The sequence below is a fragment of the Corynebacterium sp. LK14 genome (assembly GCF_008042215.1).
Taxonomy (GTDB): Bacteria; Actinomycetota; Actinomycetes; order Mycobacteriales; family Mycobacteriaceae; genus Corynebacterium; species Corynebacterium striatum.
The window spans coordinates 511,814-569,484 of the sequence record NZ_NOVQ01000009.1; the positions used below are offsets into that span (position 1 = coordinate 511,814).

The 57,671-nt window shown below is 58.4% G+C and carries 52 protein-coding genes and 1 pseudogene (2 of these 53 running past the window's edge); 30 read left to right on the forward strand and 23 right to left on the reverse strand.

The features are described from left to right. On the reverse strand, positions 1-98 hold the 5' portion of the coding sequence (locus CHU71_RS05730) for a DUF3099 domain-containing protein (protein WP_187272028.1). The gene continues 382 nt to the left of window position 1, outside the view; only the first 98 of its 480 coding nucleotides appear in the window; it begins with the start codon at positions 96-98; its stop codon lies beyond the left edge, outside the window. A 51-nt stretch (positions 99-149) separates the two neighbouring features. Here CHU71_RS05730 and CHU71_RS05735 point away from each other — a divergent pair, with 51 nt between their 5' ends. From CHU71_RS05735 to CHU71_RS05760, 6 genes are all read left to right on the forward strand, one after another. Further along, a complete protein-coding gene (locus CHU71_RS05735; RefSeq protein ID WP_005529078.1) occupies positions 150-401 on the forward strand; it encodes a DUF3039 domain-containing protein in 252 nt (83 codons plus the stop codon). Between the two features lie 8 nt (positions 402-409). After that, complete coding sequence (locus CHU71_RS05740) at positions 410-2,203, forward strand: DEAD/DEAH box helicase (protein ID WP_147760450.1); 1,794 nt, start codon at positions 410-412, stop codon at positions 2,201-2,203. Between the two features lie 138 nt (positions 2,204-2,341). Then, a complete protein-coding gene (locus tag CHU71_RS05745) occupies positions 2,342-2,806 on the forward strand; it encodes a DUF4190 domain-containing protein (RefSeq protein ID WP_147760451.1) in 465 nt (154 codons plus the stop codon). Between the two features lie 124 nt (positions 2,807-2,930). Beyond that, positions 2,931-3,512: a hypothetical protein gene (locus CHU71_RS05750; RefSeq protein ID WP_147760452.1), complete on the forward strand. Its 582-nt coding sequence runs from the start codon at positions 2,931-2,933 to the stop codon at positions 3,510-3,512. A 209-nt stretch (positions 3,513-3,721) separates the two neighbouring features. Further along, on the forward strand, positions 3,722-4,459 hold the full coding sequence (locus CHU71_RS05755; RefSeq protein WP_239298128.1) for a 6-carboxyhexanoate--CoA ligase: 738 nt from the start codon (positions 3,722-3,724) through the stop codon (positions 4,457-4,459). Next, entirely contained in the window at positions 4,456-5,661 is a 1,206-nt protein-coding gene (locus CHU71_RS05760; protein ID WP_147760454.1) for an 8-amino-7-oxononanoate synthase, read from the forward strand. The genes CHU71_RS05755 and CHU71_RS05760 overlap by 4 nt, the downstream gene beginning before the upstream one ends. On the opposite strand, the gene CHU71_RS12815 is transcribed toward CHU71_RS05760, so the two are convergent. After that, entirely contained in the window at positions 5,648-5,803 is a 156-nt protein-coding gene (locus tag CHU71_RS12815) for a hypothetical protein (protein ID WP_187272029.1), read from the reverse strand. The two genes, CHU71_RS05760 and CHU71_RS12815, sit on opposite strands and share 14 nt — an antisense overlap. Positions 5,804-6,114: 311 nt before the next feature. On the opposite strand from CHU71_RS12815, the gene CHU71_RS05765 reads away from it, so the two are divergent. The 4 genes from CHU71_RS05765 (at position 6,115) to CHU71_RS05780 (ending at position 12,331) form a co-directional block, all read left to right on the forward strand. Then, on the forward strand, positions 6,115-7,344 hold the full coding sequence (locus CHU71_RS05765) for an FAD-binding oxidoreductase (RefSeq protein ID WP_147760455.1): 1,230 nt from the start codon (positions 6,115-6,117) through the stop codon (positions 7,342-7,344). Between the two features lie 278 nt (positions 7,345-7,622). After that, entirely contained in the window at positions 7,623-9,437 is a 1,815-nt protein-coding gene (locus tag CHU71_RS05770; RefSeq protein ID WP_255456397.1) for a GAF domain-containing protein, read from the forward strand. Between the two features lie 113 nt (positions 9,438-9,550). Then, positions 9,551-10,669 (forward strand): alcohol dehydrogenase catalytic domain-containing protein, encoded by a 1,119-nt coding sequence (locus tag CHU71_RS05775; protein ID WP_147760456.1) that lies wholly within the window; start codon positions 9,551-9,553, stop codon positions 10,667-10,669. Between the two features lie 96 nt (positions 10,670-10,765). Next, positions 10,766-12,331 carry a hypothetical protein gene (locus tag CHU71_RS05780; protein ID WP_114976350.1) on the forward strand — a complete coding sequence of 522 codons (1,566 nt, stop codon included), beginning with the start codon at positions 10,766-10,768 and terminating at the stop codon, positions 12,329-12,331. A gap of 351 nt (positions 12,332-12,682) precedes the next feature. Here CHU71_RS05780 and CHU71_RS05785 read toward each other — a convergent pair whose 3' ends face one another. The 4 genes from CHU71_RS05785 to gabT all read right to left on the reverse strand — a co-directional run bounded on the left by CHU71_RS05785 (position 12,683) and on the right by gabT (position 17,958). After that, entirely contained in the window at positions 12,683-14,035 is a 1,353-nt protein-coding gene (locus CHU71_RS05785; protein ID WP_147760457.1) for a hypothetical protein, read from the reverse strand. A 116-nt stretch (positions 14,036-14,151) separates the two neighbouring features. Beyond that, positions 14,152-15,138: an alpha/beta hydrolase gene (locus CHU71_RS05790; protein WP_100087135.1), complete on the reverse strand. Its 987-nt coding sequence runs from the start codon at positions 15,136-15,138 to the stop codon at positions 14,152-14,154. After that, positions 15,138-16,598, reverse strand: a complete 1,461-nt coding sequence (locus tag CHU71_RS05795) for an NAD(P)/FAD-dependent oxidoreductase (RefSeq protein WP_101504891.1) — start codon at positions 16,596-16,598, stop codon at positions 15,138-15,140. The genes CHU71_RS05790 and CHU71_RS05795 overlap by 1 nt, the downstream gene beginning before the upstream one ends. 34 nt (positions 16,599-16,632) lie before the next feature. After that, complete coding sequence (gene gabT / locus CHU71_RS05800; RefSeq protein WP_101504892.1) at positions 16,633-17,958, reverse strand: 4-aminobutyrate--2-oxoglutarate transaminase; 1,326 nt, start codon at positions 17,956-17,958, stop codon at positions 16,633-16,635. A 130-nt stretch (positions 17,959-18,088) separates the two neighbouring features. Here gabT and CHU71_RS05805 point away from each other — a divergent pair, with 130 nt between their 5' ends. Further along, the gene (locus CHU71_RS05805) at positions 18,089-19,633 is read left to right on the forward strand and encodes a PucR family transcriptional regulator ligand-binding domain-containing protein (protein ID WP_223197501.1); all 1,545 of its coding nucleotides are present in this window, start codon (positions 18,089-18,091) and stop codon (positions 19,631-19,633) included. Here CHU71_RS05805 and CHU71_RS05810 read toward each other — a convergent pair. Continuing rightward, entirely contained in the window at positions 19,630-20,658 is a 1,029-nt protein-coding gene (locus tag CHU71_RS05810; protein ID WP_101504893.1) for a GIY-YIG nuclease family protein, read from the reverse strand. The two genes, CHU71_RS05805 and CHU71_RS05810, sit on opposite strands and share 4 nt — an antisense overlap. A gap of 193 nt (positions 20,659-20,851) precedes the next feature. Continuing rightward, a complete protein-coding gene (locus CHU71_RS05815; protein WP_101504894.1) occupies positions 20,852-22,000 on the reverse strand; it encodes an ATP-binding protein in 1,149 nt (382 codons plus the stop codon). Between the two features lie 377 nt (positions 22,001-22,377). Here CHU71_RS05815 and CHU71_RS13180 point away from each other — a divergent pair, with 377 nt between their 5' ends. Continuing rightward, positions 22,378-22,563 (forward strand): transposase, encoded by a 186-nt coding sequence (locus tag CHU71_RS13180; protein ID WP_362896820.1) that lies wholly within the window; start codon positions 22,378-22,380, stop codon positions 22,561-22,563. Positions 22,564-22,804: 241 nt separating this feature from the next. Continuing rightward, a complete protein-coding gene (locus CHU71_RS05830; protein ID WP_080972411.1) occupies positions 22,805-22,969 on the forward strand; it encodes an FCD domain-containing protein in 165 nt (54 codons plus the stop codon). Here CHU71_RS05830 and CHU71_RS05835 read toward each other — a convergent pair. Beyond that, positions 22,959-23,330 carry a hypothetical protein gene (locus CHU71_RS05835; protein WP_101504897.1) on the reverse strand — a complete coding sequence of 124 codons (372 nt, stop codon included), beginning with the start codon at positions 23,328-23,330 and terminating at the stop codon, positions 22,959-22,961. The genes CHU71_RS05830 and CHU71_RS05835 overlap by 11 nt on opposite strands. Positions 23,331-23,461: 131 nt before the next feature. Here CHU71_RS05835 and CHU71_RS05840 point away from each other — a divergent pair, with 131 nt between their 5' ends. Then, a complete protein-coding gene (locus tag CHU71_RS05840; protein WP_101504898.1) occupies positions 23,462-24,061 on the forward strand; it encodes an SDR family oxidoreductase in 600 nt (199 codons plus the stop codon). Between the two features lie 63 nt (positions 24,062-24,124). On the opposite strand, the pseudogene CHU71_RS05845 reads toward CHU71_RS05840, so the two are convergent. From CHU71_RS05845 to CHU71_RS05875, 7 genes and pseudogenes are all read right to left on the reverse strand, one after another. Next, positions 24,125-25,069, reverse strand: a pseudogene (locus CHU71_RS05845) (hypothetical protein); the annotation flags it as partial. A gap of 58 nt (positions 25,070-25,127) precedes the next feature. Continuing rightward, positions 25,128-26,320, reverse strand: a protein-coding gene (locus CHU71_RS05850; protein ID WP_370450494.1) for an IS3 family transposase whose coding sequence is annotated in 2 segments (ribosomal slippage) — positions 25,128-26,038 and positions 26,038-26,320 — 1,194 coding nt in all. Because the reading frame shifts where the segments join, the coding sequence is not laid out codon by codon here. 64 nt (positions 26,321-26,384) lie between these two features. Beyond that, on the reverse strand, positions 26,385-27,872 hold the full coding sequence (locus CHU71_RS05855; protein ID WP_147760460.1) for a DUF262 domain-containing protein: 1,488 nt from the start codon (positions 27,870-27,872) through the stop codon (positions 26,385-26,387). Positions 27,873-28,065: 193 nt separating this feature from the next. Further along, a complete protein-coding gene (locus tag CHU71_RS05860) occupies positions 28,066-29,055 on the reverse strand; it encodes a putative toxin-antitoxin system toxin component, PIN family (protein ID WP_101504901.1) in 990 nt (329 codons plus the stop codon). Then, positions 29,052-29,291 (reverse strand): hypothetical protein, encoded by a 240-nt coding sequence (locus CHU71_RS05865; protein WP_005529127.1) that lies wholly within the window; start codon positions 29,289-29,291, stop codon positions 29,052-29,054. The genes CHU71_RS05860 and CHU71_RS05865 overlap by 4 nt, the downstream gene beginning before the upstream one ends. Before the next feature lie 241 nt (positions 29,292-29,532). After that, positions 29,533-34,545, reverse strand: a complete 5,013-nt coding sequence (locus tag CHU71_RS05870; protein WP_147760461.1) for a DEAD/DEAH box helicase — start codon at positions 34,543-34,545, stop codon at positions 29,533-29,535. Between the two features lie 85 nt (positions 34,546-34,630). After that, a complete protein-coding gene (locus CHU71_RS05875) occupies positions 34,631-36,199 on the reverse strand; it encodes a hypothetical protein (protein WP_147760462.1) in 1,569 nt (522 codons plus the stop codon). 127 nt (positions 36,200-36,326) lie between these two features. On the opposite strand from CHU71_RS05875, the gene dhaK reads away from it, so the two are divergent. The 8 genes from dhaK (at position 36,327) to CHU71_RS05920 (ending at position 43,123) form a co-directional block, all read left to right on the forward strand. Continuing rightward, a complete protein-coding gene (gene dhaK, locus CHU71_RS05880) occupies positions 36,327-37,328 on the forward strand; it encodes a dihydroxyacetone kinase subunit DhaK (RefSeq protein ID WP_147760463.1) in 1,002 nt (333 codons plus the stop codon). A gap of 46 nt (positions 37,329-37,374) precedes the next feature. Continuing rightward, a complete protein-coding gene (gene dhaL / locus CHU71_RS05885) occupies positions 37,375-37,986 on the forward strand; it encodes a dihydroxyacetone kinase subunit DhaL (RefSeq protein WP_147760543.1) in 612 nt (203 codons plus the stop codon). 3 nt (positions 37,987-37,989) lie between these two features. Then, a complete protein-coding gene (gene dhaM, locus CHU71_RS05890) occupies positions 37,990-38,682 on the forward strand; it encodes a dihydroxyacetone kinase phosphoryl donor subunit DhaM (protein WP_147760464.1) in 693 nt (230 codons plus the stop codon). Positions 38,683-38,836: 154 nt separating this feature from the next. Further along, positions 38,837-39,970, forward strand: a complete 1,134-nt coding sequence (locus CHU71_RS05900; RefSeq protein ID WP_255456398.1) for a sensor histidine kinase — start codon at positions 38,837-38,839, stop codon at positions 39,968-39,970. Further along, entirely contained in the window at positions 39,967-40,644 is a 678-nt protein-coding gene (locus CHU71_RS05905) for a response regulator transcription factor (protein WP_147760465.1), read from the forward strand. Before CHU71_RS05900 ends, CHU71_RS05905 begins: the two co-directional genes overlap by 4 nt. A gap of 73 nt (positions 40,645-40,717) precedes the next feature. Next, entirely contained in the window at positions 40,718-41,632 is a 915-nt protein-coding gene (locus CHU71_RS05910; RefSeq protein WP_147760466.1) for an ABC transporter ATP-binding protein, read from the forward strand. Continuing rightward, positions 41,629-42,375, forward strand: a complete 747-nt coding sequence (locus tag CHU71_RS05915; protein ID WP_147760467.1) for an ABC transporter permease — start codon at positions 41,629-41,631, stop codon at positions 42,373-42,375. The genes CHU71_RS05910 and CHU71_RS05915 overlap by 4 nt, the downstream gene beginning before the upstream one ends. 4 nt (positions 42,376-42,379) lie before the next feature. After that, positions 42,380-43,123, forward strand: a complete 744-nt coding sequence (locus CHU71_RS05920; protein WP_147760468.1) for an ABC transporter permease — start codon at positions 42,380-42,382, stop codon at positions 43,121-43,123. 155 nt (positions 43,124-43,278) lie between these two features. Here CHU71_RS05920 and CHU71_RS05925 read toward each other — a convergent pair whose 3' ends face one another. After that, the gene (locus CHU71_RS05925; protein WP_100086991.1) at positions 43,279-44,715 is read right to left on the reverse strand and encodes an RNA polymerase sigma factor; all 1,437 of its coding nucleotides are present in this window, start codon (positions 44,713-44,715) and stop codon (positions 43,279-43,281) included. Positions 44,716-44,922: 207 nt separating this feature from the next. Beyond that, positions 44,923-45,684, reverse strand: coding sequence for a polyphosphate--glucose phosphotransferase (gene ppgK / locus CHU71_RS05930; RefSeq protein WP_100086992.1), 762 nt, complete (start codon positions 45,682-45,684; stop codon positions 44,923-44,925). Positions 45,685-45,719: 35 nt separating this feature from the next. Between ppgK and CHU71_RS05935 the strand changes: the two genes are divergently transcribed. Beyond that, positions 45,720-46,583 carry an inositol monophosphatase family protein gene (locus CHU71_RS05935; RefSeq protein WP_100086993.1) on the forward strand — a complete coding sequence of 288 codons (864 nt, stop codon included), beginning with the start codon at positions 45,720-45,722 and terminating at the stop codon, positions 46,581-46,583. A 107-nt stretch (positions 46,584-46,690) separates the two neighbouring features. Next, on the forward strand, positions 46,691-46,981 hold the full coding sequence (locus CHU71_RS05940) for a DUF4193 domain-containing protein (protein WP_005529162.1): 291 nt from the start codon (positions 46,691-46,693) through the stop codon (positions 46,979-46,981). A gap of 110 nt (positions 46,982-47,091) precedes the next feature. Here CHU71_RS05940 and CHU71_RS05945 read toward each other — a convergent pair whose 3' ends face one another. Further along, positions 47,092-47,622 (reverse strand): DUF3093 domain-containing protein, encoded by a 531-nt coding sequence (locus CHU71_RS05945; protein ID WP_005529163.1) that lies wholly within the window; start codon positions 47,620-47,622, stop codon positions 47,092-47,094. Between the two features lie 77 nt (positions 47,623-47,699). Between CHU71_RS05945 and dut the strand changes: the two genes are divergently transcribed. The 5 genes from dut (at position 47,700) to dxs (ending at position 53,313) form a co-directional block, all read left to right on the forward strand. Next, positions 47,700-48,173: a dUTP diphosphatase gene (dut, locus tag CHU71_RS05950; RefSeq protein ID WP_101504903.1), complete on the forward strand. Its 474-nt coding sequence runs from the start codon at positions 47,700-47,702 to the stop codon at positions 48,171-48,173. Between the two features lie 58 nt (positions 48,174-48,231). Beyond that, the gene (locus CHU71_RS05955; protein ID WP_147760469.1) at positions 48,232-49,137 is read left to right on the forward strand and encodes a DUF3710 domain-containing protein; all 906 of its coding nucleotides are present in this window, start codon (positions 48,232-48,234) and stop codon (positions 49,135-49,137) included. 152 nt (positions 49,138-49,289) lie between these two features. After that, positions 49,290-49,916 (forward strand): DUF3159 domain-containing protein, encoded by a 627-nt coding sequence (locus CHU71_RS05960; RefSeq protein ID WP_370450498.1) that lies wholly within the window; start codon positions 49,290-49,292, stop codon positions 49,914-49,916. Next, positions 49,909-51,222, forward strand: coding sequence for a class I SAM-dependent RNA methyltransferase (locus tag CHU71_RS05965; protein ID WP_147760470.1), 1,314 nt, complete (start codon positions 49,909-49,911; stop codon positions 51,220-51,222). The genes CHU71_RS05960 and CHU71_RS05965 overlap by 8 nt, the downstream gene beginning before the upstream one ends. A 153-nt stretch (positions 51,223-51,375) precedes the next feature. Beyond that, positions 51,376-53,313: a 1-deoxy-D-xylulose-5-phosphate synthase gene (gene dxs / locus CHU71_RS05970; protein WP_005529173.1), complete on the forward strand. Its 1,938-nt coding sequence runs from the start codon at positions 51,376-51,378 to the stop codon at positions 53,311-53,313. An 11-nt stretch (positions 53,314-53,324) separates the two neighbouring features. Here dxs and CHU71_RS05975 read toward each other — a convergent pair whose 3' ends face one another. Beyond that, positions 53,325-54,569, reverse strand: a complete 1,245-nt coding sequence (locus CHU71_RS05975) for an HRDC domain-containing protein (protein WP_147760471.1) — start codon at positions 54,567-54,569, stop codon at positions 53,325-53,327. A 101-nt stretch (positions 54,570-54,670) separates the two neighbouring features. Next, positions 54,671-55,288: a DUF3000 domain-containing protein gene (locus tag CHU71_RS05980; protein ID WP_049064423.1), complete on the reverse strand. Its 618-nt coding sequence runs from the start codon at positions 55,286-55,288 to the stop codon at positions 54,671-54,673. A 281-nt stretch (positions 55,289-55,569) separates the two neighbouring features. On the opposite strand from CHU71_RS05980, the gene hemQ reads away from it, so the two are divergent. Further along, positions 55,570-56,271, forward strand: a complete 702-nt coding sequence (gene hemQ / locus CHU71_RS05985; protein WP_046645424.1) for a hydrogen peroxide-dependent heme synthase — start codon at positions 55,570-55,572, stop codon at positions 56,269-56,271. Between the two features lie 118 nt (positions 56,272-56,389). Here hemQ and msrB read toward each other — a convergent pair whose 3' ends face one another. After that, positions 56,390-56,803, reverse strand: a complete 414-nt coding sequence (msrB, locus tag CHU71_RS05990; protein WP_046645365.1) for a peptide-methionine (R)-S-oxide reductase MsrB — start codon at positions 56,801-56,803, stop codon at positions 56,390-56,392. Between the two features lie 9 nt (positions 56,804-56,812). Next, positions 56,813-57,671, reverse strand: partial view of a glycosyltransferase family 87 protein gene (locus CHU71_RS05995; RefSeq protein ID WP_236593724.1) — the 3' portion only. The gene runs 344 nt beyond the window's last position; 859 of the gene's 1,203 nt are visible here — the last part of the coding sequence; its start codon lies off the right edge, out of view — the gene reads right to left on this strand; its stop codon occupies positions 56,813-56,815.

Sequence of the window (57,671 nt, forward strand, 5' to 3'; positions counted from 1 at the left end):
TCGCGGCGTCGAAAAGCGCGGCGGGGAGACCAACGCCCCGATTGTGGGGTGGCCTTGGGCCTATAACCGGACCTATCGCGCGAGTTCTTTGAGGACATGCGTACAAGGGTAGACGTGCGAGGTGCGAAGTTCGACACCAATGCGGCATTATGGGTGGGGTGAGTACGACGACTAAGACGATTGAACGTCCCGACATCCGTGAGGATTCGTCGACGACTGATAATGACACCCCAAAGTTCTTCCACTACGTGAAGAAGAACCAGATTTTGGACTCCGCCGTCAACGGTAAGTACGTCGTTGCGCTGTGCGGGGAGACCTTCCCAGTGACCAAGCAGGCCAAGCCCGGATCCCCGGTGTGCCCGGATTGTGAGCGCGTGTACAAGGGCCTGCGCCGCAAGTGAGCCGCCCGGTGAGTAATTCTGTATCCCGCAACCCCAGAAGATTCGCCAACAACGGAAAGCTACGTGCCTGGCAGCAGGCCGCCCTCGATAAGTTCCTGGCCAAAAAGCCCCAGGACTTCATGGCCGTGGCAACGCCTGGCGCGGGTAAGACCACCTTTGCGCTGCGCATTGCTACGGAGCTGATGGAAGACCGCACGGTCGAGCGCGTCATCGTCGTGGTGCCTACTGAACACCTGAAGATTCAGTGGTTCCAGTCGGCTGCGCGCGTGGGCTTGGCGCTGGATCCGCACTTCTCGAATTCTTCTGCCGTAAACCCGGCGATGGACGGCATCGTGGTGACCTATGCCCAGGTGGGCATGCACCCGTTCAAGCACCGCGCGGTGGCTTCGGCGCGCCGTACGTTGGTGATCCTGGATGAGATCCACCACGCCGGTGACGCCAAGAGCTGGGGCGACGGCGTGCGCGAGGCTTATGACGATGTCGAACATCGCCTGGCGCTGACGGGTACGCCTTTCCGATCTGACGATTCCCAGATCCCCTTTGTGCGCTACGAGCAGGACGGGGAGGGGCATCTCGTTTCGCGTTCGGATCACGCCTATAACTATGGCGATGCGCTCCGCGACGGCGTCGTGCGTCCCGTTGTGTTCTTGTCCTACTCGGGCGAGGCGCGTTGGCGTGACTCTGCGGGTGAGGAATATGCGGCCCGCCTGGGCGATATCTTGAACCCTGAGCAGACAGCGCGTGCATGGAAGACCGCGCTGGACCCGAAGGGCGAGTGGATCCCGGCGGTGCTGCAGGCCGCGCACACGCGCCTGATGCAGATGCGCCGCAACATGCCGGACGCTGGCGGCCTGGTGCTGGCTACCGATACGCAGACCGCGCGTGCTTACGCGAAGATTCTGAAGCAGATTTCCTCGACCCCGGTCTCGGTGATTTTGTCCGATGACCCGGGCTCCTCGGACCGCATTGAGGAGTTTTCCAAGTCCACCGACGAGTGGATGGTGGCAGTGCGCATGGTGTCTGAGGGCGTCGACGTCCCTCGCCTGGCGGTGGGCGTCTACGCCACCTCGGCCTCGACTCCGCTGTTCTTCGCGCAGGCAATCGGCCGCTTCGTGCGATCTCGTATGCCCGGTGAGACCGCCTCGGTGTTCCTGCCTTCCGTGCCGGTGCTGCTGGGCCTGGCAGAGAACATGGAAAAGGAACGCAACCATGTCCTGGGTGAGGAAAAGAGCCCCGATAAAGAGGGTTGGGACGACGAGCTATTGGCGGAGGCCAATAGTAAGAAGTCTGAGCCTGACATGCTCGAGCCCTCCTACGAGGCCCTCGGCGCTGAGGCGGAATTTTCCGGCCTGCTGTTTAACGGCTCGCAGTTCAACACCGGCGACATCACCGAAGACGTCGATGCGGACTTCCTGGGCATCCCCGGGCTTCTCGACGCCGACCAGGTCAAGGACCTGCTGCGCAAAAAGCAGTCGGAGGAACTCGACCGCCGCGAAGCAGAGGAGAAGGCGCGCCGGGCTGCTGAGGCTGCTGAGGAACAGCGCCGCAAGCTCTACGGCATGCAGTACGCCCCGAAGCGCCGTGAGGAACCAGCCAACAACCAAGAATCCACCGGCGTGGTGGATGAGATTGGCAACCTGCGCAAGGAGCTCAACACCGTTGTCTCCATTACCGCGCAGCGCACCGGCCGCCCCCACGGCGCCATTCACACTGAGGTGCGCAAGGCCTGCGGCGGCCCACCCACCGCGCTTTGCGACGCCGAGCAACTGCGCCAGCGCATCGAGTACCTGCGCAAGTGGTAGGTGACGCGACGCGGTGCACTCCTAGCGTGGAGCGCACCCAGCGTGGGCAACTTAGTCAAAAGCAGTAGTCAAAAGCAATAGAACGATTAGCGATAACACGATTAAGGCTTGTGGGCAGCACTCAAGGAGGCCAAGCGTATGACCACCCCGAACGACCCTCACACCCCGGGCAACGGGAAGAATTCCGACAGCGCCGAAGGTGCGGTATTCCCGGCCTATGCCGGTGGTGGTGTCGGTGAACCTCAAGCCGAAAAGAAAAGCGTGATCGCTATTTGGGCTCTCGTAATCGGCATCATTGCGCTGGTGTCTTTGTTCCTAGTTGTTCCACCGCTGCTGCTGGGGCCGATTGGCATCATCGTCTCCATCGTCGCATTGCTAAAAGGTAAGAAGCGACCAAAAGAGCTGCGCCGCGCCTGGATGTCCATCGCCGGCTTGATTACCTCAATTATCGCTTTAATCTTGTCCGTTGCTTTCTCGATTTACTTGTATACGCACATTGGTTGGACGATGACGCCTGACCCTGAAATGTGCACGACCATCGATGACCCAGCGCAAAAGCAAGCCTGCATGGAAGATTCTTTGAATGGCTCTACTCAAAACTAGGTTGCCAGTGATTTCACAGGTTCCGTAAGTAACGTGGCCGGAAGCGATTGCAAACGCATAAGCTATTTAACGCACATATTCGATAAAAGCACGCAATTAGAGCTGCCCCAAGGAGGCCAAACGCATGACCACCCCGAACAACCCAGAGAACCCGGACAACGCAAAGAGCCCATTTAGCAGCGACAGCACCAGCAAGCTGCCGTCCTACGGTGAGGCAACCTCCAAGGCCAACGAGGAGCGCGCTCACGACGTCGACGCCGCAAACAACCACGATGGCCTGAACGACCACACCGCTCACGACCACGCCTCCCACGATGCTTACGGCACGAACGCAACCGCCGCTGGCGCCGACAGCCAGCCGGCAAAGAAGAACGCCGTTGCTATCTGGGCGATGGTCATCGGCATCATCGCGCTGCTGTCGCTGCTGCTGATTGTTCCGCCGCTGCTGCTCGGCCCAATCGGCATCATCGTCTCCATCATCGCGCTGGTCGTTGGCCGCAAGCGCCCGAAGGAGCTGCGCCGCACCTGGATGTCCATCGTCGGCCTGATTACTTCCATCCTGGCCCTCGCTGGGGCCATCGCCGTCATGGCCCTCGGCGTGAAGATCCTCGGCGACACCGGCGCCGCCAAGTGCCTGGAGATGCAGGATCCTGCCCAGCAGCAGGCCTGCATGGAGGAAACCCTGGGCACCGTACCACAGCAGTAGGGGAAATACCCACACACTGCGCAAAGCAACCCCCACGAGCCCCGACCACATACGTGGTTGGAAGGCACGTGGGGGTTCTTAATGTCTCGTGGAAGTCGCACTGTCACTTGGCATAGGTAAGTGCGTTTCCGAGCGGAGCTAGGAGAGGGGATTAACCCTGTTTCGATAATTATTGAACGGTGTTCAAGATGCTGGGCTACGATACCTGCATGGCAGAAACCTCGGCTGTGCTGATGAGTATTAAGATGCGTGCAAGCCTTGAAGGTAGGCATATCTCGGGTGCAGAACGCATCGTAGAACCGCACCTTGTTCCTCGCGTGAGCTCAGAGCTTGCCACTCGTGCGTTGCGGCACGAGAAGGGCGTGCCGGATTCCATCAACATTGCTACGCGGGCGGTTGCAGCAAGCGACATTGCTCATGTCAGCGCCTTGAAGGTTAGTGCACGGGACTGCGAGAACCCGGAGTCTGCACAAACAGCGATGATAACCGTGCTCGCTAGGAACAACCGTGTTTCCGAGAGCGCAGCCCGCCGAGGTATCGAGCTTCTGTACCGCACCCGCGATATGCGCGGTGCGAGCATCGTCTGTGCTGAAACCGGTGAGCGTCTAGACACTCATGGGCAACGTGGCGTTCGGGTTGGAACATTTGATTGGGCTGATTTCCTTTGTGCCGAGTCGAAGAACCATCGGGCTGATGCCGTTGCTTTAGCATCCAAGGCTCTTGCTGCGCCGGGCATTGTCGCGGAAGTCTGTATTTCCGATGACCCGAGCTACACCACGGGTTATGTTGCAGTCGAAGGTTCCTATACGGCTTTGCGCAACGTCAAGGCTGAAGGCGGGAAACAAGGTGGACGTGTCTTGTTCTATTCAGGCGCACTTAGTGTACTTCCGGCGACAGAGCAGTGGCTGCGTGAAAAGCCTGTCCTTGTGGAAGGCTCTTGGCAATGAGCCTGGAAGACTGGGCATTCAGTTCCAATACTTCGTGGTGTGAGCGTGGTCTGGAAAGAACCGAAAGGGTCATTAGCGGTAGTCAAAGTCCGCACACCGTGGTCGATGGGCGTGAAACGCTGCTTGCGGGATCGTCTGATTACCTGGGGCTCGGGACGAATCGCGCGCTTGCCGACGCGGCCCACGAAGCAACGCTGCGCGTCGGGGTAGGGTCAGGAGGATCGCGTCTGACCACGGGTACGAGTGACTATCACGTAGCACTCGAGCGTGATTTGGCTGGGTTTGTCGGTGCGCCGGCAGCGCTCGTGTTCGGTTCGGGTTACCACGCCAACATGGGAGTAATTCCTGCGCTTGCTGCAGCTGCGCGAGATTGTGGCGAGAGACTTTCTATTTTCTCTGATGCTGATAATCATGCGAGCATCATCGACGGCATCCGGCTGGCCAAGTCGAGCTACCAAGGGCTCCGGTCATCTGTTTATCCGCACCTTGACGTGAAAACCTTAGAAGAGCAGCTTGCTGCCGATGCATCGGAGCGCCGATTGATTGTCAGTGACGGCGTATTTTCCATGTCCGGCGAGCTTGCGAATCTCCATGCGCTTCAGGAACTTGCTCAGGATTCCAACGCCTGGTTGATGATCGATGACGCGCACGGAATCGGCACACTTGGCAAAAATGGACGCGGCGTTTGTGAGCATTTCGATTTGCCCTTGTCGGATATCTATATCGGTACCGCGAGCAAAGCACTAGGTGTGGCGGGCGCTTTCGTCGCGGGCAGTGAGCCACTTATCGAGCTATGCCGCCAACGTTGCCGCAGCTACATCTTCTCAACGTCCATGCCGCCATCGCAGGCAGCCACCATCAGTGCGGCGTTAGCTCTCGTTCCTTCGCGAGTGCAACGGCTTGCCCGCGTCGTGCGCAACCTTCGGCAGCGTCTGCGGGCGAACGGTTGGAAAGTGGTGGACTCGCCCGCACCTATTATCGTCTTGCCGGTAGGCGCTGAGGACGCAGCTATGGAGTGTGCGGCACAGGCAGCTGAAAGGGGAGTAATTGTTTCTCCGATCCGCTATCCGTCGGTACCGCTCGGACAGGCATTGCTAAGACTTACGGCTCATGCTGACTACTCCGAGGAAGATATTGCGCTCATTGTCGATGCCGTAGGCCCCTGCCTCAATAGTGCGACCGCGGTGCTCACCACAAAGTGACCATCGCAATGAGCGCCGAAGCCACAACGAGCGGAACCTCCCACATACCGATGTGCAAGGCCGGAAGTCTCATCACTTCGCCGGTGGCTGGAGCGATTCCCAGAAGCAGGGTGATGAGTCGATTGACCTTGATGTCCTTCATGTCTGCTCCTCTTTGCTTCAGCCTTCGGTGCTTGGGTCAAGCCGATTCGCTTATTTGCCATTCCTTACCTTGGGCCCAAGTTTCGAGATTTCTAGAGCTAATAGGGAGGCGCTATTTAATTATTGTCACCGCTCATTCTTGCTCAGCTTTCTAATGTTTCTGGTTATTTAACTGTGCCTATTCATAACGGGTGTCGCGGTCTATGGGATGTAGTAGCATTTCCCACAATTGTCTTAATATGTGACATAGAACCTAGCCTGCGTCAATAAAGGGGCTGGCTAAAACCGTGACTATCTAAGGAGTAGAAAGTGGTGGCAAATCATTCAATCGTTATCGGCGCGGGCATGGTGGGTTTGTCCACCGCCTGGTTCCTGCGTAAAGCCGGATACGAGGTCACGGTCATTGACCGCGACGGCGTGGCAGCCGGCTCCTCGTGGGGCAACGCCGGTTGGTTGAGCCCGGGTAAGACCATCCCGCTGGCGAACAGTGAGCTGTGGCGCTATACCCCTCAGGCATTCCTCGACCCGAACGCAGCACTGCACGTGCCGCTGGTTCCGGACCCCAAGGTCGTGGACTTCGGTGTGCGGTTCATGGCGAACGCGAACCAGCGCGCCTGGGACCGCACCATGAAGGCGCTGACTCCCATCAACCTTAAGGCGCTGGGTGCATACGACGAGCTCGTTGAGGGCGGCGTGGAATCCTGGACCAAGGACAGTCCATTTATCATCGCCTTCAAGAATGAGGCTGAGGCCGTCGGCTTCATCGAAGAGGTCGAAGGCGCCGTACGCCACGGCCAGGAAGTGCCTTTCGAGGAAATTTCCAATCCTCGCGACTTCGTCCCCCACCTGTCTGATTCGGTGAACCTCGTATTCAAGCTGGGCAACCAGCGCTACTTTGAGCCGGGCCCGTTTGCGCACAAGCTTGCCGACGCCCTCCGCTCCCGCGGCGTCGAAATCCGCACCGGTGCTTCCGTGGTGGATGTTCAGTCCACCCGCAAGCCAGTAGTTGAGCTCTCCACGGGGGAGCGCCTACAGGCGGACAACGTAGTTATCGCAACTGGTGCATGGCTGCCGAAGCTCGCTCGCCGCCTTGGTGTGCGTACCCGCGTACAAGCAGGCCGCGGCTATTCCTTTAGCGTCGACACCGGCGAGAATTCCATCGATTATCCGGTCTACCTGCCAGCCCAGCGTCTTGCCTGCACCCCGTACCAGGGTCGTTTCCGTATCGCCGGAACCATGGAGTTCCGCGACGCGGATGCGCCATTCGATCCCAAGCGGGTGCAGTCCATGATCAAGCACGCGAGTGAGATGTTCACCGGCATCAACTTCGATGACCGTGAGGACGAATGGGTGGGCAGCCGCCCAGTCACCCCAGACGGCCTGCCCCTCATCGGCGCAACCAAGGCGCCGAACGTTTACGTCTCAGGCGGACACGGCATGTGGGGCGTGGTCCTCGGCCCAGCGTCCGGCCGTGCGCTGGCACACCTCATCGAGACGGGCGAGACCCTGCCGGAGATTAAGGATTTTGACCCGCTGCGCTAGTCGAAGATGAGCTTCATCGTTTTAGAACCGAAAGGGGCGTCGTAGGGATCTTCCAACGGCGCCTCTGGGTCTGACTCCCGACGTGTCCACTTTCCGGGGGCAGGCCCGTTCAAGCGAGGACATGTAGTAGCCCGGAGTCGACATTGGTTGGGAATGTGCCGAAAGCGCCAGATCCCGGCACGCCTGACGCGGGCCTGCGAAAATGCCAGTGCGTAGTCCCTGCGTGTGCCAAGATGGACACACATCACAGTCGTGTGCGAAGGAAAAAGGAGGATGCCGTGTCAGCATTGAGCGAAATCCTGCGCAGGCTCAATAGCTCGGTGACCATCCCTGATCATTTGCTCGCGTCGTTGCAGGAGGACGAGTTGTCGGCGCTGCGCATGCTGGAAAACACCATCGATTCCAACCGCACGTGGCGCGTCATGTCGACGAAGATTTTGGAAGTCTCGCAAATGCTCAATGCGGGTCGCGCGTCGAATGACGTGCTTGACACCATCGTGCGGCATGCGCGCTCTATCATTGGCGCGCACATTGGGTACATCAGTCTCAACGATGACGAGTCGGGGTTTACCAATATCCTTGCTACGGCTGGCGTTGTGACGGAGGGCTTTCGGAATATTCGCATGCCCATCGGCACTGGCATCCTGGGCATTGTGGCGGCCACGAATCGCCCCGCCTGGACATATGATCACGCTGAGGATCCGGAGGTCAGTCACGTCGATTACGTGGATGAGGCGGTGGAAGCCGAGGGCATTCGAGGCATTCTGGGCGCGCCCATTCGCATCAGTGGCAAGACCGTGGGCGCGTTGCTCGTCGGCGACCGCCACCCGCGGCATTACTCGCGTGATGAAATTATGGCTATCGAGCTCCTCGGCGCGATGACGGCGGTAGCACTTGATACGGCGCGCGTCATCGAGTCCCAGGGCGAGTCTGTCGCGAAGCTCAGCCGTTCGCAGTTGGAACTGCGCACCCACGTCGAGGAATTGCACAAACTTGCCGATGCCGACTCCCGGCTGCTCGCAGTCCTCATCGGCGATGCACGGTTCGAGGAACTTGCGGAGGTGCTTAGCGAGTTCTTGGGTGTGCAGGTCGAGCTGTGGCTAGAAGAATCATCTACCTTCGTGGGCGATGGCACGCGCGACGAGTGGACGGATGCCATCGCCGCGGCACGCAAGCACAACAACACGAGGAGCGTGGATAATCGCAGCGTGCTTCCGGTCGAGTTCCATGGGCGTTTCCTTGGGGCGATCTGCGTGCCCAAAGGTATTAACGACGTGGAGCTGCGCGTCGTGGGGCATGCCTCCGCGGCTTTCGCCGCCATCGCTCTCTTCAACGAGGCGCTTGTCGATGCCACCGCGCGCAAGGTTGATGACCTTGTCTACTCCGTCGCAGTGGGCACCGCCGGAAATGAAGAGGCGTTGCGTCTCAAACGGCTGACAGGCATCGACCTCGCGCAACCAGAGTCGCTGTATTTCCTCGGCGTCAACTGCGCCGACCCGGCACTGTCCCGGATGCGTCTGGATGGGTTGCTCGATGGGGCATCGGCAGTCACGCGTCATGAGCAGCATTACTGCGTACTCTTTCAACCGGATAGGGATGTCGCAACGTCCGTGCGTCGGCTCGTCGCGGAGTCGTCCGCGCCCGTCTTCGTTGCGGCCGCACCCGTTGCCGGTGTAACGGAGGCGCACGAGGCACACGATTCGGCGATGGCGTACCTCGATGCCGCGATTACATTGGGCATGAGCGGCGAGCTCGTCACCGAAGATACGCTCGGTGCCGTGGGGCTCATCCTGGGAGCGGACGCGAGTGCACTGGCGACGCTCGTAAGGCGTAGTGTGGGCGCGCTTGTTGAGTACGACGCCGCGCATGACACGGAACTCGAGGCGACGGCCTACCAGTTCTTCTTGAGTGGACATAGTATTCCCGGAACCGCACGCGAGTTGTACCTTCACGTTAATACCGTGCGCCAGCGCCTCGAGCGTATTAGCCGTGTCCTTGGTGAGGATTGGGCAACAGGGGAGCGAAGCCTCGATACCCAGCTTGCGCTCCGGATTCGTGCGCTAGCGCGAGGCCGCGGCCACACGGGTGTGTAGATTTACACACCCATCGCGCGGAATGGTGGATTATTCTCCTAAGGAAACCTCTGGCGTTCGTCTGGATTCTGACTAGATTGAGTTGCACATCACACAACCTCGAAGGAGTCCACATGTCTGACACCATCACCATCCAGGGCGCTGTGCTCGAGCGCTCGGATGCCGCGCGTCCCTACGCGGATTCGCAGCCGATTTCCATCAGCGAGCTTGAGCTCACTGCGCCGGGCGAAGGTGAAATCCTGGTCAAGATGACCGCGGCCGGCATCTGTCACTCGGACCTGTCCGTGGTGAACAACAACCGTCCGCGCCCGCTGCCCATGTTGCTTGGCCACGAGTCCGCTGGCGTCGTCGAGGAAGTCGGTCCCGGTGTGAGCAAGGTGAAGGTCGGCGACCATGTCGTCATGACCTTCCTCCCGCGCTGCGGCGAGTGCGATGGTTGCAAGACCGACGGAAAAATGCCGTGTGAGGTCGGTTCCAAGACCAACAACGAGGGCACGCTCATCCGCGGTACCCGCCACCTCACCCGCAACGGCGAGACCGTCCAGCACCACCTCGGCGTCTCCGGCTTCGCGACGCATGCAGTCGTCTCTGAGCTCTCCGTTGTCCCCATCGGTGCTGACGTCCCTGCCGACATCGCCGCGATCTTTGGCTGCGCCATCCTCACGGGTGGCGGCGCCATTCTCAACGAGATTGACCCGAAGCCGGAAGATTCCATTGCCGTTGTCGGCCTCGGTGGCGTGGGCATGTCCGCTATCATCACCGCCGCAGCACTCGGCGTGAAGGAGATTGTGGGCATCGATATGCAGGCTGACAAGTGTGCCAAGGCCATCGAGCTTGGCGCCACCGACGCCATGACCCCGGCCGAGGCCGAAGCCTCCGGCAAGAAGTTCACGGCCGTCGTCGAGGCCGCCGGTCACCCTAAGGCTCTCGAAACTGCCTACAAGATCACCGGTCCGGGCGGTCTGACCGTCACCGTCGGTCTGCCGGCGCCGGGCTCCACCATCGCCATCGACCCACTCGTCATGACTGGCGAGGCCCGTCGCGTCCATGGCTGCTACCTCGGTTCTTCCGTCCCGACCAAGGACATCCCGAAGTACGAGCAGCTTTGGCGCGAGGGCAAGCTTAACGCTGAGGGTCTCATCTCCAGTCACATCAAGCTTGCCGATATCAACCAGGCCATGGACAACCTCTCTGAGGGCGTGGCACTGCGTCAGATCATCGAGTTCGACTAATTCTCGTCCAGCCCCAGCTCGGGGCGTTCGCCAATCCCGGAACCGCGTCTCGAGCGCGGTGGCCGGGCTTCATGTTTTCCATCAGATTGGTATCTCATGTCTCATTCCGCATCCCAGCCTGAAGATCATCAGGCATCGAAGGCACTGGCTGAGCCTGAACAGGGCATCGGCCAAGAATCTCCGCACTGGAAGGCCGGTCCTTTCGACATTCGCCTGCCGTTTGTCCACTACCGCATCGAGTGGCCGGACTACGCCCAAGGTTTGTTCATGTGCGTCGTCGACCTTGGCGCCATTCCGCTCATGACCGAGGCACTCGGCATGCCCTTCGAGGTTGCCCTCGCCGTGGTCATGCTCAACGGTCTGCTCTACCTCACGCACCACCTGCTTGGCGACCCTGTCGTCCCTGGCTGGATCACCCCGGCTATCCCGCTGCTTATCGTGTACGTGCAGACCTTCCCCGAAGGCGAACAACGCGTCTGGGCGCTCATTAGTTTCCAGCTCTTGCTTGGCATATTCTCTATCACCCTCGGCGCCACAGGATTGGCGTCGAAGGTTGTGCGCGTCATTCCTTCAGGATTGCGCGCGGGCATCGTTCTCGGCGCAGGTATCGCCGCTATCTTCTCCGTATTCAAGGAAGATGGTCGCTTCCACTCGTACCCCGTGACCATCACCATCGCGGTGGCCATCGCGTTCTACCTGATGTACTCGCGGTCCTTCGCTGGTCTGCGTCAGAAAGCGGCCGGTTGGCGCTTCATCGCTTCGTTGGGCATCCTGCCAGCTATCTTCGTAGCTATCTTCGTCGCACCGCTGGTCGGCGAGGCACCGTGGCCGGACATCGAGTGGGGCTTCTCCAGCCCTGACTTCGCTACCTTGTGGAGCGAGTACACCATCTTCGGTCTCGGCTTACCGCCTGCGCACATGTTCCTCACGGCTATTCCGACCGTGCTTGCCGCCTACATCGTGGTGTTCGGTGACGTCCTCCAAGCCAACGCGGTGCTTAAGGAAGCGGACCACGTCCGTACTGACGAAGCCGTGGTCTACAGTCCGTCGCGCGCCCACCTCCTCTTCGGCGGACGCAATATGATCATGTCGATCATCGGCCCTGACGTCGCTATGTGTGGTCCGCTCTGGGCGGCGATGCACGTCGTCATTGTTGAGCGCTACAAGCAGGGTAAGCGCGCCATGCGCTCCGTCTTCGGTGGTGCCGGCTCTTTCCGCTGGGGAACAAACACCGGCCTGTTGCTTCTGCCCATTATTTCCTTCGTTGAGCCCATCCTGCCCATCGGCCTGGCGCTCACTCTCATCATTCAGGGCTTCGTCTCCGTCCGCGTGGGCATCATGGAGGCAAAGAACCAGAAGGACCTCGGCATCGCAGGCATTACTGCCGGCGTCCTCGCCACGCAGGGCGCGGCCTGGGGCTTCGCTGCGGGCATCATCATGGTACTTGTCATTTACGGCAAGGACATGTTCAAGGATGAGCGCGACGGCACGATCCGTAACTTCGACGAGATTGACCCCAACGAGGGCTTCGCGGATGCTCAGGCGGACTTCACTGAGCTCGCCCAACTCAATGACGTGGACGAGCAAGGCCGTCCGACCCCGCACTTCCACACTCAGGATGTAAAGACCGATACCTCTGCATCACGCGAGGACCGTTCCTAGTCCGTATCGACTCACGCCTACCGCCACAGGCGCCCAGCTACTAGAACTGAGCGCTTGTGGCATTTCTCTTGTCTGAGCCGCGGCGAACCGATGTGGGACAACGTGCACAGCGTGAGCGCTCGCTGCGTGAGCCATTAAAGGCGGGGAGACCAACCTGGACAACATCCTCATGCTGTGCAAATACCACAACATGAAAAAGAGAGACGGCGACGTCTACTGCAAGGGCGAGGACGGGTGGATTTACAAGCGGCGGGAATTCGGCCCCGCCGTGCCGTGTAACTAGCGCCAGCAACCGCCACTACAACGCGAAAGACCCGCTCCCCACGAGGGGAAGCGGGTGGCTTGGCGTGTCTAAGGGCGGGTGTGCGCCTTCTTCTCGGCGGCCTTCATGTCGTTGACGGAGGCCGCGGACTCGAGGTCGGCGATGTCGACGCTGTCATCCGCAGTGGACAGCGGGAGCGTCGAGGCGACGGTGATGTCCTCGCGGGCGTTGATCTCCGTAGCGATTTCTTCGATGAAGGTGTGCTCCGGGATGTTGGAGATGCGGGCGATGGCGATGATCTCCTGCTCCTCGTCCTGCGTGAGTGCTTCTTCGCCTTCGAAGCGCTTGGCCATGAGCTCGCGGGCGCGGCGGCGCAGCTGGGTCTCGCTCTCGAGCTCGCGGCGGTGCTTCCACCAGGACCAACCGATGACGAACATGCAGAGGATGCCCATGTAGCCCAGGATTGGGTAGACCCAGCCGATGAGCTCAGAGAAGCCGATGAAGGACAGGACGAAGCCGACGAGGACGATGGCGACGTAGACCTTGTAGAAGTGCTGACGGTGGCCGCGGGTGAGGCGTTTGGCCAAGGCATAGAACATGCCGATGGCCGTGTTGTAGATCATGCCGTAGATGGCAAACGCCATGAGCGTACCGAGCGCCGGGTGAATCTTGGTGACCATAGCGAGGGTGGGCATGTCCGTCTCCAGGACGGTGTCGACGGAGATGTACATGGAGCCGACGAGCACGGCGAGGAGGAAGAGGAAGATGAAGCCGCCGATGACGCCGCCGAGGCCGACCTCGCGGGAGTCGAGGAAGTTGCCGCCGATGACGATGGCCATGGACACGACGACGATGACCTGGAGGCCGACCGAGTTGATGGCCGAGACCCACCAGTTGGGCAGCGTCGTGGGAATCTCCTGTGCCTGCTCGTTGAGGTGCGCGAAGTCGGGCTGCGCGGTGAAGATGGTGTACATCGTGCCGATGGAGATGAGCACAATGATGAACGGAGTGACGGCGCCGATGACCTTGGTGACCTTGTCCACGTCGAGGAGGCCGGTGAGCAGGACGAGGGCCAGCATGATGCCCGCGCCGATCCAGATGTCCCAACCGAACTGCTGCTTCATATTGGACCCGGCGCCCGCGAACATGGCGAAGCCGATGCAGAATAGACACGTCATCGTCGCGATGTCGAGGACGCGGGAGGTCACGGGGCCGGAGATGACCGTGAACACCGAGTTGTGGTCCTTCGCGCGGTGGTAGCTGCCCAGCTGCAGCATGGAGATGCCGGCAATCATGACGCAGATGGACGTCACGATAGCGCCAACAATGCCCCAGTTGCCGAACGCGACGAAGTATTGGAGGGCCTCGCGGCCGGAGGCGAAGCTCGCGCCGACGAGGACGCCAATGAAGGCCATGGAGATGCCTAAAGCTCGTTGAATCATTGGTTTACCTTTCGGTCGATAGATATTTGATTGTAGGGAGGAGTGAAGGGAAATTCCTAGAGTTTGGTTCACGAAAACCCCAGTGTGAAGAAGCACTTCACACTGGGGCTTCGGGGCTACGCGTGCGCGCGAGCGTGGACGGCGATGAACTTCGCGATGTCGCTCAGGCCTTCCTCGCCACGCTGCATCACGCCGGCAGACGTGAACAGGCCGTGGTGGTACCCGCGCAGGTGCTCGTACCGGACGTCACAGCCGGCCTTGGCCAACTTGAGGGCGTACTCGCCGCCCTCGTCCGCGAGCGGGTCATTGTCCACCGTAATGACGTAGGCGGGAGGCAGATTCTCCGGCAGCTCGTGGAGCAGCGGGGACAGGTCGGCGACCGTCTTGTCCTGGCCCTCCGGCAGGTAGGTCCGGATGAACCAGCGCATGGTCTCCGCCACCATGGGGAAGCCCTCGGTCACGCGCTGGTACGAGGCACCAGACTCCGTGCGCTCATCCGAGATATCCGTGATGGGATAGATGAGCACCTGGCTGGAGATGGGGGCGACGGAGTCGTCCCCGGAAAACTCGTTCGCCAGGATGGCCGTGAGTTGACCACCGGCCGAGTCACCCGCGATGGCGACGTTGGTGACGTGCAGACCGTGCGGAGCGGAGGCGTCGGAAAGCCAGCGCAACGCGGCGCGGCAGTCATCGATGGCCGCGGGGTAGAGGTGCTCCGGCGCGAGCCGATAATCGACCGCCACCGCCGGCAGCCCGGACTCGACCGCGAGGCGGCGCACCGCAGAGTGGTGCGTGTCCAGGTTGCCCATGAGCCAGCCACCGCCATGGATGAATAGGATTGCGGGGGTGGCGGCGTCACGCTCGCTGTCGGGACGCGGGTCCGTGAGACGTACCCGAAACTCGCCTACCTCGAAGTCCTGCGTGAAAGGCTCCGTTTCTTCCGAGAGACCGTTCTGCGCGGTCGAAGCCACGTAGTTCTCGCGCACCGTGGGGATCTCAATGTGGTGAAAGGGGACCCCGCCTCCGGCGCGGAAGGGACCCACGGACTTCCATGCGTCCTCCGTGATGGGGCGGCCAGTGAATTCGTCAGCGAGCGTGTGCATTAGGCCACCCCGTAGTCAGCCAGCTCGAGGGTGCGGGTGAGGTCCTGGTACTCGGCAACGTTGCCGGACCAGTTGTTGATGACCTTGCCGTCCTCGTTCTTGTACCAGGAGGAGCAGTCAGCGGAGAACGCGGACTCGTTGAGGTCAGCCTGGATGCGGTCATTGAACTCGCGCAGGACCTGTGGGTCGACATCGAGGACCTTGTCCGGGTTGCCGCGCAGGAACTCCACGGCCTGGCGAATGTACTTGTCCTGCTCCTCGAGCATGGCCACAACTGAGTGGTGGTTGAGGTTCGTGTTCGGGCCGTAGAGCATGAAGAAGTTGGGGAAGCCGTCTACGGTCATGCCCAGGTAGGCCTCCGGCGCGTTGCCCCAGCGCTCGCGCAGGTCGAGGCCACCTCGGCCGATGACCGGTAGGTCTCCCTGGAACTCCTGGGAGTAGAAGCCGGTGGCGTAGATGATGACGTCGAACTCGTGCTCCACGCCGTCTGCGGTGCGGATACCCTTCGGGGTGATTTCCTCGATGCCCTCGGTGACCAGCGAGACGTTGTCGCGGTTGAAAGTCGGGTAGAAGTCATCGGAGCGCAGGATGCGCTTGCAGCCGAACGCGAAGGTCGGGGTGAGCTTCTTTACCAGCTCCGGGTCGTTGACCTGGGAAGTGAGGTGCTCCATGGCCTGCTCGACGCCTTCTTGAGCGGCGTCGGTGCCCTTGCGGGTGCGCTCGAAGCCGTCCTCGCGGGTGTCGTGGATCTCCTGGCGAATGGCGCGGTAAGACTCCGGGTTCTCCTGGAATTCGCGTAGCTCCTCGTCGGTGAAGATGACCTGGTTACGCGGCAGGATGTAGTTCGCGGAGCGCTGGAAGACGGCGAGGTGTCCGGCCTCCTTAGCGACCTCCGGCACGAGCTGGACAGCCGATGCCGCGTTGCCCACCACGGCGACGTTCTTGCCCTTGAGGTCGACGGTGTGGTCCCACTCAGCGGAGTGGAACTGTACTCCCTCGAAGGAGTCGCGGCCAGCGAAATCCGGAACCTTCGGCTTGGAGAGCTGGCCCCAGGCGCCCACAAAGACGCGGCCGTAGTAGATGTCGCCGGTGGAGGTGGCGATCTCCCAGGCCTTGAGCTCCTCGTTCCACTCGGAGCGGACGATGCGGTTGTTGAACTTGATGTGCTCGTAGAGGCCGAACTCGGTGGCGAGCGCCTTGAGATAGCCGAGCATCTCGTCTTGGCCGGCGAACATGCGGGACACGCCGAGGTTGAGGAAGTAGGAGTAGCAGTAAATGAGAGCCTGAGTATCGCAGGCGGCACCCGGATACGTGTTATCGCGCCACACGCCGCCGACCTCGTCCGCCGCCTCGAGGATGAGGAAGTTCTCGAGGTTGTCCTTGGCGAGCTGGGCGCCCATGCCGAGTCCGCCGTAGCCGGTGCCGAGGATGACGCAGTCGTAGATGTGGTTGTCAGACATGTTAGTTCTCCTTGGAGGGTAGGTGGGGTGTGTTTTAGTTCTTACGGATTTCTGCGGCGAGCACTTCGAGGCCGTCACGCAGGGTGGACTCGTTGATGACCAGTGGCGGCAGGAGGCGGATGACGTTGCCGTCCAGACCACAGGTGAGGATGAGAACGCCCTGCTCCTTGCAGGCGCTCGCGACGGCGGAGGTGAGAGCCGGGTTCGGGCGACCGTTCTCATCGACGAACTCGAGGGCGATCATCGCGCCGCGGCCGCGGACCTCGGCGACGGTGGGAAGCTCGGTGAGTGGCTCGAGGACCTCGCGGATAATGGACTCGATCTCGCGGGCACGGCCGGCGAGGTCGTGCTCCTCCATCTCTGCGATGGCCGCGAGCGAGGCCGCGCACGCCACCGGGTTGCCGGCGTACGTGCCGCCCAGGGAGCCCGGTCCCGGTGCGTCCATGATTTCGGCACGGCCGGTGACGGCTGACAGCGGCATGCCGCCGCCTACGCCCTTTGCCGTGGTGATGAGGTCCGGGACGAGGCCCTCGTGATTGCTCGCGAACCAGTCGCCCGTGCGGCACATGCCGGCCTGAATCTCGTCTGCGACGAAGACGACGTCGTTCGCGCGGCACCACTCCAGCAGCGCCGGAAGGAAGCCCTCGGCTGGCTCGATGAAGCCGCCCTCGCCCTGCAGCGGCTCGATGACAAGTGCTGCGATGTCCTCCGCGCCAATGACCTGCTCGATGGAGCGGATGGTGCGCTCCGCCGCGTCTGCGCCGCTCAGGCCGTCGCGCAGCGGGTAGGAACCCTGCACGCGGTAGATATCAGAGGCGAGGGTGCCAAAGCCAGACTTGTACGGCTTGTTCTTCGCCGTCATCGTCATGGTGAGGTTCGTGCGGCCGTGGAACGCGCCGTCGAAGACGACGATGCGGTTCTTGCCCGTGTAGTTACGTGCAATCTTCACGGCGTTCTCAATGGCCTCCGCGCCGGTCGAAAACAGTGCGGTCTTCTTTTCGTGGTCGCCCGGGGTTAGTTCGTTGAGCTTCTTCGAGACCTGAAGGAATCCCTCGTAGGGCGCATTGAGAAAGCAGGTGTGGGTGAGGTGCGACGCCGCCTCAGCGATGGCCGCGGTCACGCGCGGGTTGGACGCGCCGACGGTGGTCACCGCGATGCCCGAGGCGAAGTCGATGAAGGAGTTGCCATCGACGTCCACGAGGACGCCGCCGTCACCGTCCACGATGTACGCAGGCAAGCCCGGCACGAGGCCACGGGCGAGCTCTTGCTCGCGCTGCTCCTCGAGTTCTTGGCTGCGCGGGCCAGGGATGGTGGTCACAACTTTCCGCTCTTGCGGAATGCGGTGATTGAAGTCCTGCATGTCACTCCTTCGAGTCAAATTGAAATGTGATGGAAGTCATTGTGCCGACGGAGTGTAGCGTGGCATATAAACATTGTGTCGAAATGAAAACGCCAATTTGTACACGATGTATATAGGAAGGTGAGGTGTGATGACGCGGTCAGTAGCGCACGCGGATGCAGAAATGGGCGATATGCTGTCAATTTCGTGGCTTGCAAGCCGTCGAAATTTGGGTCTGCGCGTGGTCCATGATTCGGGCCGTTCTTTTGGCATGGTGCACCCGTGCGAGCTTGAAAATCCCGAAAAATATGTCGGTGAGGGCACCCTCGTTTTGCTCACCGGCATCGCTTTTCGCGATCATCCGGAGGCTTTCAGTGACTATGTCGCCCGCCTTTCTGCCGCCGGGGCTGCCGGCATTGGCTTCGGCGTGGGCGTCGTCTTCCCCGAGGTCCCGCACGAGCTTGCCGACGCCGCCCTCGCCCACGACGTCTCCCTTCTCACCATCCCCCTTGACGTGCCGTTTATTTCGGTCTCCACGGCCGTGCACCGCGAGCTCGCGCAACGCCGTGAGCGCCGTCTCGAGGTTCTTCTTGAGCTCCAAGGCTGTCTCAACCTCGCGGCCGGCCAGGGCCTGAACGGGCTCGTCACCCGCACGGCGCAGGCCCTCGACGCGAGCGTTTGTCTTGTGGACTTGGACGGGCGTGTGTCTGCAGCGGCGGTCTTGCCTGGCTTTGAAAACGTCGAGCTCACCCACGTTATCGATGACGCGCGTCATCGTGGTTTTGGCATCGCCGGCAAGGTGGGCGAAATCAATGTTCTGGCGCACCGTCTTTCTCCGAGCGGCAATGATACGCATGGTCTCGTGGCCATAGCCGACCACTACTTCGACGCCAATCAGCGCGCCTTGCTCAAACACGCCGCCGGCCTCGCTGAGCTCATCATTCGACGCCCACAGGAGCTGCGTCGCGCACAGCGCGAGCTCACCACGCTGGCCGTGTCTATGCAGCTTGGTCTCACAGGCCGCGACGAATCGATGCAACGCATCTTCCGCCAAGCCAGCGATACGGAAGGCAAAGTCCGTCCGGTCCTCGTCAAATCCGAGTCGGCACGAGCGCATGCGCGCTTCATTGAGGCGCTTGACCGCAATCTCGCGGAACAAGGCCGCCTGCTCTTCGCCGTGGAGGTCGATGACCTCACCTGGTTATTCCTGCTGCGCGGCAACCGTTCCATGCGCAATATTCAGGAACTCCTCCTCGACATCCGCGGCGGCAAACGCATTGTCGTTGGCTCACCCCTCGAGTGGTCGCGCCTGCGCGAATCCACTGTCCGTGACTTGGAGAAAGTCGCATTCGGCTTGCAACCTGGCGCGCTCGTGGGCCCCGAGTCGCGCACGCTCAATTGGCTAGGCGATGAAGCCGTTGGTGCCGCCGTCGCCCACCGCTTCGCTGAAACCTGGGGTAAGTTGCGCGAGTACGACGCGGCCCACGGCAGCGAGTATGAACAGACGCTGCAGGCCTATCTGCGCAACGGCGGGCACTATGTGCGCACCGCTGATGCGCTAAATACCCACCGACACACCGTGCGCAAGCGCATTGCCGACGCCGCCGAGATTCTCGAGATTGACCTCGACGATCCCATCGCGGTCGCGGAGCTCGTGGTGCTCGGCGTCGCCGGCGCCGGTGCATCCTCGTTCTAGCCGCGCTTTGTCGTCTCTCCGACATCGATGAGATGCTGGTACACCGCGTCCGTGAGCGCGCGGCTATGGAAGCGTCGGAAGAGCCCACCGTTGCGATAGCGCATATTCTTCACGGCGAATTCGCGCGCCGCCTGCAGCAACTCGGGGCGCTCGTGCATAACGTCGCTGAGCTTGCCGAGGGGATAGAAGACGGGAACCGCTTCAATCGGCTTGTAACGAAGAACCGAGAACTGGATGGGCATCTGACCGGGCTTCTTGGCTTTGCGCATGGCCGTGATGAAATCGTTGGTGTCCTCGTCACCGGGCGAGACGTTGAGGTAACCGGAAGGCCCCGGTAGATGGTCGACGCCGACCTCCGGGTAGAACTCGTCGTTGTGCAGGACGAGCATTTCCACCACGCCAGTATTGATAGCGGCGTACCGGCTGTTGCTATTCGTTGAAGGGAGATCGGTCAGCGTCCAGAACTCTTTCTCGGTATCCGGCGCGAGCGGAATGATATCGGACAGCGCGAAGGAGAGATCAGCCAGGATCTTGGCATACGTTGCTGCGTCGGTGGAACGTTGGACTTTAGGGCTCGGGAGCGGCCCGAGATTGGGAAACTCGCTAAAGTTATAGGCCTCGCGGCCCCAGGTTTCTTGAATCCAGTGCTGTTGCTCCTCGACGCTGATTGTGAAATCCAGCGGTCTGTGCTCGTTCGAGTCAAAGTTAAACGTGCGATTTCGAAGGCGTTGCCGCTCGTTTAGCTGCTCGGCAATCATGGTTTGCTCGAGCGGGCCGAGGGCCTCTTTCTGGGGAACACGGGCGAATCGGAGCGCAGAAATATCCGTCCATGCGGGGTGATGCTTCGAACCATGCGCGTGGGTACGGAAACGTTGGACGATGTTTTCGGTAAGACCGACGTAGCGTTCCCCGTTAGTGAATTCCAGAATATAGATTCCGCGCCGGAACCTCGTACCGACGAGAGGAGCGACAGGGGAGTTGGAGTCGATCTCCCAGCGCTTGAAATTGAGTGAGAATGCGGTCATGAGTGAGAGAAGGTAGACGTCGTTTTATCTCATCATAGGCATAGTGCGCGGCGTGAAAAGAGCGTGTGTACGCTCGCACCCGTGGCCGCCTCTGCTGGGTCGCCGACCGAGGAGGCGCTTGTGCGGCTGGGGGAGCTGTAAGCAGAGCTTTCCGATGCCCCGAGTGATCTGCGGCGTAGGGCGCATCAGGAGTCTATTTCCCTTGAATGCTTAGGAGATAGTCCTCGAGTCGTGGAAGTTGGAAGGTCATTTTCCGGTCTGCCGTTTCGATAACGAGGTCGAGGCTTAGGAGCTTTTGCCGGTAGTTGCTGATGTTTTGCGGCGAGGTCCCCATGATGCTGAGCACATCGGTATTCCGAGCGGGGAGGTCGCACTGGGCAAGGGCGATGAGGAAATCCCGTTCACCAGGGGTGATGTCGGCGATGGCGGGTTCGTGGACGAGCTGATGGAGCTTATTTGTTGCGCGCTTGATGCCCTCAGCGACGTCCTGGTCAGTGATATTTGTGCGACCAGACTTTTGGGCCTCAAAAAAGGACCACAGCCCAATTAGCTGGAAATAAAAGGGGTAGCCGCCGCTTTCTTCAGTTGCGGTGTGCAGAGCTGACTCGTGCCAGCTGAAATTAGCAATTTTCGCAGTGTCAGCCAGAACGGAACTGACATCGGGATCCGGGATTGCTCCGAGATCGATGCGGTTAGCGCGGCGAAGGAAGGTGATGGGATTGGAACCGTCCGGACTAGAAAGCAAGGGCTTCACAGCCGAGGGGATACCCGCCATGATGACTGTGATTTCACGATTCTCCCGGAGGAGGTGCTGAATCGTTGTAGCGAATTCGATGATTTCGTCGCGATTTGTGTAATGGAGCTCGTCCAGGGTGATCAGCACGCCGCTGGGCGGTTGACCGGTAATGGAATCGAGTTGTGCCTTGGCGTCGAGCAACGCGGTAAGGGCGGTACGCAGTGATGATTGTGTGGGGGAGATTGGATCAGTTTCCCAATTGATGGAGCCAATACCGGCGATTGAAATGCCGGAGAGGCGACGTTTGTCCGCTGGGGAGAATTCCTGAAGGTTGCGCTCGGCTGTATTGCGAATGCGCTCGACGACGCCCTGTGTAGCTGTTTCGGAGATGATGCTCCAGCCAAGTTGGGAAGCACGGTCTTCGACAGCGTTGAGAAAGACCGTCTTGCCGCTGCCGCGAGCACCACTGACGACGCTGACCCGTTCGTGGGCACCAGGACCGCCGAGCATTGCCATGGTGATGAGATCGAGCTCTTCCTCACGGCCGGCAAGAACTGCCGGACTAACGCCGAGGGCGGCGGTGAATGGGTTACGGATTCGTTCCATGAGTTTCTCCACTGGTTCATACCGAGAACTAATGTACTTCGATGTACTTCAGTGTACTTCACTGTACTTTGATGTACTTCGCTGTAAGCCAATGTAATCCGGTGTACTTCCTAGCACTTCGCTGCGTCTGCCGCGATATGTGTTTCGGAGATTTGGCTGTGCCCGTGCGGGACAAAGATTCGGGTGTTGTGCCCAGTAATGAGGCGACATTCTTCTTAGGAAAGGGGAGTTCTATCGCGAGAGCTTGCATGGCGATCCCTGGGCGCGGTGATCCTTCTAAGTCGTGCCTCTTAATGAATGGAGGGTGAGTGAGGAAGATTTTCGGTATGAGCAGACCCGAGAATTTCCGCGAGATTCCCGAGACTGCATAGGAAATCATCGCTCCACACCTTCCCTCTAGCGCCGGAAGAGTCGGCAGGCCGTTTTCCGATAATCGCACCATCATGGAAGCCATTGTCTACAGGTTCCGCGTCGGATGCCCATGGCGGGGTCTTCCAGAACGTTTCGGACCTTGGCAGAAGGTGCGGAAACGCCGCAATCTCTACTCGCACGGGAGTCTATGACGCCATTCACCGACGCGAAATGGTGCCCTCCCAAGCTTCCTGACACCCTCGCTTGACGCGAATCGGTACAAAGATCGCAACGTCGTCGAGCGATTCTTCCCCCGTGCCAAGAAGTGTAGGGGCCTTGCTACCCGAATTGACAAGCACGCCATCAACTGTCGAGGGGCATGGTTCTATTTGCCGTGTTTGACTGGCTTAACCCCAATTAAGAGACACGACATCGCAGACACGACCTAACCCGGTGCTTATCGATCTGTTGGAGCGCCTCATGGTCCACATGGCGCAGGTGCCTTCCACGGCGTTGACTAGTCCCGGACGCCAAGATTCTGCACTGCAGGAACATCGCGCGATGGTGAAAGCCATCTCCAAGCGTGACGCCGTTACCGCGCGAGACATCACTCGATAACGAGCGCTTCTCCACCGTCCTCGTCGGTTTTGTTGTACGCATGCTTGCCTACGAGCCCCAGTACCTTACGGATGCGCTCGACGTCACCACCACCGAATTCGAGATAGCACGTGCTCTCACTGGCGTCATTGAGGTCTTCGCAGAAGTCCTGGATTTGTACTGCGAACTCCTCGAGGATGTCCTCGAGCGGGTACTGGGAAATGTCCTGGGGTGAGTCGCCTTCGCCGAGCTCGGGTTCTTGCTCGAAGCTTAGCGAGGTGACGTACTCACGATCGGGTGCTTGCTGGTAGATGTTTTCTTCTACCTTGATGTAATCGGGCGTTGAATACTTTTCGGGTGTATACACTCGGAAATTCTTCATGCTTGCATGATATGGAATTGTGAGCGTGGCCGTAGGGGAGACGATATCGCGACAAAGGGGACGGCAGGTCCGTTAAACGCCCGCGTACACTGGCGCGCCCGTCGACAACGAATCTCACAAGGAGATTCCCCATGAAGTTCGTACTCATCGGCGCCACCGGAACTGCGGGCAAGGAAATTGCCGCCAACTTGAAGGAGCACGGGGTTGTCGAGGTCTCTCGTTCCAACGGCGAGGATCTCGCGACGGGCGAGGGTCTCGAGGAGGCATTACGTGGAACCGACGTCTGCGTCGACGCCTCCATCCCCATGCCGCCGGATGACGAGGCCCTCACCGAGTTACTTAGCGGCGTGGGCCATCTCGTCTTCCTGTCCATCATCAACCTCGACAAGCACGAGGTCACGAAGTTCCGGTACTACGTCGCGAAGGCGGCGCAGGTAAAGCCCATGCGTGAGACCGATCTTCCCACCTCGGTCGTCAACTCCGCGCAACGGATGGAGTTCGTCCTCAACCCCGCATCCTCGAGCGAGGAAGACGACACCATCAAGGTCGAAGATTGGCTCATCCAACTCATTGCGCTTGCCGATGCCGCCCGCACTGTCGCCCACACCGCCCTCGGCGATGGCAGCCTGCTCGCCCCGAAGGGCGCCGACATACTGGGACCTGACGTGGCTGCATACTGCACTGGACTCAAGAAACGGCTCGGGCTTGGAGGAGGTCAGGCGTCGAGTTGAGGCGTCGGTTTCAGTGATAAATCGGAAGATTCGATGTTCCTAACGAACGTGGTGCCTTGCGCTTTAGCGGTTCACGTCCACGGCAGTATCAATGTCTTCAATTCGCGCAAGCCACTTTGACATGTGTCCGTCTGCAATGGCGTGGAACATTGCGTTGGGGAAATACACCGGCGGCTTGTCATAGGTTAGACAGATAGCCGCAATAATCTCCTCGGCGCTGGCCGCTGCAATTCCCTCAGCTGTCTCAAGCTCTGAGAGCGGTTTCGTTCCCAGTACAGCGGCAGGCTCATCCGGACGGAACTTCTCTAACGCTTCAGCAAATTGATTCTCGAATTGCTGCGTGTCTTCTGGAGTGACGTTCTGGGAACAAAAATCGTCCGCCATGCTCTTGAACACGGTGAGTGCAGAGTACGTCGATTCGGCTTCTTCCTCGTTGCGTTGCGATTCGCCTGCTGTCTTCCTCAGCGTGAGGATGACCTCATTGGTATCTAGTTGAAGATGATCGAAGAGTCTACGGAGGAAGGAAATTTTCTGATCGGTCGATGTAGACAGGACGACGCCCAATCCTGCATCAACTTCGCGTACTCGGCTCGAGTACGCGTAGCCCGACTTAGTAAGCACGAGAGTTCCTGATGCTTGTTCGACGAAGTTTATGAGTTCCGTTCGGTAGCGTTCGGCCATCAACTTAAGCAGCATGTGGACGAACTCGGCCCAGGTTTTGACAGGGATCTTGATGCTTTCCCATTCGAAGGCGCTGATCGAGCGCCCAGTGAAGTTCGCATCGTCGCCCATCGGCTCAGTAGGGAGCATTTCGCGCTTGGGGATAAAATCGGAACTGGGGAGGTACCAGTAGTTGAGAGCGCGGCGCAAAAGCGCGTCGGTACGCTGCTCCATAGCTGTCCGGTCCCATTTGTCCTTCGTCTTTACATCGTCATTGAGACGATAACCGGTTTCTCGGAAGCCTTTCTCACGGTCACGCTTGGTAATGAAATTGGAGTTGGAGTACGCGGAGTTGTAACCAGTGACAGGGGCCTGACCCCCGGAAAGTAGACACGTCGGGGGTTAGCTATGCTGCTTGGGTCAGTGTAGCTGATGTGAGTGCTTCGAAGTCATCGGGGGCTAGAAGGTTGCACCAGGAGTGCCGTCTGCGCGTGTTGTAGCGCATGCACCATCGAAATACTTCCTGCCGGCAGCTTATTGGACTGTCAAAGACTTTCCGATCACGTAGAACTTCACGTTTTAAGGTGGCGTTAAATGACTCTGCCAGGGCGTTATCGGCACTAGTTCCCACTGCTCCCATGGATTGGCGTACACCAAGTTGGGTGCAGTGGTCCCTAAACGCCTGTGAAGTGTACACACTTCCATGATCAGAATGGAAAATAGCCCCGTCAAGGCTTCCGCGGACTTTCCTGGCATGAGACAAAGCCTCGATGACCAGTGAGACACGCATGTGGTCTGCGAGTGCATAACCTGCAAGTTTTCGTGAATAGGTGTCAATGACCGTGGCAAGGTACATGTTCTTACCGCCCTTACACGGCAGGTAGGTAATGTCGCCTACATACACACGGTTCGGCTCGTCAGCGGTGAATGTACGGCCTACTAAATCTGGCATGACACGGTGACCAGGCTTGCGCCTAGTGGTGATGCATCGACGCCGTTTACTAAAGCCTTTCAGCCCCATGGATTTCATGATGCGTGCGACCTTCTTGTGATTTATCGGGCCGAAATCCGTATCACTGTTGAGGCTTGCAGCGATGCGTTTGGCACCATAAAGCCCGTGCTCATCATCGAAGATGGTTGTAATTCTCGCACCAATAAGGGCATCGGAACACATCTTTAACCTGCGATTTTCGCGGGTATTGACCCATTTGTAGAACGAGGAGCGATTGAGCTTTAACACGTGGCACATCCGCTTGACCGAGTACTCGGTTCGGTGGTCATAGACAAACTGGAAGCGGATCACCAGCGTGTCTCTTCGGCAAAATATTTCGCGGCCTTGCGCAGAATATCGCGTTCTTCGCGCAGCTTAGAGACTTCGTTTTCTAGCTGGCGGATTCGCTCAGAATCAGTCGTCGCCTGGGCCTTGTCGCGCATGGCCTTCGTGCGGGCACGTTTGCCGGTGCCGTACTGCTGAAGCCAGGAGAAAAGCGAGGAACGATTGACTCCAAGCTCTGTTGAAGCCGCGTGGAGTGAGAGGTCCTCATTGTTTTCGTAGAGGGCCACAGCATCACGTTTGAACTGTTCGGAGTACCTAGGCATGGTGGTAGATTACCTTTCTTCCCAACCCAACCGGGCTGGATATCAGGTGTCCACCAAACAGGGGTCAGGTCCCAGTGAGGTTTCCAATGCGGTTCACCCATGTTTGATGAATCTCCTGAAAGTTCTCTCCGAGGTCTTCTTTCCACTGCGCATTGAGCGTCTGCGGCATAATGTGTTCGACACTGACATTGCCGTTCTCGAGCGCGGTTGCGATGTCCTTCGTATCGTTGGAATCTCCGTTTTCGAGAACATCGAAAAGATAAGCCCGCACGTTTTTGTGGATGTTGTACATATTACGGGTACGGAACTCAGCGCTAAATTCTTCGTCGCTGGGAATGCGTCCGGTCGATCCGTCGCGGCGTCGGAGCAGATAAGTGAGCACGTCGTAAGCCGTGTCTTTCTCTCCACGTATCTTCCGCATGTCGTTGTACATGGTCTCGTAGATCTTGTTGAGCGAGTTCGTCGGAACAGAAGCGACCGTCCGGCGGAAAATATGGATCTCCAGTAGTCGAATGATGCGCGAAAATTCGTTTATTGAAAGCGTGCCACGCTTGACGTCGCGATACAGCGGCAAGAGAAGCGGAAGCTGAACATCGCCGCGGATGAGATTAAATCGTTCGAGCTGTGCGTCGAGTGCGGCATTCTTCGTGTCTGATCCACAGATCTCGCGCATGACTTGGGAATACTCGTACATGTCGCCGAGTACCGTCTGGACATCGGAACTTTGTTTTTTAAAGTATGCCTTGAACTCGTCATAGACCTCGTTGCGCTTGGGAGTCCGCGACAATTTGATCGTTAGGTACCAGCGGATGAACCAGTCCGTGAGGTACCAAATATTCTTCTCCATCGGATTCCAGTAGTTCTCGTACAGCGTCGTCTGTAACTGGTGCTCGCAGCCCATGAGTATGAGATTGCGAATTTTGTCGCCTTCGCTCAACGCAAGGCCTGTCGAGTTGAGCGATTCGAAGATGCGTTGTGGATCATCGTGCGACTCTAGATCGAGAATCATGAGGTCAAGTCTCTCGATGACGTTCCACAGTTGATCGCCGGTGAGCTTGCTCTTGGTCATCCGCTCGAGGAAGTACCGGTAGTTTGCCGTGAGGTTGCTGTCCTCGATGAACATCGACTCATCAGCGAACAAACGCTTGTAAGCGGTTGCGTCGTTCTTTACAGGCTTGAGCTTGAATTTTGGTTCATTGGTCGAGCTGTTTTTCATGAGATAGCTAGTACGCAACCGCCGCGCGAGTTCGGGGTCTTCGGAAGTTACGACACCGGTATCCAACAGGTGCGTGAGCGCGAGGATATAGAGACTCAGCGTGGTGAGGCGCTGTTGGCCATCAATAACGACCCACTTGAACGATGTCTCGGGGTTGCCAACGATAGAGCCGAAGAAGTGACGTTCTCTGTTCTCCGTAATCAGAGTTTCTAGGTCGTCGAATAGTCGCTCACATTGCTTCTTTGACCAGTCGTAATTGCGTTGATAAACAGGGATAATGAGTTCTTTCTCGACGCTGTCGAAAATGGTATACGCCTGTTTAACTTCGCCCTTCATGCGGCTGCGGCTCCCCTCGCTAATGGTGCACGTAAATCAATCCCTTCAACAATATAGGTCGCAACGCCTGCCTGCAGCCGAAAGGCTGATTAGGAACTGAAGAGAGATCTTTGCACAAAAATTAACGAAAGGTGTGCGCGTGAAAGACTCCAAAGAGCTCGAAAATCATTGTGATCTGTTTTCTGGGTCTTGCTTAGTTTTGCGAACCGCGTAGTGATTGAACTGCCTTCTTGCGTACTGCATCCGTTGGAGGCCGGACTTCATTAGGCTGTAAAAATCGTGGCCCTATGCTGTGTGCTCTCCAACCATCAAGGCCGAGAGCGTCGTTCCCTTTGTTATCGAGAAGGTCTGGGCAACGCTCAAGTGTGAGGAAAACGGTGTTTTCTATCGGTGCAGTCGGCCGCAGTGCGACGTAGGAATCTCCAAGATCAGGTATGAGTTTGATGGCAACAATCTCGGGCGAGATGATAATCGGGTGAGTGCCGAATGCGCGGTTCATCAACAATGACTGAGCGGATTCGAAGTCTTCAAGCCATGCAGTTGCGGTGCCGGGGACAACGGCTTGGGCGAGCAGTTCACGGTCAAATTTTTTAGACTTAATGCCCTCTACTACCTCGAATAGGAAATTGGCGGCGTTGAAAATAGCCCGATTTCCCGCTGCTTCGATAGCTTCCCATCCGCTCTCACTATCGCCTCTGAGAAGTTCGGATCCCCAAGCCTTCCTATCCTCTAGGAGAGTGGCTGCCATTTTGCCATCGGCGCTGGTAATCCAAAGTGCGCTGGCTGCGGCTTTGAGGACCTTTTTGTCACCGCTAACAAGGAGGTCTCCGTTACCGTCTTCGTAGAGAGCGAAAAGGAAATTGTCATCGGGGTCATCGCAGATTCGCGGTAGTTTTTGCTCCGCGCGGTCCGGAACCTCTGTCCCGACAAGGATGATGGCATCGATGAGGGATAGGCCTTCTTCTACAGTGAAGCGCTTCCGAAATTTTGCTCTAGAAATAACGTCTTCAATTTCTTGGAGAAGGTGTTCGCAGTAGAGCAACTCAAATTTTCCTGCGAAACATGCTTCAATCAGCGCGCGCTCGGAGCCGCGAGGTGACAGCAAAGACGATATGAAGAGGTTAGTATCAACAACCAGACGCAACTTTCTGTGTGCTGCTATCTGTTGAAGCTCTTCGGTCACTTACCTGCCCCCAAGGCGGTACGGATCCTCTTTTCCATTCGCATAGTGGCGATTTCTTCATGAGCAAACGCTTCCGCAGCATCGGGATCAAGGGGCTCAGATTGAGCATCGATTGTGCGGAGAAGCCGACGGTAGGCTGCTGTAGCAAGTTCGTTGTCGCTAAGTACTTCGACAGAGGCGGCGGACTTTTGAGCGTTTTCAAGAAGACGCTTACGTGCTGCATCTTTACGATTCATGGATCTGCCCACCTTTCATAATCGGCGAAGGTCTGAGTCAAAAGTTAGAGCTTATTTTACCTGACATTACGACATACAGCTAGCCTCAGTCTGTCACCTGCATGTGCGAAACATACGCTGTCTCGCCGAGCAAAATTGGTGCCCGTGAAATGATTCTTTCAGAGACTAAAAAGAGGAAGCGCCCGCGCTGTACTGAGGCGCAGACTCAACCCCGGTTAAATCGATGGCACGTCCCCCAGAGCTACTTATCTTCACCAACTTCCCTGATTCCTTGCACGATTCGTACAGTCTCCACCGCCACACGCGTGACCTTCGCGATGAGGTCCACGATGTACCGCGGATTTCCCATCTCGTCAGCCCAGTCGTTGGGGTCGTTGACGATTCCCGATGCCTTGTCCTTCTTCACCTGGTACCGGTCAATAATCCACGCCAGCGCGGACCGCGAACCGAGCATGTACTTGTCCGCCTCAGCCGGAATGTCGCGCACGGTCACGGACTTGTTGTAGACGAGAGTCGTAACGTCGTCGACGTTCTTCCCCGTCTCCGAGTCCTTCTTCTTCGCCCACTTCATCTTCTGCACACGCCACGTCTCACGGTCGTTCTCGTCTGCGGATGCCTTCACCTCCACCGTGACCGGCCACGGCTCCACGTCCTCGTAGTTCACATGCAGATCCATGAGCTCCCGGCCGGCGGCAGCCAGCTGGTCGAACCGCGCCCGCGACGTCGGCGTTTCGATATGCGGCAGCATCTTCTTCAAATCCGCCGCGTAGGCCTCCCGATAATTCGGGTCGTGCAGCTTGCCGTAGACAAAATGGAAGATATCGTCACCAGTGACATCCGCACCCAGGTCCTCACGGTAGAGCGCCTTGATCTCGTCGGTGATGTTGTCCTTGCGCACATACCCCGCAACAACCTCACCGACCTGCCCGTACATCGAGGACTCGCCTTCGCTTATCGACGCCCCTTCGCCAAACAACCCGCCATCTTCGGCATCCACGGGTTCCCAGGTGAAACGGGGGAAGAACTGCCCATTTCCGAGTAGCTGCACATCCGGCATCACATTCGAAGCAAGCACGGACCATCCAGAAGGACTGCTAGCCCCTGAAGTCTCGATACCGATATTTCTATGGTGCTGCGTCGGGAACATCGACGGCACCTGATACACCATGTCGTTGAGTTCTTTCGCAAAGTAACTTCGCTGTTTGAAAAACGGGCGGTACAACGAGGTGTACACACGGTCCGTATCAACCGTAATCTCAGTTCCGCGGGCTAACTCCTGCTTCAAGCTGCGGTTCCACGAACCTTGCATGCTGTCGACCAACTCAGGGTGTTGAGCGAACAACGCGTCGACGCCCCGCTTGCTTTCATCAAACCCACCGCTTCGCAATAGTTCTTGCGCTTGGCAGTAGTTCGCGAGGTGTGTCCCGATGTTTTCTACGAGTTGTGCAGTCGTACAAGAATTGGCCCACACATCACGGCCGGTTTTCAATCCAGCTGAGAACCTCGTGAAGAATTCCGTTGAGCTTCCCTTCTTCTCACCAAGCACCGGCCACGTCTCGAAGTCCTCATCGCGCTGATAGAGCCAGTCACCGTAAACATTTGGTTCGAGAATCTGCCAATCGACATTATCGAGCGTGGAGCGATCAACAATCGCAAGTTTTTCGTCTGCACTGAGGTAGTCGCCAATATCGCGGTAATGAATACAAACATCATCGGGAATTTCGCGCTTAACAGCGATAATTATCGAGACAGTGGCACGGCTTCCAGAGCCGAAGACCTTTCCTCCCTCTCTGCGCGATTGCTCGCCAGCAGTTCGTTGGTTTCCTCGGAGGTTGTACACGTAAATGTCGCTGAGTTCGTCCTCTAGCGAAAGGCGCACCCCATCGGCGGTGTTGCTGTCTATCCATCCGCCGTTGGACACGAACGCCATGACTCCGTGCGTACCGAGTCGATCGATGGACCAACGGAAAGCACGGAGGTAGGAGTCGTAGAGCGAGTTCTTGTTCGTCGCGGAGGAATTAGCGACGAAGGTTTCCTCAATACGCTTGTCCAGAGTCGGGTACTTGAGGTTCGCGTTGTTATCGTTCGCGCTCGTCTGGCCCACGGAGTAGGGCGGGTTGCCGATGATGATATTGATAGGAGCGTCGATTTGCCGTTGGATGGCGGCGTTGTTTTCCTTGAAGACCTTAAGGTCGAGGATGTCGCCTTCCTCGTGGATCTGGAAGGTATCGGCAAGTGCGATGCCGTCGAAGGGGACGTACTCGGGCTCGGGTTCGCCATTGCGTTGGGCGCGTTCGGCCTGGAGTGCGTTGTAGGTGGTCTCGATGTTGACGGCGGCGACGTAGTAGGCGAGCAGCATGATCTCGGTGGCGTGGAGCTCGGTTGCGTACTTGCGGACGAGGTCGTCGGGTTCGATGAGGCCGGACTGGAGGAGTCGGACCATGAAGGTGCCGGTGCCGGTGAAGGGGTCGAGAATGTGGACGCCTTCGTCGGTAAGGCCCTTGCCGAAGTGCCAGCGGGAGATTTGATCGGCGGAGCGGAGGATGAAGTCGACGATTTCGACTGGAGTGTAGACGATGCCGAGGGCCTCGGACTGCTTCTTGAAGGCTTTGCGGAAGAATCGTTCGTAGAGGTCTTTGATCACTTGCTGTTTGCCAGATGCGGAGGAGACCTCGGAGGCGCGCACGCGCACGGACTCGTAGAACTTGGTGAGGGATTCAGTCTCCGACTCGAGCTTGGCGTCGGACAATGCGTCGACCATGCGCTGCATGACGCGGGCGACCGGGTTGTGCGCGGCGAAGTCGTGCTCGGTGAACAGCGCGTTGAAGACCGGGGCAGTGATCAGGTGCTGCGAGAGCATGCTGATCGCTTCGTCCTCGGTAATCGAGTCGTTGAGGTTCCCGCGCAGGCCCTCGATGAAGACCTCGAATTCCTTGCGGATGGTGTCGTCCGCGGCATTGATGAGTGCCTTGATGCGGGCGATTTGTGCCTCGGCGATCGTGGCGACATCGTCAGCCCAGTCTTCCCAATAAGTACGCGTACCGACCTTGTCAACCAGCTTGACGTACATGGCCTCCTGCCAGGCCTCGAGGGAGAACAGCGTCATCTGCTCCGCGGTGAGTTCCTGTTCGCTGGAAGCTTCGGACTGGCCGGTTGGGGAGGCATCGGAAGCATTGAGCCTATTCTTGGCTGTGGCCGGATCGTCGTCGGCAGGCTTATCGTCTGGCTTCGGGTTCGACACGGGCTGTACAACGATGGGAAGCTCGACCTTCTCGTTGAGCGCAATCGAGTTGACCTTAGCGTTGAAGCGGTCATCGTGGGCGCGCAGGGCGTTGAGAATCTGCCAGACCACGCGGAAGCGCGTGTTGTCGTTGAGCGCCTGGGACGGGGAGACTCCCGGTGGGATGGCGACGGGCAGGATGATATAGCCGTAGTCCTTGCCCTCGGCTTTGCGCATGACACGGCCGACGGACTGGACGACGTCGACCATGGAATTGCGTGGGTGGAAGAAGATGACGCTATCGAGGGCGGGGACGTCCACACCTTCGGAGAGACAGCGAGCGTTGGTAAGGATGCGGGTCTCGTCCTCGGAGATGGAGGACTCGAGCCAAGAGATCTTGTTGCCGCGCTCGAGGGCGTTCATGGTGCCATCGACGTGCTCGACGGCGACCTGAAGATCGATGTTGAGCAGGCTGACGTCGTTGGTTGCCGCGTGCTCCTTGAGCTGCTCTTGGTACTGGCGGATGAGCGTGGGGAAGGTCTCCTGGATGATCTTCGAGGCCTTGATGTCCTTGGCGAAGGTGACGGTACGGCGCATGGGTTGTGCATTGGCCTCGAAGCCGGACTTCGTGTCCTGCTCGGCACCCGAACGCTTCGCGAGTCCGTTCCACGCGCCGATCATGGCAGAGGCAGTGCTGAGGTTGATTTCGTTGGTGGGGTTGGCGGCGAGGACGTCAGCGGCGATATCTTCCTCGACCGTCATGACGAGGACCTTGTAGTCGGTGAGCAGACCCTTGTCCACGGCCTCGCCGAAGCCGAGGCGGTAGAACTCTGGGCCGTAGATGGCCTCGTCATCCATGGAGGCAAGCTCTGCGGAATGCTCCTCGGCCTTGCCCTTGACGTTGTCATCGAACAGGCGGGGAGTCGCGGTCATGTAGAGACGCTTGCTGGCCTTGATGTATTTTTCGTCGTGAATCTTCACGAAGTTGGAGGCGTCTTCGCCTGCGAGGGTGACGCCGGTGGTGCGGTGGGCCTCGTCGCAGATCACGAGATCGAAGTCATCCATTCCGTACTCCGCTTGGGCCTCGTGAATGGCCTCAATGGACTGGTACGTGGAGAAGATGACGTTGATACCGGCACGACGCTTGCCCTGCGCGGTGCGCTCGGCAATGTCTTTGCCGTTGGTAGAGACCGGAACCTCCAAGTCATAGGAGGCAATGTCTTCAGCCTTTTTGGAGACCTTCGTATCCGAACAGACTGCGTAGGACTTCAGAGGCAGGTGCTCCTGGTTCTGTGCGGTCCATTCTTTTAACGTCTGCGAGAGCAAGGAGATGGAGGGAACGAGGAAGAGGACGCGGGCACGCCCGCCGTTGTTTTCCGCATACTGCTCCGCCAGACGCAGGGCGGTAAACGTCTTTCCCGTACCGCACGCCATGATGAGCTTTCCACGGTCGTGTGTTTCAAAGCCTGCGATAGCCTTCGAGATCGCTTCTTGCTGGTGCGGACGCGGGGAGAAAACCTCGCGCCGGGTGAGGTTAATTTCGATCTCAGAACCCGGGAAGGTCACATCCCAGTCGATAGGGGATTCTGCAATCGCTGCCGTGCCGATACGGTTGGTCGGGATGAGCTGGTGCTCCAGCATCGCTTCAGCATTCTTTGACCATCGCTCCGATGTAGAGATGATGATCCGCTGTGCGAAGGATTCTGTGCCCTTGTCTGTGGTAAACGAGCGTCCGGATGCCTCAAAGAAGGAATCGAGGTGACGCTTCTGAATATAGGTATCCGGCTTGTAGAACTTGCACTGGATGGCAACCCACGCGTCGTCATCGGCGCGCCGGGCAACAAGGTCGATGCCGGTGTCTTGCTTACCGCCGTTGAACTCCCAATCGCTCCAGCGGCTGACTTCCGAGAACTGCTCCTGAAGGACGGGATCGGTTCGAAAGTAGTTGACCATTAGTTTCTCGAACTTAATGCCGTACGAGCCTTGAGGCTGATTTTCACGGAGCTGGGTAAGGACTTCACCGAAAGCAGACATGGTGTCCATTATGGACTACACATGAGTTCTCCACTTCCAAATGGTGGCGATGTTGTGCAGCCGGAGTGGATGACTTGACCCATTATTAGAGCCCTGCATTCCTCATCATGCTTCGCCGTGTGTGAGAGATGAGGTAGTCGCTCAAGGGGCGGCCGGAGTGGATAGCGGCATCGTAAAGATAGTTGTGGAGGGTATCGGCACGCGAGCGGGGGCTGGTGCGTAAATCGAAGTCACGTTGGATCTGGGCGACTACGAATGGCACGGCGTTGATCTCGGAGACCGTGATTAGAAGTGCGGCGACGCTGCGCTCCACTGTGGCGTTGGTCGAGCTAAATTGCTTCGGTTTGTCGTGGGCTAGGGCGCTCAGGAGACGTCGAGTGGATGTCAGCAGTTCCGGATCGACCTCTGGGTGATCGTTAAACCACTCGGTGATAAGTGCGTCCCATTGCTTTACACCAGCGATAACGTCTGGGGCTAGGGCGCTGAGTTTGGTGTCCTCGGAGGGGAGAGGGGAATCGTCGAGCTGTGCGTCGAAGCGGGAGGTCACGGGGACGGGCATGCCAGGGCCGAGGCCGATGGCATCTGGGCCGTAGTCATAGGAGTCGAAGTCGAATTGTGCTTCAAGTTCCTTTCGGAAGCGCTTTCCTTCTTCCTCTAGTGCTGAGTCGAGCTGCCTTTGGATGTGGGCGGGGCGTCCTGAGACCTCGCCAGTCCAGGTGACGAACTTGGTGAGAACGCGTGGGAAGCACCGGAGGAATGAGCCACTGGCCATGACTTTACGGGCTACGAGGGTCAGAGCCATTTCAACACGCAGTGGGGACCAGTGGTACAGGTCGGCCATGGTGTAATTGGCTGTGATGCTGAGTAGCGTCTCGGTAGCATCGGCCTCCTCCTTCTTAAGCGGAACGGCATCCAGGAAGGCGGCCAATGTTTCTTCAGTTTCGGAAGTATCGCCTTCTTCAAGACGAATACGGCGGCCGATGATACCGGGACTGGAGACAGTAGCCGGGACATTATCTAGTAGTGAAAGCACCCAGCGCAGCAGCGGACGGGTGGTAGGCCAGCTTTCACCAGGGCCGTCGTCGACTGTGATCTCATCTAGCCAGATGGCGTTGCTGAGGAAATCGGCCAGGCCCTCCTGACTCGTAGGGCCGAAGCTCTCCATCGACTCATCCTTGGACATGATCTCCATAACCTGCTGTGCATTGGCCTCGGTGAGGAAACAGTCATAAATCGAGCCATTGCCGCCTGCTAGGTCAATGGAGACATTTACCGTCAGGGGCGCAGAGTGCGGGACGGATAGCTCGAGAGTGTAGTAATGGACATCCCCGTAGTACTGCGTAGCCTCGATGACGTTAACCACGCGGGCTTGCTCAAGGTGAGCAAGCCAGGTCGGTTCCTGCGGTAAGTCATCGCGCCGGGCGAGCTCAGCGCGATGGAGCTTTACGCGCTCTTTATCTTCATCCAGCAGGGCGGCGGCCCAGAGTACCGCGGTAGTCTCTGGGGCGGGGTTATCCCACATGGCTTCAAAGAACTCGGCAGGCTTTTGCGAGAAATCGTCATCCAGGGACAGGATCGCAGAGACCCACTGAAGTAGATCGATGGGGCTTGAACCGTGCAGGAAGGCCGCAAGGCCGGGCATGGAGGCATTCATGACACTAGAGTCTATCCATGTATCCGCGGCAGTGGGGCTGCGTTCATCTATGCGGATCCGCGTGTAGGCTCGGCACTGTTATAACCAGTGAAAATTGGGTTAATTCGACATCCCAAGGAGATTCGTGATGAAAAAGCTCATCAACTCACCGGAAAACGTAGTGGCAGAGTCTGTAGAGGGCTTCGCGCTGGCACACGGCGACATCGTCAAGCGCTTTACTGAGCCGCTGTTTGTGGCACGTGCGCAGAAGAAGGACCAGGGCAAGGTTGCGATTGTCTCTGGTGGTGGCTCGGGTCATGAGCCGCTCCACGCAGGCTTCGTGGGCCACGGCATGTTGGATGCGGCGGTGCCAGGCGCGATGTTTACATCGCCGACGCCGGATGCGATCCAGGCGGCGACCGACGAGGTTAATGCTGGCGCTGGTGTGCTCTACATCGTGAAGAACTACACCGGCGATGTTCTAAACTTCGATACTGCCGCTGAGCTGGCTGAGTTTGATGACATCGAGGTCAGCCAGGTCATCGTTGATGATGACGTCGCGGTGGAAGACTCCACCTACACTGCGGGCCGTCGCGGTGTGGCGGGCACGCTGCTCGTCGAAAAGCTTGCGGGCGCCGCGGCTGAGCGCGGCGATGACCTCGCTGCTGTCACGGCCGTGGCGAAGAGGGTCGTGGAGAACACCGCGACCATGGGTGCAGCACTGAGTGCTTGCACCGTGCCGCACGTGGGCAAGCCTTCCTTCGATTTGGCAGACGATGAGGTTGAGTTCGGCGTTGGTATCCACGGCGAGCCGGGCCGCAAGGAGATCCCGTTGGTCTCCGCGGACGATGTCACTGATCATCTCATGGAGCCGATTCTTGCCGACCTGAAGTTGGCAGAAGGCGAGCGCACCATCGTCGTAGTCAACGGCATGGGTGCCACCCCGGCATCGGAGCTCTACGTGGTCTATCGCCGGGTGGCACAGCTGCTGGAGAAAGCCGGCGTAAGCATCGAGCGCTCCCTCGTGGGCAACTTCGTCACCAGCCTGGACATGGCGGGATGTTCCGTGACCGTTATGCGCGCTGATGATGAAGACATCGCGCTGTTCGACGCCCCCTGCCATACCGCCGCACTACGCCAAGGAGAATAAAGTGACTTCTGTTGAAACTTTGAACGCCGAATGGGCCCTGGCTTGGATGAAGGGCTGCGCGGAGCAGGCCCACGAGCACCGCGAGGAGCTTATTGAGCTCGACCGCGTCATCGGCGATAGCGACCATGGCGAAAACGTGGACCGTGGTTTCCGTGCTGTCGTTGTGAAGCTTGAAGCAGATGCTCCCGCAAGCATCGTGGATGTGCTGAAGCTGACGGCCAAGACCCTGATGTCCACCGTCGGCGGTGCATCTGGTCCGCTTTTGGGAACTGCATTCCTGCGCGCTGCTAAGTCAGTCGGCGGTGACGAGCTCGATGGCGCTGGCGCGGCCGCGCTCATTGAGTCGGCGCTCGAGGGCATCACCACCCGCGGCAAGGCTCAAGAAGGGGAGAAGACCATGGTGGATGCGTGGGCGCCGGCGGCGCGTGCTGCCCGCGAGCAGGCTGATGCCGGGGCGGGAGTTGTCGACGTTCTGCGCGCGGCAGCCGATGCAGCAGCCGAAGGCGCCGAAGCAACCATCCCACTCGTTGCCACCAAGGGCCGTGCTTCCTACTTGGGCGAGCGCTCTGCTGGCCACAAGGATCCAGGTGCTGCTTCGACCGCGCTGTTTATCGCTGCAGCAGCGGCGGCGGCAGCCGCCGCTGTAAAGGAGGGCTAGGGCATGGCAGAACCGAAAGTGGGCCTGGTCCTGGTTTCGCACTCAGCTAAGCTGGCCGAAGGCCTTGCTGAGCTGGCTGGTCAGATGGCAGCTGACGTGCGTATCGCAGCCGCGGGTGGTCTGGAGTCCGGTGAAATCGGAACCTCGTATGACCTCATCGAGACGGCTATTAATAACCTGCTCGGTGAAGGCCTCGCAGTTGTTGTTCTCACCGACTTGGGCTCGGCAACAATGACCGTTGAGTCGGTCCTGGAGTTCCTTGACGATGAGCCGGTGAAGTTCGTGGACGCGCCGCTCGTGGAGGCTGCTATTGCTGCGGCTACTGCCGCGCAGCAAGGTGACGACCTTGACGCTGTTGCTACTGCTGCGGGTCGCGCTATCGAGGTGTTCGCGTCTAAGCAACCAGCGGAAAGTACTGACTTTGATGTAACCGATGCATATGAACGCAGCGTGACGGTGACAGATGCTTCCGGCTTGCACGCGCGACCGGCTGCCAAGATTGCTGAGATGGCTACCGAAGCAGAAGAAGACCTCCTCATCGCTTTTGACGGTGAGAAGGCCGATGCAGATTCCGCCATGATGCTGATGTCTCTGGGCGCTGCCCAAGGCGACACAGTGACGGTTATTGGCGATTCAGCGGATAAATCGATTGTCGACAAAATCGCTGATGCTATTGCGGACGGTCTCGATAACTAGGTCGACAGCACCTGGTAGATAACCTTGGCCAGCCGGTCCGGCACTATGTTGCGGGCTACGCGGGCTGCTTTGTCTTGGAGCTTGGATAAAAGGGGCCGACGAAATCGTACTCAGGCATGACTACTTAACTCATCGAACCGGATAGCGTAGAGGCGTGGAAGTCTTTTCTGATAGGCGAATGATTCGTGACCTGGCGGTGTCACTTTTATGCGGAGCGGCGTCTCTCATCGGTAGGGACCTGATGTCCCGGCCGCTCTTTGACTACCTGATTATCGCCTTGGTCGTGCTAGTGCCAATCATTAGCAGACGGTGGCCGCGCCTGGTGGTCTTCGTTGCATCAGTGGTGCTCTTCGCCAGCCTGTTCCAGGTGGAACTCACCGTAGGCATCATAATCCTTGCGGGGCAGGTCGCCTACATTATTCGCCGCAGGCTGGAAGAGCCCCTACGTCGAATAATGACTATAGGGATGCTTGCTGCGGACTTTATCGGCGTATTTTGGGTGAGCCAAACGGTACAGGAAGCAGCACAGGATATTGCGCGGCGCCTTTTCGTCGTGGGCTGGAGCCTACTGGTCCTTGCGGTATGCATGCTTGTGGGTGAACTGCGTAGGAGAGCAGAGGAAGAACGCACACGGGAGATTTCGCGTGCTTTAGAGAAACAACGCCTGGAATTCGAGAAAAGCTCGACGGAACAACGGGCGTTCATCGCACGTGAGATCCATGACGTCGTCACGCACTCGCTATCGGTCATAGTTGCCCAAGCCGATGGGGCGCTCTACACCAAAGACACGGAAGCGCAAGAAGAAGCTTTGAAGTCTATTTCCCGCGTGGGAAGGACCTCTTTGCGGGAGATGCGGGGAGTCGTGGGCTTGCTGCGCACAGGGGAAAAGCGCGGCACTCAACCGATGGCGGGATTCGGTGATCTTTCAGAACTCATTAACAGCGTTAGAAGCGCTGGCATTGCTGTGGGATATCGCTGCACAGGAACGCCACCTGAAGAGCTTTCCGCCGCGACGTCACTAAGTCTGTACCGAATTGTCCAAGAGGCTTTGACCAATGCGAACAAACATGGTGGCGGGCAAGCAGACGTACTAGTCGAATGGCTTGAAGGTATCGTCCGCCTTGAGGTGCGCAATGGATATATGGGTGATGCCCGAGGCGAGGGACATGGCATTGCTGGCATGAAGGAACGCGCGGAATTGGTTGGAGGCACCTTCCAACAGCACAGTGATGCTGGCACATGGATAGTAGAAGCAGAGTTACCCACAGGAGGAGGAAGTAAGCAATGAAAGTCGGATTGGTAGATGACCAGGTTCTCTTCCTGCACGGGATTGCCCAGATCATTAGTTCGCAGCCAGACATGGATGTTATTTGGCAAGCAAACGATGGCGAAGATGCGCTGACCCAATGCGTGGCCACGCCTGCTGATGTGGTGCTCATGGATGTACAGATGCCTGTGCGCGATGGAATTAGCGCCACTGCTGAGATCGTATCCACTCTTCCGGAGACGAAGGTCATCATTCTGACAACTTTCGATGACGAAGACTATGTAGTAGCCGGGCTGCGAGCAGGAGCGAGTGGCTTCGTGCTCAAGGACGCAGAGCCAGAGGAGCTACTAAGCGCGTTGCGCACTGTCTATCGCGGAGACGCGGTAATTTCACCCCGCGCCACTAAGCGCCTTGTCCACAGTATGAGGGATGATTCCACGGACGCGCTGAGTATTAGCGGCGCAGACCGTCGGGTACTTGAATCGCTGACTGCCCGTGAACAAGAAATCCTTGAAGCAATCGGGATGGGATGGTCAAACACAGAGATATGTGAGCGGATGTTCATCTCTATGCCGACCGTCAAGACGCACGTTGGACGAGTACTCGCCAAGACGAGTTCTAGGGACCGTGTACACGCAGCCCTTTTTGCCTATCGCACAGGAGTTGTCTCCCGTGCTGACCTGCTTAGCTCCTAATACCCCGGTATGACTCGCAAAATCGTGCCTCGCGGCGATGTGCGGCGTAGGCGCGCCGGGCAACGATTGAGTTATGAGCACAGAATATGTTGTCGAAACTCAGGGTTTGACCAAGGAATATAAGGGATTCAAGGCCGTCGACGGCCTTGATATGGCAATTGGCCACGGTGTCGTTCACGGATTGTTGGGGCCGAATGGTTCGGGCAAGTCCACGACCATGAAAATGCTTTTGGGTCTGACAAAGCCGACTAAGGGAAGCATCAGTTTGTTCGGCGAGCCTTTCGGGCCTAAGACGCGCAGCCGGGCCTTGGCCCGCACCGGCTCGCTCATCGAGCAGCCTTCGGCCTATTTGCACCTCACTGGGCGAGAGAACCTGCGCATCGCTGCGCGGCTTCTACGCGCTGAGGCAGAAGACGTGGATCGCGCAGTGCACCTCGTGCGGCTGGAAAAGCAGCTGGACAAGCAAGTAGCGAACTATTCCTTGGGCATGAAGCAGCGCCTCGGCATCGCAATGGCTATGATTCGTAACCCGCAGCTTCTGATCCTTGATGAACCAACGAACGGTCTTGACCCTGCCGGTATCGAAGAGATTCGCAATCTCATCGTCAGCCTCGCTGCCGATGAGGGGCGAACGGTTTTGGTTTCGAGCCACCTTCTCTCGGAAATCGAAAAGATGGCTAGTGAGCTGACCATTATTAATCGCGGGCAGTTGCTCTTCCAAGGTACAAAGCAGGAGCTTTTCCATTCCCAGCCGCCTGAAGTCTTTATCGAAACCCCGGACCCCAAGGAAGCGGCGCAAGCACTCGCGGGTATCTCAGTGCGCTTTGTAGAAGGTGGCATTCGGGTCCCGAACTTAAGCGAGCGCGACGTCGCGGGGGCTTGCGCGCAGCTCGTCAACCATGGCGTGCCCATCTACCAAGTACTGAGAACGCACCGCAGTCTCGAAGAGATCTTCATTTCGATTACGGGACGAGGTGGCTTGCAATGATGCTGCAGAATGAATATGCCAAGATGCGGCATACCCGGATGCTGCCGCTTGCCCTTGCTGTCACGCTCGCCATCGTTGCTTTTTCCAGTATTAATCTGGTGGGTGAGCACACCGCCGAACAATTTCAGCAAGATCCGCATAGTCAATGGGGCGGACATCTCCTTGGCTACATCATGGTGACGGCCTTCCTCACTCCGGTGCAGGTGGCATTGTTAGCCAGCCGCGCAGCCGATGTAGAGCATCTCCACGGCGGCTGGCGGCTTAATTCCATCGCCGGGTACCGCCGCGGTGGTCTGCTCCGCGCGAAGTTCGCAGCTTTAGCCCTTGTCCTGGCCGCAGTAAAGGTAGTTGAATTGCTCGCGGTCTTGACCACTCCATTCCTCTTTGGCGCACAGTCGATTGATTCACCCGGCACATGGGTTCTCACAGCAGCTGGTCTATATGGAACCTCGTGCGCACTGATGGCGATTTTCTTGTGGCAGGCAGCACGCCTGGAATCCCAGCTCGTGGTGCTCAGCACTGGGGTAGTAGGCGGCTTCCTCGGTGTGGCAGGAATGCTTTCCCCAACCGCGGTCACGCTCATTAATCCCTTCGGTTACTACGCAGTCTTATCCCCATTTACCTTCCGCCCCGAAGGCCTAGTGAGCATCGAACCACTGTGGATTCCATGGGCACTTTTCATCGCCGTTGTAACCGTCATCTTCACCGTGCTTTGTCGCACGCTTGACTCCCAGGAGGAATAAGTTCATGTTTGCTATCGACCTGCTGAAATTTCGACACTCCTACGTATGGGCTGTCATCTTCCTCGTGCCGTCTATAGCAGTCGGCATTGGTGCCGCGAATTATCACACTAACTTGGCGTCACTTAATGCCGGATGGGCAAGCTATCTTTCCCAAGCAACGCTGTTCTACGGCCTAATCTTTATGACCGTGGGAGTGGCCATCATCGCTGCAGCTGCCTGGCGCCTGGAACATCGCAACCACAATTGGAACACTATTTTGACCTCACCGCGCTCGGCGGGAGAAGTAGTCGCGGCCAAGTTTTTCTCCATCATGGTCCTCATCGCGCTAATGCAGGCGGTGTTCATCGCGCTGGCCTTAGGCATTGGACGCGGCTTAGGAATACAGGGAGAGATTTCGCCTCTCAACTTGAGCGCGCTGTTCCTAGCAATCATCCCGGCGTTCGCAGTCGGGGCCTGGCAATCCTTCTTCTCGATGATCTTTCGCAGCTTTGCCACGCCCGTGGCGATTTCACTTGTGGGCGCGATTGCCTCAGTTGGAATTCTCTACAGCGGTATTCGGCTCATCCCGATGCTGCTGCCACCGGCTATGGTTACGTCGACGATTTCGCTCGGCAGTACTGCCTTCGGCGCAGATGACACTCCTGATGTGTACGGTATCGCGTTCAGGATGGCTGTTTCTATCTGCTTCGTCATCGGAGCTTGGATTGCATCTGTTGCCTGGCTGCGAACCCATGATGTTGAGGCTTAGGACTCATCCTTAGGCCTCATCCTTGGGACTCTTGCTTGTGCCACCGATGCAAAATGCCCTCGCGTCCCTCCGCAGCTTAGTGCTAACGGGGGGAGGCGAGGGCGGCGTCGGCAAGCGTGTGCGTCTTTTTGGCTTGCCTTGGCTAGCGTGGCCTCTTAGTCGAGGTAGTCGCGCAAGACCTGGGAGCGCGATGGGTGGCGCAGCTTGGACATGGTCTTGGACTCGATCTGGCGGATGCGCTCGCGGGTAACACCGTAGACTTGGCCGATTTCGTCTAAAGTGCGCGGCATGCCGTCGGTCAGGCCGAAGCGCAGGCGAACGACGCCGGCCTCACGCTCAGACAGGGTGGTGAGCACGTCCTGGAGCTGGTCCTGCAGGAGGGTAAAGGATACGGCGTCGACAGCGATGACTGCCTCGGAATCCTCAATGAAGTCACCGAGCTGGGAGTCGCCCTCATCACCAATGGTCTGGTCTAGGGAAATCGGCTCGCGGGCGTACTGCTGGATCTCGAGGACCTTTTCCTCGGTGATGTCCATTTCCTTCGCCAGCTCGATTGGGGTGGGCTCGCGGCCCAGATCCTGCAGGAGCTCTCGCTGGATGCGGCCCAGCTTGTTGATGACCTCGACCATGTGCACCGGGATACGGATGGTGCGGGCCTGATCAGCCATGGCGCGGGTAATAGCCTGGCGGATCCACCACGTGGCGTAGGTGGAAAACTTGTAACCCTTGGTGTAGTCGAACTTCTCAACCGCACGGATAAGGCCCAGGTTGCCCTCCTGAATGAGATCCAAGAAAGCCATGCCACGGCCGGTGTAGCGTTTCGCAAGCGAAACGACGAGTCGGAGGTTTGCCTCCAGCAGGTGGTTCTTTGCCTTGCGGCCATCACGGGCGATGGAACGCAGGTCGCGCTTTTCCATAGGGGAGAGCTTGGCGGCCTTATCGCCCTCAGCGCGGGCCTTTTCCATCTCATCCATGCGGTACTGCGCGTAGAGGCCAGCCTCAATGCGCTTTGCCAGGGAGACCTCTTGCTCAGCGTTAAGGAGGGCGACCTTACCGATCTGCTTGAGGTAAGCGCGGACGGAGTCAGCAGATGCGGTCAGCTGTGCATCCTTGCGCGCCTGGCGCAGGGTAGCGGACTCTTCCTCGTCCCAGACGGAAGAAGAATCCTCATCCTCGTCTTCATCGTCCTCATCCGCATCGAGCTCGTCCTCAGCATCGCCGAACTCGTCATCGTCCATGTCCGCGTTATCCGGATCGAAGTCCGCGTCATCCTGGTCGGCGTCATCTACCAGCTCGTCCTCGAGCTCGTCAGAAGCGGTTTCGAGCTTCTCCTGCTTTTCCTCAGGAGCGGCTGCGGCCTTCTGTGCAGACTTGCGGACGGTCTTCTTGGCAGATTTCTTCGCAGTCTTGCGAGTTGTCTTCTTGGCCGTCTTCTTAGCAGTCTTTTTAGCTGTTTTCTTCGCGGTCTTTTTGGCCGTCTTCTTTGCGGTTTTCTTGGCCGTCTTTTTGGCGGTCTTCTTGACAGGTGCAGATGCCTCGGTGGCTTCTCCGCCCTCGCCGAGTACCTGGTCTGAAGAATCAGTGGCTGCCACGTACGCCCTTTCGACTTGCTTGTGATTGAAAAACAGCTTGGGTCGCGATAATCGCGACCACTGAGGTTAATGCTAATCCAGCCCTCATTTGCGCAGGAGAGGCACGCCGTTAGCTGTTTAACTTTGGATCGACGGCCCAGTATAGATGATCTTCGCCGCGAGGCGGTGAACTGGGGTCGAATCCACTGTGGATCTTTGGAGATTACCCTATGGGCGCAAGTTCTGCTGCGCGGCCATAGCGGCACCGACGATTCCGGCCCGATTGCGCAGCTGCGCTGGGGCAACGGGGGTGTCAATACCTACGTGTTCGCCCCACTTGTCCCACTTGCGAGAGATTCCGCCGCCGATGATGAAGGCGTGGGGGTTAAACAGTTTCTCGTATTCGGCAAGTACTTTATTGAGTCGCTTGACCCACTGCTTGTACTTGAGGCCCTCACGCTCCTTTACCGCCGAGGAAGCCTGGTGCTCCGCTTCGGCATCGTCCACCGTCATGTGGCCCAACTCGGTGTTAGGGAAGAGCTGGCCATCGAGGAGGAAAGCCGAGCCAATGCCCGTACCTAGGGTGAGGAAGATGACGGACCCTGTGCGTGCTGCTTCGTCGCCGAAGGCTACCTCGGCAAGGCCGGCAGCGTCGGCGTCATTGAGCACTACAAAAGGCTGGCCCAAGTATTGTGCAAAAAGCTCTTGGGCGTCGACTCCGATCCAGGACTTGTCGATGTTCGCCGCTGAGAGAACTTTTTGCTCTTTGACCACGGAAGGCAAAGTGATGCCAACCGGGCCGGACCATTCCTTTTCCGCCACGATCTGGGCGACAATCTTGGCCACGGCTTCCGGTGTGGATTTCTTGGGCGTGGCAATTTTCAGGCGCTCTCCCACGAACTCACCCGTGTTCAAGTCAACTTCAGCGCCTTTGATGCCGGAGCCTCCGATGTCGATGCCAAAGGAATGGCCAGTTTTAGTGCTAGTCATAAGCCCTAAGTGTAGGCAACGGCATAATTGTTGGCATGAGTAACTGTGAATATGACCCAAATTATCTGGCACAACTGCGTGACTTCGCACGCGATACAGTCCGTGCAGCGGCGGTACGTATTCGCGCCCAACGTGCCGAAATCATTGGCAGCGATGGCTTGGCGGCGCACACGCAGACCAAGAGCAGCGCGGTGGATCCTGTCACCGAGGTGGATCAGTCCACCGAGCGCTTTATTGCTGAGAGCATCCAAAGCCAGCGGCCTGGCGATGGCATCTTCGGAGAAGAAGGGGCTTTCGTTGCCTCTGAAACTGGAGTCACATGGATTGTGGACCCCATCGATGGCACGGTGAATTTCCTCTACGGCATTGAGGAATTTGCCGTGTCCATGGGAGCCGCCATCGACGGTGAGATTGTCGCGGGCGCCGTCATCAATGTTGCACGCGAGACTTTGTATTCTGCGGCGCTGGGGCAAGGTGCCACGGTGGAGTTTGCCGATGGGCAGGTGCGCGAGTTGGCGTGCCGTACAGAGACAGACCCGTCGCTTGCCCTGGTGGCAACTGGTTTCGGCTACGCAGCAGGGCGTCGCCAAGCGCAGGCTCAACTTCTGACCTCCATGTTGCCTAGCGTGCGCGATATTCGCCGTATGGGCGCTGCAGCGCTTGATCTGTGCCGCGTTGCGGAGGGAAACATAGATGCATATTACGAGCACGGTATCAACCCGTGGGATTTTGCCGCTGGGGCAATTGTTGCGGCGGAGGCTGGAGCCGTTGTATGCCATCCAGGTCTGCAAAAATTATCCACTGAGGGCGAGATTACATGGGTCTGCGGGGGTAAACTCGCTCCATCGTTTCAGCAGCTCCTGGCTTCGAAAGGGGCCTTAACGCCGCTGCGGGGGTAATAGTCAAGCGCTTTTCAGTCGGGATGAGTATGACATGAGGCCAATTGTGTTTTAGGATGCGCACGATAAATACCAACCCATCCACATGACTAATAGGGGCGTAGAACATGGCCACCGATTATGACGCACCGCGTCGCCGTGTAGAAGACGAGCTTGAAGCTGACTCCCTCGAGGGCCTCAAGGCTGCTGAGAACGACAACAACGGCATGGACGACGACGGAGAGATTGTTGAGGCTTTCGAGCCGCCATCAGTTGACCTGACCGGCGAGGAACTTAACGTTACAGTTATCCCACGTCAGGAGAATGAATTCACCTGTTCCGTGTGCTTCCTGGTGCAGTCCAACAAGCGTTTCTCCCACGAGGAAGATGGAAAAGCTATCTGCCTTGATTGCGCATAGTTAGGCAGCTCGCTCAAGCTGGCAGGCCGCGCTTCCAGCGGCCTAAAACACCTACGCCCCCGCACTCCGCTGTTCGAGCGGATGGATGCGGGGGTGTGGTGTTTCTAAAGCTAGTGCGCGCTGGGGCGAGCTGCTGGGTCGAGGAAGGCATCCAGCACTTGCTGGGGGTTCTTCGTTGCGATGAGCCAGTAGGGCGTTGGGTCCTCAGGGTCATCGAGCACCAGCATGATGTGCTCGTCAATCCACCCATGCGTCACCAAGAATGCAGCCGGGTCGAATTGAGGGCCAAGAGCGTTTCGGCGGGCGGTCTTCGGCACGATCATGGAGCGCTGGACGACGTCGTGTGGAAGCTGCGCGTCTTTGATTGTCAGCCACCGAGTGCCATCGGTATCCTTTTCAACTTTAAGGACCGTGCCCGACCATGCGATGAGCACCCAAATGGCGATTGCGCTTAGTAGCACTGCGGGGATGATGACCCACCAGATGTTGCGGTTAAGGCTTACCGTCGCGGTAGTAATAGCCACGACAAAGGCGGCCATCAGCCAGAAATACCAGGGTACCCACTGGCGCTCTTTGTAAAGGATCTCTGGGGCGGCGGCTGCAGAGCCGCTGGCGGATGGGGAAGCGGAACCGGTATTCATAGACACGGTCTGCCAGTCTAGTCGCTGCCTTCACGTTGTAGTGAAGCGACCATTTAGAGCACGGTAGGCTGGGGCAGGTGAATGAGACCAACCCGATTATTGATCCTGTAAGTCCTTTCGGTCCCGTGAAGGTGCACCGCTTGGATAGAGACTTGCCTTTGCCACACCGCGCACATAGGGGCGATGCTGGCGCAGACCTGTGCGCAGCGGAAACCGTAGACATTGCTCCCGGCGAGCGGGTCCTGGTGGGCACTGGTATTGCAATCGCTTTGCCGCTCGGCACCGTGGGGCTAATCCACCCACGCTCTGGTCTTGGCGCCAAGCATGGAATTTCTGTGGTGAATACACCGGGCACCGTCGATGCTGATTATCGTGGCGAAATTAAAGTGTGTCTGATTAATCACGACCTACATGAGACTTTTCACGTTGAGCGCGGCATGCGTATCGCTCAATTGCTTGTCCAGCGTGTTGAGCTCGTCGACTTTGTCGAGGTGGACGAACTTGACGAAACCGTCCGGGGAGCCGCAGGATATGGCTCGACAGGCGTCTAGACTCGCTTCATAAACATCAACCGCTAATTAAGAGTTTCAAGTTTGGAGAAAAACAGCTATGTGGCCGTTTTCTAAGAAAAAGTCTGAAGACCAAGAAGTTAAGGACCAAGAAGTTAAGGACGCCGAGCAAGTAGGCGCTGCTGGCAGCCCTGCTAGCACAGGGCACACTAGCCGCGCAGAAGATGCCCAAGCTGGCGCTGCGGCTGCGGTTTCTCAGGCTGAGTTCACGGCTTTTAGCATCGACCATGACGCCGTTAACGGTGACTCTGGTCCCTTTGATGGTGATTCTGTAAAAATCGAAGAGTTCGATTTCACTGATTTCTCCGTCGGAATCCTAGATCTGGGTTCTATGCGCATTCCTCTGCCAAAGGGGAGTCAGGTGCAGGTGGAGATGGGCGAGCAAGGCCCGAAGATGCTGCACATCGTCAGCGAATTCGGCCGCATGACGCCGGTTGCTTTCGCAGCCCCACGCAAGCCAGGGCAATGGGCAGAGTCTGCTGCTGACATCATCGAAGGGCTGACCCGAGATGGATTTACGGCCCACCCAGAAAACGGCCCATGGGGAACAGAAGTTGTGGGAACAAACCCGAACGGTGAAATCCGCATCATTGGTGTTGATGGCCCACGCTGGATGTACCGTCTAACTTTGGCAGCGCCTGCTGGAAAGCAAGAGGAGCTCGCTGCACTAGGACGTGAGGTCTTTGCCCGTACCTTCGTCTACCGTGGCGAGAACCCAGTTCTGGCGGGTAGTTCGCTGCCAGTGACCTTGCCGCAGCAATTAGCGGAGCAAGTACAAACCGCCATGCAGCAGCGTGAGGAAGGCGGAAGTGCCCCGGCTTCCGGCGCGCCTGGATCTCCTGATGCGGCAAACTCGGCGGCAGCCCGTGATGAAGCAGAAGCGAAGGCTCAGATCAACGATTTGAATAAAGAGACCGCTGCGCAAGACAATAGTGACGATAAGTAATTGCGTCCCTATCCATTCCTACAGCACTTCATCGAAGTAGTGCTTTGATGAGCGGTGGATACATAGACAAGAAAGCCGACGTGACGAACCCACAAAGCCATTCAGCCACCCCGACTGAACAAGAAGAAGTAGAGCCGACACTGCTGGAGCAAATGGGAGGCCTATCGGGACTTGTCTCAGCGACACTTCCGGTTGTTGTCCTTATCCCTGTCAATAACGTGTGGGGTCTGGGCCCAGCGTTGCTGGCTGCTCTCGGCGTCGCAGTGCTTATTGCGGTTTGGCGAATCATCCGTAAAGAGACGCTGCAGCCGGCTATCTCAGGTCTGTTGGGCGTAGGCATCTGCGCCGCAATCGCGTGGTTTACTGGTGACGCTAAGGGCTACTTCCTCTATGGCATCTGGATGTCGCTTGTACTTTTCGTCGTTGCGGCAGCTTCCATTTTGCTGCGCTGGCCGCTCGTTGGCGTCATTTGGAAAGGCATAAACGGCGAGGACATGCGCTGGCGCACTGTTGTAAAGGCGCGACGTTCCTATGCCATTGCTACGGCCGGTTGGGCCGTGATTTTCCTCGCGCGATTCCTCGTGCAGAACGCCATTTACAACGCTGACAACACCACCGCTTTGGGCGTGGTCCGCATCCTTATGGGATGGCCCCTGACCGGCTTGGTCACCATCCTCACGGTTTGGATGGTGCGCCGCGCCAACGCCGCAGTTGAGGAGGCCTACCCCTCGGAGAGCGAAACTACCCAAGAAGCCATTCAGGAGAAGGTCGATGACTAGTCCGCGCACGCACTCGGAGTTCCACGAATCCGAATCCGGCCCCTCTAAAGGTGAAGAACTTCTCCTAGGCGTTGAGCGTATGGCACACGGCGGCGTGGGCATCGCGCACGCTGAGGATGGTCGCGTGGTCTTTGTCCCAGGAGCTTTCCCTGGCGATAAAGTCCGGGTAGTGGCTAGGAAGGTCAAGAAATCCTTCATTGACTCCCAGTTAGTGGACATTGTTGAAGCTGGTCCATTGCGCGTCGCGTCCAGCTGCCCGGCGGCCGCGCGCGGGGCGGGATGCTGTGATTTTCATGAACTCGACCCATCCAAAGAGTCGGATATCAAGGTCGAGGTCTTGATCGATCAGCTTCGTCGCGTGGCCAAGCTCGATGACTCCGAGCTAGCCGTATTAGACGTCGTGGCCCAGGAACTTAGCCCGCAGCGCGGATGGCGCACGCGCGTCAGGCTCGGCGTCGACAAGCACGGGCGCGCTGGATTGCGGAAGAAATCCTCCACCGAACTTGTAACCGACGTTGCGTGCACCCAACTGGTGCTGGGCCTTGTGGAGGGCATCGTGGGAGCCGATGCTCGTCGTTTCACCCCGGGGGCTGAAGTTATTGCAGTCATCGACAGTGCTGGTAACCGCCACGTAGTCGAATCCCGTCGTGCCCCGCGTGGACGCCGCGCTGAAACCGTCCTAGACGTTGTCGAGGGCTCCGGCGACGTCGTGCAAGCCGCTTACGGCCATGAATTCCACTTTCCCGCGACAGCTTTTTGGCAGGCACACACCAGCGCCCCAGATTCTTACACGCAACTCGTTCGTGACTGGCTGACTGACAGCAGTGCAGATCCGGCCATGCCAGCAGTGGCATGGGATCTCTACGGCGGCGTGGGCCTGTTTGTACCGGCGCTGCATGATGCACTTGCAGATACCGCATCGCTTGGGCGGCCCCAGGCGCAGGCGCCGAAGATCTACTCTGTGGATTATTCGCCGGCAGCGGCCGCACATACGCAGGAAAGCCTCGCTGCTTACGACGTCTCTTTCCGTAACGCAAAGGTGGAGGCCTGTGCGGCACAACTGCCTGCACCGGGCTACGTAGTCCTTGACCCGCCCCGAACGGGCGCCGGGGATGAGGTTGTCTTAGCGGTGGCGCAGGCGGGGCCGCGTAGCGTTGTGCACGTCGGTTGCGATCCAGCCACCTTTGCACGCGACCTCAAAGCATGGAAAGAAGCTGGTTACGCGCTGAAGCGGTTGACCATGGTAAACGCCTTTCCTGGCACGCACCACTTTGAAACCATGGCGCTGCTGCAGCCTGCCTCCTAAGGAGGGGCGCTCGCCACGCATATCGTTGCGCGGCGCGGGCAAGATCTGGGGAAGAATAGGAAACTTCGTCTCAGAAGGATTGCCGTCCGCGGACCGCGAACGGGTACGGTAGTAAAGAACAAGAACTGACAAGAAGGAGAAGAAGGCCGCTCCATGACCATTTTGGATTCCATTGCGTCGCCTCGCGATTTGAAGGCTCTCTCCCCAGCTCAACTGACCCAGTTGGCTGGTGAAATTCGTCAACGTCTGATTGAAAAGGTTTCGGTTACCGGTGGTCACCTCGGACCCAATCTCGGCGTGGTGGAACTTACTGTGGCTATGCACCGGGTGTTTGATTCCCCGCGTGATGCGATCGTCTTCGACACCTCCCACCAGTCATACGTGCACAAGATGCTGACGGGGCGTGTGGGTAAGTTCGATACCCTGCGTCAAAAGGACGGTCTTTCTGGCTACACCGATCGCGGCGAATCCGAGCATGACTGGACTGAGTCTTCGCATGCTTCGGCTGCGCTGTCCACGATCGACGGTTTGTCTAAGGCTTTCAAGATTAAGGGCCAGTCCCACCGCAATGCTGTGGCAGTGGTGGGCGACGGTGCCCTCACCGGCGGGATGTGCTGGGAGGCCTTGAACAACATCTCGGCAGATAAAGAACGCAATGCGGTCATCATCGTCAACGACAATGGCCGTTCCTATTCGCCGACTATCGGTGGTCTTTCTGAAAACCTCGGTCGCATCCGCGCGCAGCATGGATACGACGAGATCATGGCACAGGGCAAGAAGCGCCTGAAGTCAATGGGTTGGGTTGGCGAGCGTACTTTCGACGCCCTCCATGCCATCAAGGACGGCGTGAAGTCGACCGTGATGCCCACGGAGATGTTCCCGGAGCTTGGCATCAAGTATGTCGGCCCGATCAACGGTCACGACATTGATGCACTTGTGCGCGCGTTGTCCTATGCACGCGATTATGACGGCCCGATCATCGTCCACACGGTGACGGAGAAGGGCCATGGCTTTGCGCCGGCCGTCAACGAGCCAAAAGACCAGATGCACTCCACAGGCGCCATCGACCCGGTTACGGGCGTGGCCAAGGGGCAAAAGCAGCCTGGCTGGACCGCTGCTTTTTCCGAGGAACTCATCAAGGCTGGGCAGCAGCGTGATGACATTGTGGCGATTACTGCTGCTATGGCGGGCCCCACAGGCCTGGCACCGTTCGAGGAGCGTTTCCCTGAGCGTTTCTTCGACGTCGGTATCGCTGAGCAGCACGCCATGACGTCTGCTTCCGGTCTAGCGTTGGCAGGAATGCACCCTGTCGTGGCTATCTATTCCACGTTCCTCAACCGCGCGGTGGACCAGGTCATCATGGACATAGCGTTGCTGAAGCTGCCTGTGACTATCGTCCTTGACCGCGCCGGTGTGACCGGCTCTGACGGCCCTTCGCACAACGGTGTGTGGGACATGGCGCTGATGAGCATCGTTCCTGGCATGCGCATTGCTGCGCCTCGCGACGGCGCACGTCTGCGTGAGCTCTTCCACGAGGCGATTGACGTCAACGACGGCCCCACCGTGGTGCGCTTCCCGAAGGGCAACCTGCTTGACGATATCGAGGCAGTAGACCAGCTCGCCGATGGCGTGGATATCATCCACTACAACGATTCTCGTGATGCGAAGGACGCGGATCCCGCGGCCGCGGAGACTCCCGACGTCTTGATTGTTGCTATTGGCGCTATGAGCACGCGCTCGAAGAACGCAGCACAGCTTCTGGAGGAACGCGGCTACAACGTGACAGTTGCTGATCCGCGCTGGGTTGTCCCGGTTCCGCAGTCCTTGGTTGGCCTTGCCGCTGACCACGACCTGGTGGTGACGGTTGAGGACGGCATTATTCGGGGCGGTATTGGCTCTATGATCGCGGAGGCTCTCGACGCCGCCGAGGTAGATACGCCGGTGCGCCGCATGGGCGTGGCCAACTACTTCCCGCGTCACGCAAGCCGCGGTGAGGTGCTGGAAGAAAACAACCTGACACCTGACGCGATTGCAGACGCCATCGAGGAGTGGGTTGGTGGCATTAGCGCTGACGAAGTGGAACAGGACTAACTAGCCCCCGCTTAGCCGGCGTAGACGAGTCCTTCTTCCAGAATCGGTTGGAGGAGCTCAATCTGCCATTCACGGACGCCTTCATCGCGCAGGAAGGGGGCGATACCCTGTGGCCCTTTTATCATTCCGCCCACGGAACCAGGCTTTTTCGCTTTCGGTGGACAACCAGCTGCCCATACAACTGCGCGGAGCGTGGCTGGTTTCAAGATGAGTTCCCAGGGCATGGCGACCTCGTCGCCGAGGTCCTCGCACTCCTCGCGGAGGTTTTGGAAAACCTCCCACAGTTCCGGGTAATCCTTAGCCCAGATAGTCTTCGACGGGACCTGGGAGATCGTTCGCTGCTGGCGCGGCCAATCCTGGGGGTCGAGTGCGCGGGCTTTGTTCACGACATCAAACCACTGCAGCGCGGAGCCAGAACGCTTCCTCGGAATACCTTTGATGCGAGCAAACTGTTGCGGTGAATCTGGCAGTGTCCGTGCAATATCAATGAGCACGCGGTGCGGCAGAACTCTATTCGGCGCGGTATCTGTGGAACGGGCAATGGACTCGCGGCGCGTCCACAGAGCCTTTGCTACGGCTAATTGCTCGCCGGTTCTCAGGGAGGACAGCCCCTTCAACCCGCGCCAGGTTCGCTCGGTTGGCTCGGTGACACCTGCGTAGTCATCCACCATCGCGGCGAATTCTTCATAGGCCCAATCTAGTTTGTCCTCTTCGGCCAGAATGTCACGCAGCGCCTCTGCCAGCTCGAGCAGCAACTCGACGTCCAGAGCCGCATAGGCGCGAAGGTTGGGGGAAAGCTTGGGCGCTGACCAGTCAGAATCGCCGTAACCTTTCTCAAGCTCGACGTCGAAAAGCTCAAGAATCATTGCGCCCAGGTTGGGGTGGGCGAAGTCGGCCATGCGCGCGGCCAATTCCGTGTCGAACAAGGTTCCTGGATACAGGCCGAGCCACGCCAGACTGGGAAGATCAGAGGGCGCTGCGTGCACGACCCAATCCTGATCGTTGATTACGGGCGCTAGCGCGGCGCTCAACTCGCTGCGCTTGCCTTCCGGGGCGAAGAGGAAGGTACCGGCGCCAGCGCGGCGGATTTGAATCAGAAAGGCGCGGTCATCAAAGCGATACGAGGATGCTCGCTCAGTGTCGATTGCAAACGGACCCGTGCCCGCGCTGAGGGCGGTGGTAGCGCTGGCAAATTCTGCCGGGCTACGAAGTACCTCGGGAATTCCGTCTTGAGGTTGGGTCCGCAATTCAGTCATGATTGCAGCCTACAAGGCAATGGGCACCACGGCGATAACCAAGGTGCCTATGTGGCGCAAATGTGCGCAGCTGCAGTCAAGCTCCGGGGGAGAAAAAGCGTTTAGCGGCTCAGCTCCGTGACACCCTCAGGTGGAAGGCCAGCCACGTTGGCCAGGACCTGTGCGAAAGCCTCGACATGAGGTGCTAGGTCTAGGCCTTCAGCAGTCCAGGAAGCACGCATCTCGAGCTGGTATGCGCGGGGCGGGCCGCCGATTTCGCCAAAGCGTACGGAAGCCGTGGAGGTCACCGTACCGCCGAGGTTGGTGTGTGTTGCACCGTTGGATTCCATGGCCTCGTTCAGCCATTCCCACGCGACGTCGGGAAGCAGCGGATCGCCCGCTACTGCGTCATCCATGTCGGCCTGGATATAAGCCACCAGGCGCATAGCGCCTTCCCAGGCCTCCTCGGCGCCGGGATCATGGAGGAGAATGAGTCGGCCAAAAGCATCGCCGTCGCTGTCAGTAGGGACAATATCGACGTCCGAATCTTGTGCGTCGCCAACTTCTAGTCCGATGGCGTGGCTGTACGGAGCGAGGCGCTGTGGTGGGCGGATTGTTCCCAGCGTGATTTCGGGGCGAAGGCGAGCCGCATGCATGGACTCAACGGCGGCGTTGAATACTGCCGGGGTGGTGTCCGCTTCAGATGCGGAAGAAGCTTTGGCGGCGGCGTGCTCGTGCAGGCTTGTCGGTGCGCCTGCAAGGTTGCTCGAAGTTACGTCGGAATTGCTCACGTCGTTCAAGCTATAGTTTTCCAGCCGGTAGAGGGCGAAGGCGCGCCGTAGCGGGATGGGCTGGCAGGCAATTTTTGCAGGGAAGTTGGCTATGTTTCAGCTACTAACTGAGGGAAAGATGGAAATAGGGCTTTATCCAACTTATGATGGATGGGTATCTAGTTCTCTTTGGGGTCTCGCCCCATAAAGAGAGCGCGAATCGCATCCATTTTCAAAGGAGAATGTCCACCATGGCGAAGGTTAATTTCCAAGAGCTCAACTCTATGCAGCAGTACTCCCAGCATGCGGTATTCAAGGTAATCCCGGGTGCGCTGGGCACGGAGCGCGCGGAGATTGTTACCCAAGCGCAGGAGTTCTTCAAGAATCTCGAGGAAGAGGGCAAGCTCACCGTCCGAGGTATCTACGATCTCTCCGGCATGCGTGACTCTGCAGACTTTATGATTTGGTGGCACGCGGAGGAATTCGCAGACATCCAGAAGGCATTTGCTGACTTCCGTCGTGAGACCACCCTGGGCCAGGTCTCTGAGGTCACTTGGGTAGGTAATGCACTGCACCGCCCAGCGGAGTTCAACAAGTCCCACCTGCCTTCCTTCATCATGGGTGAGGAACCTGGTGATTGGATCGCGGTCTACCCATTCGTGCGTTCCTACGATTGGTACACCATGGATGAGGAAAAGCGTCGCCGCATTCTGATGGAGCATGGCATGCAGGCACGCGACTACCCTGACGTTCGCGCTAACACGGTTCCTTCCTTCGCGCTGGGTGACTACGAGTGGATCCTCGCCTTCGAGGCGCCAGAGCTGCACCGAATCGTGGACCTGATGTACCTGATGCGCTACACCGAGGCTCGCCACTACGTGCGTGAGGAGATTCCTTTCCATACCGGCCGCCGTGTCAAGGATGTTGCTGAGCTCATCGCGGTTCTTCCTTAAGGCGCTGGCCGCGAGAGCCGCACTCTAAGCTGAGAAAAATCCGCTTTCTACCCGGACAGTATCGGGGGAAGAAAGCGGATTTTGTGGTTGTGATTGGTGGGCGCAACCTTGCAGTGCGCTATTCGCCGATTGGCTTCTCCTCAAGGGTGAGGCATATCGAGTTGATGCAGTAGCGCAGGTCGGTTGGGGTGTCATAGCCCTCGCCGGCGAAGACGTGGCCTAGGTGGGACTCGCAATTGGCGCACAGGACCTCGGTGCGGGTCATGCCCAGGGAGTTATCGACGCGTTCAATGATCTTGTCGCCCGCGAGAGGGGAGAAGAAGGAAGGCCAGCCGCAGTGCGACTCAAACTTCTCCGTCGAGCGGAAAAGCTCCGTGCCGCAGGCCTTGCATGAGTACACGCCCTCGGTGGTGGTATTGGTGTATTCGCCTACATGCGGCGCCTCAGTGCCTGCTTGACGAAGCACGTAGTATTCCTCGTCGGTGAGTCGATTGCGCCATTCGGTATCGGCAATGAGCTTGAAATCAGTCATGGCAAAAGTTTAGCGCTTAACCTTTGGCTCACGCCACCAACCGCTAGTCGAAGCGGCGGTCACCACGATGAGAAGCCCCCAACCAATGGTTGCGGTGAACACGGTCATCCAGCTGCCTGCGACTGGCCAGTGTGTTGAGCTCCATTCCACAGGCGCCAAGAAGAAGAACGCAGCAGCCCAAGCGCCCCAAGTATGGAACACAGAGCGGGGGAGGAGGACCGTAAACAGCATGGGAAATAGCCACATCGAGTAGTACTGCTGACCCAAAGAAGACAGAAAGAAAATGCCCACCATGATGGCGCCCGAGGTCGTAAGGGCCCAGAATACCGGCTCCGACTCCCTCCACTTAAGCAGTCCCAAGATACTCAGAGCCGTGCACACTCCAAGCGCGATCCACAAAGGGTAATACGCAGTAGGAGACAGGCCAAAGTATGCCTGTACGCCAGGCCACGAGGCATTGGCGTAGTCACGGGTGGTGCCGAGGTAGGGCACGAGGTTATCAAGGTAGCCACTGGCGCCTGGGACAAGTGGCCAAGCGATGGCATTGAAAAGCACGGGCACAGCGACGCCGCCAGCGATGTTGATCCAGTCCTTCTTGACCAGCGGCAAGAACAGTAATGGCGCAAATTGCGGCTTGATAAGGATGGCCAAGCCAATAGCTATGCCCGCTGCAACTCGTGGACCGCGTCGCGATTGCAAGATACCCCAGAGGAACACGCTCAACGCCAACAAAAGCAGGCCATTGATATTGGTAAAAGCCAGGGTGTTGATTACGGCTTCAGTCGCGAATGCGGCGACGAGGGCGACTGGAAACACAGGGCCGCGGAGCGAGTACCCAACTACAGTCGTGAGAATCGCAAGCGCCGCG

What these genes read in the sequence shown, in the direction of transcription:
- CHU71_RS05750 (WP_147760452.1), top strand. Translation starts at nt 2,931, where the DNA reads ATGACCACCCCGAACAACCCAGAGAACCCGGACAACGCAAAGAGCCCA.
- CHU71_RS05785 (WP_147760457.1), bottom strand. Translation starts at nt 14,035, where the DNA reads ATGATTCAACGAGCTTTAGGCATCTCCATGGCCTTCATTGGCGTCCTC.
- CHU71_RS05815 (WP_101504894.1), bottom strand. Translation starts at nt 22,000, where the DNA reads ATGGAACGAATCCGTAACCCATTCACCGCCGCCCTCGGCGTTAGTCCG.
- CHU71_RS05920 (WP_147760468.1), top strand. Translation starts at nt 42,380, where the DNA reads ATGTTTGCTATCGACCTGCTGAAATTTCGACACTCCTACGTATGGGCT.
- CHU71_RS05875 (WP_147760462.1), bottom strand. Translation starts at nt 36,199, where the DNA reads ATGAATGCCTCCATGCCCGGCCTTGCGGCCTTCCTGCACGGTTCAAGC.
- CHU71_RS05975 (WP_147760471.1), bottom strand. Translation starts at nt 54,569, where the DNA reads ATGACTGAATTGCGGACCCAACCTCAAGACGGAATTCCCGAGGTACTT.
- msrB (WP_046645365.1), bottom strand. Translation starts at nt 56,803, where the DNA reads ATGACTGATTTCAAGCTCATTGCCGATACCGAATGGCGCAATCGACTC.
- CHU71_RS05940 (WP_005529162.1), top strand. Translation starts at nt 46,691, where the DNA reads ATGGCCACCGATTATGACGCACCGCGTCGCCGTGTAGAAGACGAGCTT.
- CHU71_RS05870 (WP_147760461.1), bottom strand. Translation starts at nt 34,545, where the DNA reads ATGTCTGCTTTCGGTGAAGTCCTTACCCAGCTCCGTGAAAATCAGCCT.
- hemQ (WP_046645424.1), top strand. Translation starts at nt 55,570, where the DNA reads ATGGCGAAGGTTAATTTCCAAGAGCTCAACTCTATGCAGCAGTACTCC.
- dhaK (WP_147760463.1), top strand. Translation starts at nt 36,327, where the DNA reads ATGAAAAAGCTCATCAACTCACCGGAAAACGTAGTGGCAGAGTCTGTA.
- dxs (WP_005529173.1), top strand. Translation starts at nt 51,376, where the DNA reads ATGACCATTTTGGATTCCATTGCGTCGCCTCGCGATTTGAAGGCTCTC.
- CHU71_RS12815 (WP_187272029.1), bottom strand. Translation starts at nt 5,803, where the DNA reads ATGAAGGACATCAAGGTCAATCGACTCATCACCCTGCTTCTGGGAATC.
- CHU71_RS05835 (WP_101504897.1), bottom strand. Translation starts at nt 23,330, where the DNA reads ATGAAGAATTTCCGAGTGTATACACCCGAAAAGTATTCAACGCCCGAT.
- CHU71_RS05735 (WP_005529078.1), top strand. Translation starts at nt 150, where the DNA reads ATGGGTGGGGTGAGTACGACGACTAAGACGATTGAACGTCCCGACATC.
- CHU71_RS05865 (WP_005529127.1), bottom strand. Translation starts at nt 29,291, where the DNA reads ATGAATCGTAAAGATGCAGCACGTAAGCGTCTTCTTGAAAACGCTCAA.
- CHU71_RS05780 (WP_114976350.1), top strand. Translation starts at nt 10,766, where the DNA reads ATGTCTCATTCCGCATCCCAGCCTGAAGATCATCAGGCATCGAAGGCA.
- CHU71_RS05910 (WP_147760466.1), top strand. Translation starts at nt 40,718, where the DNA reads ATGAGCACAGAATATGTTGTCGAAACTCAGGGTTTGACCAAGGAATAT.
- CHU71_RS05955 (WP_147760469.1), top strand. Translation starts at nt 48,232, where the DNA reads ATGTGGCCGTTTTCTAAGAAAAAGTCTGAAGACCAAGAAGTTAAGGAC.
- CHU71_RS05790 (WP_100087135.1), bottom strand. Translation starts at nt 15,138, where the DNA reads ATGCACACGCTCGCTGACGAATTCACTGGCCGCCCCATCACGGAGGAC.
- CHU71_RS05760 (WP_147760454.1), top strand. Translation starts at nt 4,456, where the DNA reads ATGAGCCTGGAAGACTGGGCATTCAGTTCCAATACTTCGTGGTGTGAG.
- CHU71_RS05745 (WP_147760451.1), top strand. Translation starts at nt 2,342, where the DNA reads ATGACCACCCCGAACGACCCTCACACCCCGGGCAACGGGAAGAATTCC.
- CHU71_RS05840 (WP_101504898.1), top strand. Translation starts at nt 23,462, where the DNA reads ATGAAGTTCGTACTCATCGGCGCCACCGGAACTGCGGGCAAGGAAATT.
- gabT (WP_101504892.1), bottom strand. Translation starts at nt 17,958, where the DNA reads ATGCAGGACTTCAATCACCGCATTCCGCAAGAGCGGAAAGTTGTGACC.
- CHU71_RS05965 (WP_147760470.1), top strand. Translation starts at nt 49,909, where the DNA reads ATGACTAGTCCGCGCACGCACTCGGAGTTCCACGAATCCGAATCCGGC.
- CHU71_RS05960 (WP_370450498.1), top strand. Translation starts at nt 49,290, where the DNA reads ATGGGAGGCCTATCGGGACTTGTCTCAGCGACACTTCCGGTTGTTGTC.
- CHU71_RS05855 (WP_147760460.1), bottom strand. Translation starts at nt 27,872, where the DNA reads ATGAAGGGCGAAGTTAAACAGGCGTATACCATTTTCGACAGCGTCGAG.
- ppgK (WP_100086992.1), bottom strand. Translation starts at nt 45,684, where the DNA reads ATGACTAGCACTAAAACTGGCCATTCCTTTGGCATCGACATCGGAGGC.
- CHU71_RS05755 (WP_239298128.1), top strand. Translation starts at nt 3,722, where the DNA reads ATGGCAGAAACCTCGGCTGTGCTGATGAGTATTAAGATGCGTGCAAGC.
- CHU71_RS05915 (WP_147760467.1), top strand. Translation starts at nt 41,629, where the DNA reads ATGATGCTGCAGAATGAATATGCCAAGATGCGGCATACCCGGATGCTG.
- dhaM (WP_147760464.1), top strand. Translation starts at nt 37,990, where the DNA reads ATGGCAGAACCGAAAGTGGGCCTGGTCCTGGTTTCGCACTCAGCTAAG.
- CHU71_RS05935 (WP_100086993.1), top strand. Translation starts at nt 45,720, where the DNA reads ATGAGTAACTGTGAATATGACCCAAATTATCTGGCACAACTGCGTGAC.
- CHU71_RS05810 (WP_101504893.1), bottom strand. Translation starts at nt 20,658, where the DNA reads ATGACCGCATTCTCACTCAATTTCAAGCGCTGGGAGATCGACTCCAAC.
- dhaL (WP_147760543.1), top strand. Translation starts at nt 37,375, where the DNA reads ATGAAGGGCTGCGCGGAGCAGGCCCACGAGCACCGCGAGGAGCTTATT.
- CHU71_RS05905 (WP_147760465.1), top strand. Translation starts at nt 39,967, where the DNA reads ATGAAAGTCGGATTGGTAGATGACCAGGTTCTCTTCCTGCACGGGATT.
- CHU71_RS05805 (WP_223197501.1), top strand. Translation starts at nt 18,089, where the DNA reads ATGACGCGGTCAGTAGCGCACGCGGATGCAGAAATGGGCGATATGCTG.
- CHU71_RS05795 (WP_101504891.1), bottom strand. Translation starts at nt 16,598, where the DNA reads ATGTCTGACAACCACATCTACGACTGCGTCATCCTCGGCACCGGCTAC.
- CHU71_RS05945 (WP_005529163.1), bottom strand. Translation starts at nt 47,622, where the DNA reads ATGAATACCGGTTCCGCTTCCCCATCCGCCAGCGGCTCTGCAGCCGCC.
- CHU71_RS05775 (WP_147760456.1), top strand. Translation starts at nt 9,551, where the DNA reads ATGTCTGACACCATCACCATCCAGGGCGCTGTGCTCGAGCGCTCGGAT.